This window comes from Shewanella eurypsychrophilus (genome assembly GCF_007004545.3).
GTDB classification, from domain to species: Bacteria; Pseudomonadota; Gammaproteobacteria; order Enterobacterales; family Shewanellaceae; genus Shewanella; species Shewanella eurypsychrophilus.
Window position 1 is genome coordinate 2,649,360 of the sequence record NZ_CP045503.2, and the last position, 57,671, is coordinate 2,707,030.

A 57,671-nucleotide genomic window follows, 5' to 3' on the forward strand; every position below is an offset into this window, starting at 1 on the left:
AATCGACTTGAATTTCAGCAGCGGTAACAATATCGCGCTTATCTTTTTCAGTCAGTGCAGCAGCAGAAAGACCACCACCTTGCTTGTTGATGCCTTTATTATTAGATAAAGGACCTGCAACAGTGACACTAGTATGTACCTTGTTACCTTCAATCTTTTCGACTTTCAGTTGAACACGGCCATCATCTAACATCAAAATATCGCCGATACAAACATCGTTCGGTAATTCTTTATAGTCGATGCCAACTTGATTCTCGTCGCCTTCACCTTTGCCTAGATCAGCATCTAGTAGAAAGCTTTGACCTAAGTTTAACTGAACTTTCTTGTTATCTTTGAAGGTCGAAACACGGATCTTTGGACCTTGAAGATCACCAAGAATTGCAACATGAACGCCGAGTTCTTTTGCAATTCTACGCGTATCACTCGCGCGTTTTAGGTGGTCTTCTGGTGAGCCGTGAGAGAAGTTTAAACGAACAACATTAGCGCCTGCTTTGATTATGCGGCGTAAGTTGTCATCGCGGTCGGTAGCTGGACCCAAAGTAGTTACAATTTTGGTTCTGCGGAACATGACAAACTCCGTTAAGTGTTAAAAGAAATCTACCACTATATTAACAGAGCTTTTGGATTTATGTAGGAAAATTACAAACAAAATGATCTAAAACAATATATTAAATTTGTGAAGCCAGGCTTAAAAGTGCGAAATAAAAGGCAGTACGTATAAAGTAGTACTGCCGTCAGTATAAAGAAAGTCAGTTACAAAATTTGATCTTTATCAATTCTTGACTCTTTAAGTACCTCTTTAACACGCTTTAAACTCTCTCTAAAGCGTGGTCCGCGGCGAAGCGTAAAGCCAGTGGCTAGCACATCGATAACGACTAACTGGGCTAGGCGAGAGGCCATAGGAAGGTACATGTCGGTATCTTCAGGGACTTCCATGGTGACAGGTAAAGTACATTCGGTTGATAGCGGAGAATGTCGCGCAGTGATCCCGATAACCGCGGCCCCATTTTGTCGAGCAAGTCTAGCGACATCTATCATTGATTTAGTTCGACCAGTGTGTGATATCAGTACAAAAACATCGCCTTCACCACTGTTAATACAACTCATGCGTTGCATCAGAACATCATCAAAACAGATCACAGGTACATTAAATCGGAAGAACTTATTTTGTGCATCGTGGGCGACTGATGCAGAAGCACCTAAGCCAAAAAATGATATCTTTTTTGCTTGAGTGAGAATATCAACGGCTTTATTGATCGCCGATGTATCAATACTTTGTCGTGCAGTATCGAGGGAAGCCATTGATGATTCGAAAATTTTTGTCGTGTAAGCATCAGGGCTATCATCTTCTTCCACATGTCGGCTGACATAGGGAGTACCGTTAGCTAAACTTTGAGCAAGGTGGAGTTTAAAGTCGGGGAAACCTTTGGTATCAAGGCGACGGCAGAAGCGGTTTACAGTAGGCTCACTCACATCCGCCATTTTAGCTAAAGTGGCGATACTTGAGTGGATTGCGGTTTGCGGAGAAGCCAAAATAACTTCTGCAACTTTCCGCTCTGATTTACTAAAATGGGTCAGGCTTTTTTGAACCTTTTCTAGGGTATTCATATGCGTACGTCCACTCGAAAAATTATGTAATTTTATTATTTATTTTCAGTCATTTTAGAAAGTTTCTAGAAATGAGAAACTTGACTCGTATGACGAATTATATGTAAGAGGTGATTAAAACTTTCTACTGTATATAGTAATTTAATCACAAAAAGCATATCAGATTATAGGGGGGTATGCCTAGTTCGCTAACTGTTGTTATTTACAAAATTTAGATGCAATTAACAAATTCTGTTGTTATATTACAACAAACACGTGAGATTCACCTCGATTCGATCGAACACAGTGACTTTAGGAGATGGAGAAGCTATGGGCATAACAACACCAGAAGCCAAAGCTTGTGATTTTGTATTGTTTGGTACCAAAGGGGATTTAGCTCGTCGTAAATTACTCCCTTCTTTATACCAATTAGACAAAGCAGAACTACTTAACGATGAAACCAAAGTAATTGGTGTCGCGAAAGATGACTTTACTCAAGAAGCGTTCCAAGAGTTAGTCAACAAAGCGTTACATGAATTTGTTAAAGAGGAGCTTTGTGCTAAGACAGTGAGCCGCTTCTTAGCGCGTTGTCACTATATAGGGACTAACTTTACTGAATCAGAAGGCTATCAAGAATTCCATGATATTTTAGAGCCCGAAAAACGAGTGATGGTCAGCTACTTTGCTACGCCTCCAGCAATCTTCGGTGATATATGTCGCTGTCTGAATGAGCAAAACCTTATTCATCATGACTCCCGTGTCGTGTTAGAGAAACCCATCGGATATGATCTTGCCTCTTCAAAAGTCATTAACGATAATGTGTCCGAATTTTTCAATGAAAACCAAATCTATCGTATCGATCATTATCTAGGTAAAGAAACCGTTCAAAACCTAATTGCACTTCGTTTTGCAAACTCCTTGTTTGCATCTAAGTGGGATAACAGAACCATAGATCATGTACAGATCACCGTAGCTGAAGAAGTCGGTATTGAAGGTCGCTGGGGTTATTTCGATAAAGCGGGTCAGATGCGAGATATGATCCAGAACCATTTATTGCAAGTATTGACGTTAGTTGCGATGGATCCTCCAGTCAACTTAGACTCAGACAGTATCCGTGACGAAAAAGTAAAAGTGCTTAAATCTTTGCGTCCAATTAATTCTGACAATATTTACGAAAATACTGTGCGTGGTCAATATTCTACTGGCTTCCTCCAAGGTCGATCAGTCCCTGGCTACCTCGAAGAAGAAGGTGCTAATACACAGTCTAATGCTGAAACCTTCGTTGCACTGCGTATCGATATTGATAACTGGCGCTGGGCTGGCGTACCTTTTTATCTCCGTAGTGGTAAACGTATGCCATCGAAGAGCTCTGAAATTGTGGTTTACTTCAAAAACCCACCGCATAACCTTTATCGTTCAAGCTATCGTAACCTGCCACCCAATAAGTTAACCATTCGACTTCAGCCTCATGAAGGCGTTGAAATTCAGATGATGAACAAAGTGCCGGGTCTTGAACAAAAACAGCGCTTACAAACCACCAAGCTAGATTTAAGCTTCTCTGACACCTTTAAAAACGAGCGTATCGCAGATGCTTACGAGCGATTGTTACTCGAAGCTATGTTGGGTAATCAAGCCTTGTTTGTTCGCCGTGATGAAGTTGAGCAAGCTTGGACCTGGGTCGACGGAATTATTCAGGCTTGGGAAGAGAGCGGTGAAAAACCTAAACCTTATCCGGCAGGAAGTTGGGGCCCAGTAGCCTCTGTGGCTTTGATCGCTAAAGATGGCCGTTCTTGGGACGAGTAAGAGGATTAACACATGATTAAAGAAAGTGTATTCAAATCATTTGATGATAAAGCGTCGTTGGAAAACCAGTTAGCAGACCGTATCGCTAAACAGTTACAAGAAGCTGTCGACACCCGCGGTAAGGCAAGCTTTATCGTTTCTGGTGGCTCAACACCAGTAAAACTATTTCAAATTTTGAGTAAGAAAAATGTTGAATGGAGTGATGTTTACATCACCTTAGCCGATGAGCGCTGGGTAGACGCAGAGTCAGATGATTCAAACGAGCGATTAGTCAGAACGCATTTATTGCAAAATAAAGCTGTCAACGCCAAGTTCCGAGGCTTAAAAAATATGTTCTCTTCACCTGAAGAGGGCTGTTCAATGGCAATAGAGCAGTTAGCTAATTTTCCTCGTCCTTTCGATGTCGTCGTATTGGGCATGGGAAATGATGGACATACTTGCTCTTGGTTCCCCTGCTCAAAAGAGATAGATGAAGCACTTTCTACTGACAAGCTTTGTGTCGCTGTCACCCCAGGTACAGCACCTAATTCAAGGTTGTCATTATCAAAAACGGCTATTTTAGCCAGCCGTCAAATTTATTTGCACATTGTGGGTGAGCAGAAATTAACTGTTTACCGTCAAGCGCTTGAAAATGAAGATGCTAACAGCATGCCGATCAGAGCGGTCTTAGGGCAACATAAGACACCTGTTGACGTTTACTGGAGCGCTTAAGGAGTAATTATGCACGCAGTAGTACAATCTGTTACCGATAGAATTATCGAACGCAGCAAAGTGTCACGGGCTAAATACCTGGCGGCGCTCAACGAAGCCAAACTTAACGGTGTTCATCGTAGTGCGTTAAGCTGCGGTAATTTAGCACATGGCTTTGCAGCATGTAATCCTAATGACAAGCAAGCCATTAAAGGACTCACTAAGGCTAATATAGGCATAGTGACATCTTTTAATGACATGCTTTCTGCTCATCAACCTTATGAAGTTTACCCTGATCTACTGAAGGCCGCTTGTGCTGAAGTGGGCAGTGTCGCTCAAGTTGCCACTGGCGTACCCGCTATGTGTGATGGCGTGACTCAAGGTCAGCCAGGCATGGAGCTAAGCTTACTGAGTCGTGAAGTTATCGCGATGGCGACGGCGGTAGGCTTATCCCACAACATGTTCGATGGTGCTTTGCTGCTGGGGATCTGTGACAAAATCGTGCCAGGTTTATTAATCGGAGCGTTAAGCTTCGGTCATCTACCTATGCTATTTGTCCCTGCGGGCCCGATGAAATCAGGGATCCCGAATAAAGAAAAAGCGCGAATTCGTCAAAAGTTCGCACAAGGGAAAATCGATAGAACGGAGCTTTTAGAAGCAGAATCAGCCTCTTACCACAGCGCTGGCACCTGTACTTTCTATGGTACGGCGAACAGTAACCAATTAATGCTTGAGGTCATGGGGCTACAACTTCCAGGCTCTTCATTTGTTAACCCTGATGATCCATTACGCGAAGCACTGAATAAAACAGCGGCTAAACAAGTGTGTCGTCTCACCGAAATGGGGACTCAGTACACCCCAATTGGTGAAGTGGTCAATGAAAAATCAATCGTTAATGGCATTGTTGCATTATTGGCTACGGGTGGTTCAACCAACCTAACCATGCATATCGTTGCAGCTGCCCGTGCGGCTGGCATTATCATTAATTGGGATGACTTTTCTGAGTTATCTGATGCGGTGCCATTATTGGCGCGTGTTTATCCGAATGGTCACGCTGATATTAACCATTTTCATGCTGCTGGCGGTATGGCGTTCTTAATGAAGGAACTGCTTGATGCGGGCATGCTTCATGAAGATGTCAACACGGTAGCCGGTTTCGGTCTACGCCGTTATACCCAAGAGCCAAGACTGATTGATGGTCAACTGACTTGGGTCGATGGTCCAACAATAAGTTTAGATGCCGAAGTGCTGACGACAGTCGGTGAGCCGTTTCAAATTAATGGCGGTTTAAAGTTATTGAAAGGAAACCTTGGGCGCGCAGTGATCAAGGTGTCGGCCGTTTCTGAGCAGCATCGATATGTTGAAGCCCCAGCGGTTGTGATTGATGATCAAAATAAACTCGATGCTATTTTTCAGTCTGGTGACTTGGACAAAGATTGTGTTGTCGTGGTGAAAGGACAAGGCCCTAAGGCTGTTGGTATGCCAGAGCTGCATAAGCTCACGCCTATCTTAGGTACATTACAAGATCGAGGCTTTAAGGTTGCTTTATTGACCGATGGCCGTATGAGTGGGGCATCGGGTAAAGTACCTGCGGCGATTCACCTTACGCCTGAAGCCCTTGATGGTGGCCTAATTGCTAAAGTTCGAACTGGTGACATGATCCGTGTCGATGCATTAACGGGTGAGTTGTCCTTGTTAGTGAGCCAAGTAGAAATCGATGCACGCGTAGCTGAAAAAGTACAACTTCGTCATACAAGTTATGGAATGGGCCGCGAGTTATTTGGCGCATTAAGATCAAATTTAAGTAGTCCTGAAACTGGTGCACGTTGTACTAGCGCCATTGACGAAATTTATTAAAGGAAGCGTAACGAATGCCTGAGAATAACTGGTCACTACAACCACAAGATATCTTTGAACGCAGCCCTATTGTTCCTGTAATGGTGATCAATAAGATTGAAGACGCCGTACCCTTAGCCAAAGCACTTGTTGCTGGTGGGATCAGTGTTTTAGAAGTGACACTGCGTACACCTTGTGCATTAGAAGCTATTACCAAAATTGCCAAAGAAGTGCCTGAGGCTTTAGTGGGGGCGGGGACTATTTTAAATGAAGTGCAACTTCAGCAGGCTGTTGATGCTGGCGCTCAGTTCGTGATCACACCGGGTGCGACGCCGAGTCTGCTTAAAGCAGCAATGGCTGGTACGATTCCCTTGATCCCTGGCGTTGCCAGTATCTCTGAAATCATGACTGGTATGTCACTGGGTTACACTAACTTTAAGTTTTTCCCTGCTGAAGCATCTGGTGGCGTCAATGCACTAAAAGCGTTCTCGGGTCCTTTAGCCGATATTCGTTTTTGTCCTACAGGCGGGATCACGCCAAGTAGCTACCGTGATTATCTCGCGCTTAAAAATGTTGATTGTATTGGTGGTAGCTGGATTGCACCAGCTGATGCGATGGAGCAGGGTGATTGGAATCGAATTACCGAGTTATGTAAAGAAGCAATTAGTGGTATCTAGTATTAATTGTTGAGCTATACCAATGGGTATTAGCATTTGATTTATAAAAGGCTGCCAAAAGGCAGCCTTTTTTGTGCCTGTTATGGCGATATTCATCGATTCCCTACGCCCATCAAGCTTCAACGTTCAATGCATTCTGATGTCGATCACACAAAATAAGCAATATAACGATTTTAATATACTTTGATCTTCAAACTATATTAAAATCGTGTTGTTTGGTAATCAAACTAAATTGAACGCAGATTTAAAATTAACCAAGGTTAGGGTAAGAGATGAATAATAAGAGTCATATAATTAATAAATGGCAGCATAATCATAATTTTGCTTCAGTAAGCAATGCAGGAGAAAGGAATACTCGATACGTATTGTATCTAACATTAGTGACTATGATTGTAGAAATAGTCGCGGGCACTATCTATGGATCGATGGCGTTACTTGCCGATGGTTGGCACATGGGGACACATGCTGCAGCGTTTATGATCACTTTATTCGCGTATTGGTATGCGAGAAAGCATGCTGATAATCCAGCGTTTTCTTTTGGTACCGGTAAGGTAAGCGTTTTAGGGGGCTTCACCAGTGCAATAGCCCTAGGTTTAGTTGCATTAATTATGTTAATTGAATCTCTGATCAGGGTATTTAATCCTCATGCTATTCAATTTAATGAAGCTATTTTAGTGGCAATTATTGGTTTAACGGTCAATGTGATCAGTGTCTTTTTATTAAAAGATCATCATAGCCACTCTCATGATCATGGACACTCACATGAACATTCTCACTCTCATGATAAAAGTTCGGGTGATACTCACGATCATAATTTAAAAGCGGCCTACTTCCATGTGTTGGCGGATGCGCTAACCTCCATACTTGCTATTGCTGCACTAGTGATGGGTAAGTTGTATGGGCTTAATTGGTTAGATCCTATCATGGGAATTGTTGGCGCTATCATCATAACAAAGTGGGCTTGGCAACTACTCAAGCAAACAGCGCCAATCTTGCTGGATGGGAGCATAGAAAGTGATTATAAGCAGGAGATCATTTCTGAGATCGAATCAGATGATGAACACCATATAGCAGATATTCATGTATGGAGAGTCAGTGCAGATCATTTCGCCGCTGAAATTTCGATTTTAGCTGGAAACCCAAGAGAAACGGCCTATTATCGAAAAAAATTAAAACATTTTTGTCGACTTAGTCATTTGACCATTGAAGTTAATCGCCTTACTCAGGCAGAATATAGTCATTGATAGTTTATTTGCCCACTATCACCTAGAGAGTGGGCATTGTAAGAGGTTCAGATGAAAACGACGGAAGATCAATTAAATCATGCAATGGTTGAATTTTATGAAAAGCTATCTTCCTGGGAACAAGACGTTGTCAAAGATAATGGCCACACACTCGCTCAAATTCATACTGTTGAGATACTCGGTGGACACGGCCCGATGCGAATGAAGGAGCTTGCCGAAAAAATAGGGGTCACGACAGGAACACTCACAGTGCAAATAGATAAGATGGTTAAGGCGGATCTTGTTACACGCCAACCCCATGAGACTGATCGTCGTTCAATTTTAGTTGCACTCACCAAGACAGGTCATCAACTCTACGAGGAACATGACGCGCTTCATTTACAGTTAACAGGTGAATTAACGGTAAAATTCAGTGATGAAGAGAGGGTGCAATTATTAAGCTTTATGCAGCGTATTAATGCTGAATTTTAAGCCTGCTTCATAGTATCTGGATCAATAAAGGCAAGTTTGATGATCAGCTTGTTTTATTCAAATTCTTCAACTAATACCTTAAGTACAGCATGAATTATTGGCATGCCCGAAGTGGTTTGCAACGCGCCTAAGACTGCCAATACGGCACAAGCTAAAGCAGTGTCACTGCATTTTTTGATTTGCAGCCCTGCTAATATCAGTTTGTAAGAGAGTCTGCGTGGTATTTCGGTTAAAGAATCTAACGGCAAATCAATTTACTCTATTTATTTCTATTTTCTATGTGGTCGTATTTAATATTCCCTTCTTTACACTCGTTAAGTTAGGCATTGAAAAGCAAGAAGAAGTCGATCTATTGTTTGTTACGACAATGCCTCTTTTTCTTGTCTTTGTATTCAGTTTTTTGTTCTCTATTTTCAGTATCAAGTATCTGCTAAAGCCATTTTTCATTAGCGTTACATTACTCTCTTCCAGTGTCTTTTTTGCTGCTCTGCACTACGGTGTGGTCTTCGATTATGGAATGATTGAAAACACGATTGAGACTAATTGGGCAGAAGCTTTCACCTATATCAACTTCTCTTCAGTCGTCAACTTTGTGCTTACTGGCTTGATACCCGCTTTTATCATATTCAAACTTAATATTGAGTTCCAGCCTTTAGTGAATGAGTTGCTACGAAAAATTTGTTTTATGCTGCTGATGTCGTTAGGTATTTTTGTTATAGGGTTTATTTACTATCAAAATTATGCGTCATTCGGTCGTAATAATGATGAGTTAAAACGATTTATCATTCCCACTTATGTGCTTAGTTCGATGGTGAAATATGCAGAGCGTAACTATTTACAAAGCGCCATTGTTTACCAGCAGCTAGGCTTGGATGCGGTTAATCTCACTGAAGACAGTAATAACAAGTCGAATCTTGTTGTGCTCGTGCTAGGAGAGACTGCACGTTCAATGAACTACGAATATTATGGCTACGATAAAGACACAAATCCATTTACTAAAGTGCATGGGGTCACCGCTTTTAAAGATACTCACTCTTGTGGTACGGCAACGGCTGTTTCTGTTCCCTGTATGTTCTCTAAACTGAAACGTGAAAACTACGATGCTCGACAGGCTAAGGCGCAGGACAGTGTGCTGGATGTGTTACAGCATGCGAGCATAGATCTACTTTGGCTAGATAATGACAGTGGCTGTAAAGGTGTATGCGATAGAGTGCCACACCAGAGGGTTAATTTAGACAGTGACCCTGAGTTATGCGATGGCCAATATTGTTTAGATCAGTTACTGCTTAACGAATTAGATAAAACCTTGGTAGAGATACCAAACGTAGACATATTAATTGTTCTACATATCCTAGGCTCCCATGGCCCAAGCTATTATCTAAGGTATCCAGATGAATATAGAAAATTCACACCCGATTGCCAGCAAAGTGACATTCAAAACTGTACCGATGAAGCGTTAATGAATTCCTATGACAATACCATTTTCTATACCGATTATATTATTGCGCAGGTGATACAGAAGTTGAAATTACAAAGTACACGTTTTGATACCGGAATGATCTATATCTCAGATCATGGTGAGTCTTTAGGAGAGAAGGGCATCTATCTTCATGGTGCACCCTATGCAATCGCACCAGAGGAACAGACCCAGATCCCCATGTTAACTTGGTTTTCTGATGATTTTTATGCAGACAACAGATTAAATGTTCAATGTTTAGCGGCTAAAGCCGAAGTTGGTGGTTTTTCTCATGATAATTTGTTTGATTCATTACTAGGAATAATGAATGTAAAATCAGAGGTATACACTAAAAACTTGGATGTTTTTAGTTCCTGCAGGGTAAAAAAGTAAATAAAATGTAAAAAAGGGGTGGCAAGCCGCTTTTTTTTTATTATGGTAAATAAGAATAAAACTTAAGTGTGAACCGATAACTTTCTTATACCGATTGGTATTAGATCAGTTTACTCGCTACAGATATTGTGGGATTGGCTAAAGTACGTGACTAAAAGATACACAGGGCGGTGAAAATATGAACTTAGCGAAGCATTTGTCAGATACCGAATTATCAGCAAAAATTTTAAGGCATGCAGTGCCAAAAATGTCTGAACTCAATATTCCCGTGACGCCAACGAATTATGCTGTGTGGTATGAGTATTATCTGGGGATTAACCTTGATTTAAAACGGGCTATTGATGGACTGATCACTAATGCCGTCAGCTTTTCTGCAGAAATAAACGATGGACTTTATAAAAACTATATTCAAGAAAAGTCCCCTGAAGTTATTGAAAATGTGCAAATTGAAACCCAAATCATCATTAATAATTTACTGGCTAAAGTCGGTAAGATGACCGAGGGTACGGTTAATTTATCAGAAACGCTCTCTGAGTTTAATACAGAATTAAAACTGCAGCCGGATGTTGATGTATTAACTCGATTGGTTGACAGCTTAGTTGATAGTATGGAGGAGGTCACTCAAAGCAATAAAGAGATGGAAGGCAGCCTCAATAGCATGCGCGATGAGGTTTCCACCTTAAAAAAAGAGATGGAAAACCTTAATTTGGTCGCCATGACGGATCAACTGACATCATTAAACAATAGACGTTGTTTTGAAGATGAAGTGCTTAAGCATCTGCATCAGCATATCCAAAACGGCTCACCTAGCAGCATGTTATTAATAGATATCGATCATTTTAAACAATTCAATGATAACCATGGGCATTTGGTGGGTGATAAGGTGCTAGCTTACGTCGCAATGGCCTTAAAGCAAACGGTTAAAGGCAGCGATTTTGTGGCTCGATACGGTGGTGAGGAATTTGTGATCTTACTGCCTAATACCAATAATAGCCAAGCCATGATTGTCGCAGAGCAAGTTAGAAAGACGATTTCAGAACGAAATCTGACAATAGGCAAGGGTAAAAAACTATCATTAGGTTCAATCACTGTTTCGGTCGGGGTATCGACCTTGAATATTAGTGACGATAGAGAAAGTTATTTCGTTAGAGCCGATGAAGCACTCTACCGTGCAAAATCCTCGGGTAGAAATTGTATTTGCAGTGAATGAGCAACAAAGGCTCATTGATAGTTAAGGACCATTTAAAGGGAACTGATTAAGACAAGGCCAACAACTGATGTGGATATTGTTGGCCTGAATACTTAAACAGATACTAATATTAGAATGATGACTCGCTTAATCCTTTAATCGCATGTCCATCTTAATCAAGTGTTCTTCCATATCGAATGTCACACTAAAACCAAGACGTTTGGCTAAATTCGCCATGCTTCGATTTTCGAACATGGTAAATCCGGTCAATAATTCAGTGTCGTTGTCTTTATAGTAAGCGATCAGTTTTTCTAATAGCAGTCTACCTAGCCCTTGCCCTTGATGATCACTTCTTACTGCCATGGCAAATTCAGCTTCGGTATTATCTGGGTCGATTGAAGCCCTAATCGCACCTAAGGTTATATCATCGCCATCATTATCTTTTGCTGTTGCAATAAAGGCCATTTCACGGGCGTAATCAATTTGAGTCAGTACCGCCATCTCTTCATGGGTCATCTTAGATCGAACACCAAAATAGCGCTTATATCTGTCTTCATCAGATAATGAATTATCAAAGGCAAGATGTTTCGGCTCATCTTCTGGCAAGATAGGCCTTAACATGACCCGCTGGCCATTTTTTAATGTCGCTAATTGCTCAAGCTCTTTCGGATAAGGTGAAATGGCGAGTCGAGAGGCATTATCTACCGGTTCATCATGTAGTTGAATATTAACATCGAGCAAAGTGATGTTTTCACCTGCGCACAATACTGGATTAAGATCGAGACTGGCAATCTCAGGACAATCAATAATCAAATGAGATATTTGCGTCAACATCACACACAGGGCATTCATATCTAGACCAAGTGGTAGATGCCGATCTTTCAGCTTCTTGGTCTTCAGAGCTTGGATCACCATATATCTAGCCAAGGTCATATTTAATGGTGGTAAAGCGACGACGGCATCGGCGCTAGGGTCCCATTCAGAGCCTCCTTCGCCGAGTAAGATTGCAGGACCAAACACTGGGTCATTAATCACCGCGACACGGATCTCTTGTGCGCCAGCGGTTAGTGCCATTTTTTGCACCAGCAAACCTTCAATCTGAGCATCTGGATGGCTAGACAAGACTCTTGCTGTGATAGCTTCTGCGGCTTGACTCACCTCTTCTTCACTATTTAAGTTAAGCATGACCCCATGAACATCTGATTTATGCTGTATATCTGGAGATTGAATTTTTAAGGCGACAGGGTAACCGATCTGCTGGGCAATGTTAGCGGCACTTTGAGGATCATTAGCCACATAGGTATCTATGGTTTTGAGTCCATAAGCACTTAGAATTGCTTGTGACTCATGGGTTTCTAAAATGCGTTTTCCTCGCTGTTTTGCCTTTACTAAGGCCTCTCGTGCGGCGACAGCATCTGTGGGTATGTTGTCAGGTATAGATTGCGGGACTTCTTGTAGCAGTTTTTGGTTCCTTCGGTATTCAACCATATGCATAAAGGCCCCGACAGCACCTTCTGGAGTGCGATAGGTAGGGATCCCAGCTTTATTAAACTGCTTTCTCGCTTGGTATGCCGCATCTTCACCACTCCAGTTAGTCAGCACATTGACTCTATTTCTGTTTGGGTGCTGAGCTATCATCGCACTCAGGCTGTCGGCAATTTCGACGCTATCACCCAATGCAGATGGAGAGTGGAGAACCAAAATAGCATCAGCCACGCCACTGCTCATCATAATTTCAACAGATTTGGTATATCGCTCTGCATCAGCATCACCACCAATATCGATGGGGTTTTGCCCGGACCAAGTGGAAGGTAAAAATTGATTCAGGGCATGTAAAGAATCGGCATCGAGCTCAGCAGATTTTCCGCCTCCTAACATGAGCTGATCGAGTGCAAGCACAGCCGGTCCGCCCCCATTGGTAACAATAGCCAGACGCTCACCGAGTAGCGGTGAAGAATGCGCCAATGTTTCAACAGCGGCAAAAAGCTCAATTAAGTCATTGACCCTCAACATACCAGCACGTCGAAAAGCGGCTTCATAAACCGCATCATTACCCATCAAGCCCCCAGTGTGCAATTTGGCAGCCGTGGTGCCTTCAAGACTACGCCCAGACTTAATGACTAAGATGGGTTTGTTTCTAGATGCAGCGCGGGCCGCCGATAGAAAGTGACGCTTTTCATTTATCGAGTCGATGTAGAGCATGATGGCACTGGTACGCGAGTCACGGCCTAAATAATCAAGTAACTCATCAAAATCAATATCAGTAGCATCACCTAAGGAAATAAAAGAGGAGAATCCTATGCCTTTGTTATTTGCCCAATCAAGCACCGTAGTGCAAATTGCTGCGGATTGAGAAACAAATGCAATCTTGCCTGGTAGGGCACTGGTGTGAGCCAAACTGGCATTAAGCCCTAAATTCGGTAGCATCATGCCTAAGCTATTTGGGCCCAGTAAGCGCATACCATAACATTTGGCATTACTCTTTGACTGTGTCAATAAGTCGATACCATCTTCAGTCGTTTGCTGACTCATGCCTGAAGCATTAATGATGGCCACCTTACAACCAAATTGAGCTAACTTTTCGACGATAGCGGGGACTTTTATAGCGGCCGTGCAGATAATGGCAAGATCGGGTATTAAAGGGAGCGCCTCGATGTTGGGGTAGGCGAGTACACCAAGCACGGCTTCATACTTAGGTGTCACAGGCATGATAGGACCAGAAAAACCGCCAGCTAGCAGATTTCTCATCACTACATTACCCGCGCGTTTTTCTCGGTTAGAAGCCCCAATAATCGCCACTGATTTAGGTTTAAATAGTGTGTTTAATGTTCTCTGGCTCATTGGTGCTTCCTTCTAACTCTGCGTGATAGATTCTAATGTATCAGACCATTAAACAGCGACTGACCTTGAATATACTGCACGCGTTACCGATAAAATTATTTAATGATCACATATTTAAGTCAGCAGGTCTATTTGGCTATCATTTAAAAAAGGTTTTGCTTTTAGCCGTGTGCACTTAAGCTATACTTCTTAATTTTCCGATACAGAGTGGCAATGCCTATCCCAAGTTCCTGCGCCACCAACTTACGATTACTCAAACGACTAATGCACTCCTCAATTCTGATTTTTTCCATCTGTTCCAGGCTTAAACTCTCTTCGTTGCCATCAGAAGGTATTTGACTCAATGTGATGGGGGCGGCCATTTCACTGGGGGTGTTTTCAAAGTAGGGCGGGAGTAAATCCACATCGATCTGATCGCCATCGGGTACAACATTCACCAAGTATTCAACTAAGTTACTTAGCTCCCGCACATTACCCGGCCAAGGATAGGCATTAAGGCTCGCTATAACGCTTGTTGTAATACCAGGATAGCTGCCGCCTATCTTTTGAGTATGGTGATCGAGAAAATGATAAGTTAACAATTCAATATCGCCATCTCGTTCTTTTAAAGGAGGCAGATGCATAGGGATCACATTTAAGCGATAGTAGAGATCTTCTCTAAACTCCCCTTTAGCAATCATCTCTGCGAAGTTACGGTTGGTTGCTGAAATCACCCGTATATCCACAGGTGTGGTTTTGCTCGCACCAATTGGCATGACCTCGCGCTCCTCAAGCATGCGAAGTAATTTTGCTTGTAGGGTAATGGACATATCACCAATTTCATCAAGAAATAGCGTGCCATTGTGCGCGGCCTGAATAAGGCCTATTTTCCCTTTAGTCAATGCACCAGTAAAGGCCCCTTTTACATAACCGAACAGTTCGCTTTCAAGCAGTTGTTCAGGAATTGCAGCACAATTTATTGCAACGAAGGCTTCTTTGCTTCGATCGCTGCAATTGTGAATGGCTTTGGCAAATACCTCTTTACCTGTACCGCTTTCACCACTGATCAAGATACTCGATGGGCTCTTTGCGACTCGAGCGATCAAGGTCTTTAACTTAGTGACCTTGTCAGACTTTCCTATGATGCTGCTGAAATTTGGTTGGGAGTTGATGGAGCCGGATAGTGTGGTGCTTGGTTGATAAAATGACATTAAAAATAGTTGGTGACTATTGATGATATGGAACTGACCTACGACTAACTCTTGTCGTGCACCTAATGAGATAATATGTTGTTGATGACCCTTTAACTCATTGTTATGAACCGATAAGGGCTGAATATGTACCGCTAATTGTTCTAGCTCTGTACGACTGATCTCTAGATTATTTAATGCTTGAGAGTTGCCATATTTAACGCGGTTATTGTCGTCGAGTACCAACACACCTTGATCCATATTACTAAGAAGGTTGGTAAAGACCTGATTAAGCTTATTCTCCGACTCGCCCATCTTTGCGACAAATATCTGCGCAGTATGCTTTATATAGTCAGATAGAATCTGCTCTTTTTGTTCCAGCCTCTCGCGAGATTCTTGATTGAAGGCGACTAAACTGATCACACCGATACAGCGTTCATCCAACATGATAGGCACACCGAGAAAAGCGGTCTCACGACAATTTTCTCTGCTATCACAACCATGACAGATTGGATCGGAACGTGTTTTTACCACCACTTTGGTTTGATGAGTCTCAAGGATATAGCGAAAGATGCGAGAACTGGTATTGAGCTTCTTGCCTAAAAACTTACTGTAGGGCCCGGTACCCGCTATACGCACTAAATCAGCATCAACAACTTCAACATCGAGTTGCAGTACTGTTGAGAGCATCTGTACAAACCTTAAGATAGTGGGTTGTAGCTGCATTAATTCAGATTGATGGGGGAGATTAAACATATTTTAGGTTCGGCCTTGATTAACTAATAACTTACCCTAAACATAAAAATAACTAATGGCCTTGATATGCGTCATTATTTGCTTGCTTATAAACGTATAAAAATAAAAACGTTAGCGAGATCACACTAGAGTATCAGAATGATAATTTTATCGCTTTTGCTATCATCTATCACGCTATCAATCACTATCAATGATAGTGAAATCATCCTCGGTTAATTATACCCTTTATATATATTCACCTTTTAAATCAGTGTCTTGTCTAGGTTTTGCCGCTGTTGGCACGAAGTATGCCTTATGAGTAATGACAGCTCGTTTTCTTATTAGCTGATTCTTGTAACCCATCCTCACAGCTTGTTCTGTCTAGGCCATATTAGGAAAAGAAATGAAAAGTTTAAATGAACTAATTAATGAAATTAATGAATTAAAGTCTGAGCTTCATGAAAAAGATTTCCTTCTTACGTGGGAACAAACCCCCGAAGAGTTAGAGAAAGTACTAAAGACTGCTAAAGCACTTAAGACAATGCGTGATGAGAATATCGCCACTAACGTTTTCAATAATGGCTTAGGTATCTCACTATTTAGAGATAATTCAACACGCACCCGTTTCTCATATGCATCTGCAATAAACATGCTAGGTCTTGCTCAGCAAGACTTAGATGAAGGTAAGTCGCAAATTGCTCATGGTGAAACGGTTCGTGAAACCGCAAACATGATCTCTTTCTGTGCCGATGCCATTGGTATTCGTGACGACATGTATTTAGGTGCAGGTAATGCCTATATGCGTGAAGTCGGTGCAGCACTCGATGACGGTGTTAAAGAGGGCGTATTGCCTCATAGACCTGCATTGATCAACTTACAGTGTGATATCGACCACCCAACACAATCAATGGCCGACCTTGCATGGCTAGAAGAGCACTTTGGCGATCTAAAAGCGCTTAAAGGCAAGAAGATTGCTATGACTTGGGCTTATTCGCCAAGTTACGGTAAGCCACTTTCAGTGCCTCAAGGCATCATTGGCCTAATGACTCGTTTTGGTATGGACGTCACGTTAGCTCATCCTGAAGGTTATGACCTAATCCCTGAAGTTGTTGAAGAAGCAAAGAAAAATGCTAAAGCATCAGGCGGTACCTTTACTCAGGTAGACACAATGGCAGAAGCATTTGAAGGTGCTGACATTGTTTATCCTAAGTCTTGGGCACCTTATCAGGTGATGGGCAAGCGTACTGAACTACTGCGCGCTAACGACCAAGCAGGTCTTAAATCGCTTGAGCAAGAGTGTCTTGCACAAAATGCTAAGCATAAAGATTGGCATTGCACCGAAGAGATGATGAAGAAGACTAAAGGTGGCGAAGCGCTTTATATGCATTGTCTGCCTGCAGATATCACCGGCGTCTCTTGTAAAGAAGGTGAAGTGGAAGAGTCAGTATTCGAAAAATACCGCATCGCCACATACAAAGAAGCAAGCTGGAAGCCATATATCATCGCTTCGATGATCCTAAACCGCAAATATCAAGAGCCAGGCAAGGTATTAGCAGAATTAGTTGCTGATGCTAAGAAGCGTGTTAAGTAATTATTAGTTAATCAATTACTTAAAATCTGGGGCAGGGAGCCTGTCCCATCTTTGTTTTTCATTTATGAGGTATGCATGTCTACATTCTCGTTGAATATGGAGATCGCTGATAACTGTCATTTTAATGGTCAACTCTCTCCTCTTTTTACCGTTGAAGAAGCGAAAAAAGCCTTGGCTTTTCACAGTGGCATAGAAGGCTATGAGCCAACACCACTTCGCTCTCTCGATTGTCTCGCTAAAGAGTTCGGTATAGGTAAAATCTTAGTAAAAGATGAATCATATCGTTTCGGTTTAAACGCGTTCAAAATGCTCGGTGGCGCTTACGCTATCGCGCTACTACTTTGCGATAAATTCAAGCTTGATATCAATGCATTTGATTTCGACAAGCTAAAAAATGAAATTACCGAAAAGATGACCTTTGCGACAGCAACTGACGGCAACCACGGCCGAGGTGTGGCTTGGGCTGCACAAAAGCTTGGGCAAAATGCCGTTGTGTATATGCCAAAAGGCTCAGCTGCTGAGCGGGTCAACAATATTAAAGCGCTAGGCGCAGAGTGTATCGTCACCGAGCTTAACTATGACGATACGGTACGTTTAGTCTTAAAAACAGCCAATGAAAATGGCTGGAAAGTGATTCAAGATACCGCTTGGGAAGGCTATGAAGCTATTCCAACATGGATCTCCCAGGGCTATACAGCCATGGTGATTGAAGCGGTTAAACAGTTTGAAGACCATCAGGTAAAAGCCCCGACTCATGTGTTACTTCAAGCCGGTGTTGGCGCCCTTGCAAGTGGTGCTCTCGGTTACCTGACCAATGTCTACGGCGCGGAGAATCTGCACTCAATCATAGTAGAACCTGCCAAAGCCGACTGTATGTACCGTTCAAGCATCACTAAAAAGGGTGAGATCGTCAATGTCGATGGTGACTTAGATACCATCATGGCGGGACTTGCCTGTGGTGAGCCAACAACCATCGGCTGGCCTGTCATGCGTGATTGTACCACTCAATTTGCCTCAGTCGATGACGAAGTTGCCGCGCTAGGTATGCGTGTGCTTGGTAATCCATTAGGTAGCGATCCTCGCATCGTCTCAGGTGAATCAGGCGCAGTGGGCTTAGGCATGTTAGCTGCCATCCACTTCCATAAAGATAAAGATACCCTGATGAAGAAGGTCGGCCTAAATAAGGACTCTGTGGTGCTGTTGTTGAGCACTGAGGGTGATACCGATGCAGTGAATTATAGAGAAGTTGTTTGGGAAGGAAAATATCCAACAACGGCTAAATAACCCAATGTGAACTCCTAAACCATCCTGTCTCAATCCCCAGGTTTAGGAAATTCACACATTACATTTCCAGTGGCTAACAAGCTGCTACCAAGGAGAAAATTATGTCTATTCCATTCAATGAAGTATTAGCAAAAGCAGAAGAATACAAAGCAGATATGACGAAGTTTCTGCGAGATATGATAGCGATTCCAAGTGAAAGTTGTGACGAAGAAAAAGTGGTTTTACGCATTAAAGAAGAGATGCTAAAAGTGGGTTTCGACAAGGTTGAAATCGATCCAATGGGCAACGTTTTAGGCTACATCGGCCATGGTCCACACCTAATTGCGATGGATGCGCATATCGATACCGTGGGTGTCGGTAACATGGATAACTGGGATTTTGATCCGTACACAGGTATGGAAGATGACGAGATCATCGGTGGTCGTGGTGCATCCGATCAAGAAGGCGGCATGGCTTCTATGGTTTATGCGGGCAAGATCATCAAGGACCTAGGCCTTGAAGATGAGTACACGCTACTGGTTACCGGTACCGTACAGGAAGAAGATTGTGACGGTCTTTGCTGGCAGTACATTATTGAGCAGAGCAACATTCGTCCAGAGTTTGTGGTTTCGACTGAGCCGACTGATTGTCAGATTTACCGTGGTCAGCGTGGCCGTATGGAGATCCGTATCGACGTTCCAGGGATCAGCTGTCATGGCTCAGCGCCAGAGCGTGGTGATAACGCCATCTTCAAGATGGGTCACATCTTAGGTGAAGTAGAAGCCTTGGCTCAAAACTTAGGCGATGATGATTTCCTCGGTAAAGGCACATTGACAGTATCTGAAATTTTCTTCACTTCACCAAGTCGCTGTGCTGTCGCTGATAGCTGCGCCGTATCAATCGATCGTCGTCTTACTTGGGGCGAAACGTGGGAAGGCGCACTAGAAGAAATTCGCGCACTACCTGCAGTACAAGAAGCGAAAGGTGTTGTCTCTATGTACGAGTACGACCGCCCAGCTTACACAGGTCTTGTTTACCCAACTGAGTGTTACTTCCCAACGTGGAAAATTGACAGCGAGCATGTTGCCACTAAGACACTAGAAGCCTCTTACGAGCTGTTATTTGACAAGAAGCCTATCGTAGATAAGTGGACCTTCTCTACCAATGGCGTTTCTATCATGGGTCGTCACGGTATCCCAGTGATCGGTTTCGGTCCAGGTAAAGAGCCTGAAGCTCATGCACCAAACGAGAAGACATGGAAAGATCATCTTGTGACCTGTGCTGCTATGTACGCTGTGATCCCACAGATGTACCTGTCTCAGCTTAAGAAGTAGAAAGACACACCTTAAGGGGTGCTCCCACACCTTAAGGGGTGCTCCCACCCCTTAAGGTGATTTACATATGTTATGACATTTTTTTTTTACCTTTTTTTTACCTTTTTTTCTGTAATCACATTTTTATTTTTCAATAATCGCGGTGTAGTGAACGCCAATCCCAGGAGCAATAAGATGACCACCAAAGCCACATTGATCATCAATGGAACCTTAGTTGATGCCCATCAGCAGGTAAATAAACAGCTGCTGATGCTTGATGGCAAGATTGCCCAAATCGCCGATAAAATAACCCAATACCCAAGTGGTACTCAGATCATTGATGCCAAGGGCATGCATGTGATGCCTGGCGGTATCGATGTGCATACCCACTTCAACATAGATGTAGGCATTAGCCGCAGTTGTGATGATTTCTATACTGGCACGCGTTCGGCTGCATGTGGTGGCACCACCACTATCATCGACCATATGGGCTTCGGTCCCCGAGGATGCAGCTTAGGTCATCAACTTGAGGTGTACAAAGAGTATGCCAAAGACAGAGCCGTAATCGATTATAGCTTTCATGGTGTGATTCAGCATGTTGACGATCAGGTACTTGAGGATATGCAGGCCATGGTCGAGCAAGAGGGGATAAGCAGCTTTAAACTCTACCTCACTTATGGCTATAAACTTGATGATGACAGCGCGCTTAAAGCATTAACGCGCTTAAACGAGCTTAATGCGCTCACAGCCGTTCACCCTGAAAATGATGCGGCAATTGCCCAGAGGCGCGCCAAGTTAATAAAGGAAGGTAAAACGGCGCCAAAGTACCACGGCGTGAGTCGACCACTGGAGTGCGAAGCCGAAGCGATTGCGCGCATGATCAACCTAGCAAGCTTGGCGGGAGATGCGCCCCTGTATATTGTGCATCTTTCTAACGGCTTAGGCCTTGATTACATCCGCTTAGCAAAGAACAACAAGCAAGCCGTTTGGTCAGAGACTTGCCCACAATACATGCTACTTGACGACAGTCTTTATAACGACATTGACGCCGTAAAATATGTGATGAGTCCACCACTTAGACCACAAGCGGAATTAGAGAAGCTGTGGCAGGGTGTGATAGATGGCAGCATAGATACCATAGCGACCGATCATTGCTCATTTACCTATGCCGACCAGAAGCAAGCCGGCGTTACCGATTTTACCAAGTGCCCGAATGGCATGCCAGGCGTTGAAACGCGCATGCCCCTCATGTTCAGTGAAGGGGTGAGTAAGGGCCGTATCTCGCCAGAAAAATTTGTTGAACTAACCAGCTTTAAACCCGCAAAACTTTTTGGCCTTTATCCACAAAAAGGCTGTCTTTTGGAAGGTTCTGACGCGGATATCGTGATATTCGATCCAGAACAACAGGTCACTATCAGTCATTCGATGCTACACGACAATACTGACTATACCCCATTTGAAAACTACCCATTAACAGGATGGCCTGTCATGACCTTTAGTCGTGGCAAGCTTGTGGCGCGTAATGGTGAGTTTCTTGGGACTGCAGGCGCTGGACAGTTCTTGCGCCGTAAGCAATTCGATAAAAACCGACTCAAATAAGAGCAGTTAAATTATCAGTACTTAAACCCATATAGAAGATGCCATTGCTTAGCAAAATTTCACATTGGAACTTGTCTTAGCTTAGTGCAAGTGATGGCCATTATTAAGGAATTCAAATGAAACCAATCGCAGTTGTAGCCCTAGGTGGAAACGCATTATTACGTCGTGGAGATGCACCCACTTTTGAAAATCAGTTAGCCAATATAAAAATTGCCGCCGTGGCCATTGCAGAGATTGCAAAAGAGTACCGCGTAGCCGTAGTACACGGTAATGGTCCACAAGTTGGCCTACTTGCCCTACAGAACTTGGCCTATAAAGAAGTCGCTCCTTACCCACTCGATGTACTGGGTGCTGAAAGTGAAGGCATGATCGGTTATATGCTAGCGCAAGAGATCCAGAACGTAATGCCAGATCGTGAAGTGACCACACTGTTAACCCGTATTGAAGTGGATCCTAATGACAAGAGCATGCTCGATCCAACTAAATTTGTTGGTGCTGTATATAACGAAGAAGAAGCGGGTGTGTTAGCCGAAGCGAATAACTGGATCATGAAGCGTGATGGTGATTTTGTACGTCGTGTCGTCCCTTCACCAAAACCTATGAATATTATAGATAAGCATGCCATCGATATCTTGCTTGCAGCCGAAGAAATTGTCATTTGCTGTGGCGGTGGCGGTATCCCAGTATGTAAGACTGACCATGGATACAAGGGCGTTGAGGGGGTTATCGACAAAGACCTTTCAGCAACCTTGCTTGCAAAACAATTGAACGCAGACAAGCTACTGATCTTAACGGATGCCGATGCTGTCTATTTAGACTGGGGCACAGATGACCAACGTGCGCTGCGCACCGCAACACCAGCAGAGCTCAGCAAGTATGACTTCCCAGCGGGTTCCATGGGGCCAAAAGTTGAGGCCGTCAGTGATTTTGCTAGCTTTGGTGGTAAAGCCTATATCGGGGCGCTAGAGCATGGCCTTGAAGTATTAGCTGAGCGTTCTGGTACCTGTATCGCAATTTAACATCCAGCGAGACTGATCTGGATAATTAATTAAGAAAAGGTGACTCACTGGACATGAAACAGTGTTGAGCACCTAAATCAAATGCGCTCACGCATCTTCCTGCTTAGGCGCATTATGTGATCCATATTAAGGCAGTAAAATATGAGACATATTTCGAAGGACATGACGTCACCCCCTGATCTGAAAGTAAAAAAAGGATCGGGCGCGGTGCGCACTAAGTTTCCCATCTACAGTAACTCTCTCCCGCCATGTAATCATGCCTGTCCTACAGGCAGCAACATTCAGCAATGGTTGAGCCTGGCACAAGAGGAGCGTTTTGAAGAAGCATTTCAAGCGCTGATCCTCAATAATCCTATGCCAGGTATTCATGGACGCGTCTGTTATCACCCCTGTGAAAGTGCCTGTAATCGCGCCGATGTTGATGATGCCGTCAGTGTTCACGCCGTAGAAAGATTTTTAGGTGATGAAGCCATTAAGCAAAACTGGCCAGTACGTTTTGAGGCTAAGTCTTCTGGTAAGCGTATTTTGATTATTGGTGCAGGCCCAAGTGGCTTAGCGACAGCTTATCATCTTAAGCGTCAAGGCCATGACGTTGAGATCCGTGATAGTGCACCTATGGCCGGTGGCATGATGCATTTTGGGATCCCAGCCTATCGTTTGCCACGTGATGTGCTCGGCAGTGAGATAAAACGTATCGAAGATATGGGCATTAAAATAGTGCTCAATCATAAAGTCGAAGATATCTTGGCTGAAAAAGTCAGTGGTCAGTTTGATGCCGTGTTTTTAGCCATTGGTGCCCATATTGGCCGTGGCGTTGAAATTCCCAATGCCGATCCAGAAAAGGTCACCGATGCGGTGTCTTATCTGCGTGATGTTGAACTAGGAAATGCCCCCAAGTTAGGCAAAACCGTTGCCGTCTACGGCGGCGGAAATACCGCGATGGATGCGGCACGTACAGCGAAACGCTTCGGTGCTAACGTCAAAGTTATCTATCGCCGTGACAGAGCCAATATGCCAGCCCATGATTTCGAATGTGTCGAAGCCATGGAAGAGGGCATAGAGTTTCATTGGCAACGTACGATTAATCAGATCGATGGCAACACCTTCACCCTTGAAAAAATGGCGATTAACCAAGAGGGTAAGCCTCAGCCAACCGGTGAATATGAAACCTTAGAAGCGGATTCACTCATTCTGGCATTAGGCCAAAACATCGATACTAAGCTCACTAAAGCGATCCCTGATGTTGAACATAAATGGGATGGCAGTGTTGTCGTTAATGACAACATGATGACAGGGTACAAGGGGGTGTTCGCTGGTGGCGACATGGTGCCTTGCGATCGAACCGTTACCATCGCAGTGGGCCATGGTAAGAAGGCCGCAGCCAATATCGATGCATTCTTAAAAGGTCGTATCTTCACTAAGGTCGATAAACAGCCACTGATCAAGTTCGATAAGCTGCACCTCTGGTATAAAACCGATGCCGAACAAAGCGAACAACCTGAAGTAGAAGCCAAAGTGCGAACCCAAAGTTTCAATGAAGTGGTGGGTGGTTTAACTGAGCAAGAAGCCCTATTTGAAGCCCAGCGCTGCTATTCATGCGGTAACTGCTTCGAGTGTAATGGCTGTTTTGGCGCGTGTCCTCATGGCGCAATTACCCGCTTAGGCAAAGGCAAGGGTTATAAGATCGACTATGACAAATGTACTGGTTGCGAAGCGTGTTATTCACAGTGTCCGTGTCATGCAATAGAGATGGTAGAAGCCGAGCAGGCATAGGAGTCAATATGTTAAAAATTCAAATGATTAGCATTGGCCACTTACTAATGCCCATGTCTCAAACCATAGAAATGGTAGAAGCCGAGCAGGCATAGGAGCAGATATGACTAATTTAATAAAGAAAGAGAACAAACTGCCCATCATGCACACCTGTGATGGTAACGAAGCTGCGGCGCATATTGCCTATCGCGTCAGTGAAGTGTGCGCGATTTATCCCATTACGCCATCCTCAACCATGGCAGAATTGGCAGAAGAGTGGGCCACCCAAGATACGCGTAATATTTGGAATGGCATACCGCTGATAGCCGCAATGCAAAGTGAGGGCGGAGCCGCTGGTACTGTGCATGGAGCATTACAAAGTGGCGCACTAACAACCACTTTTACTGCATCACAAGGCTTGTTATTGATGCTACCTAACATGTACAAAATAGCCGGTGAATTAACCTCGACTGTTTTTCATGTCGCGGCGCGCTCACTGGCGGCACAAGGCCTGTCTATTTTTGGTGATCACCAAGATGTGATGTCGGCGCGTGGTACCGGTTTTGCGCTGTTAGCATCATCCTCAGTTCAAGAGTCTCACGATATGGCGATGGTTGCCCATGCAACTACGCTAGAGGCTCGCATCCCCTTTATGCATTTCTTCGATGGTTTTAGAACCTCCCACGAAGTGAACAAGATAGAAATCATCAGCGATAGCGATATTCGCACCATGATCGATGACAAATTGGTGAGAGCGCATAGAGAGCGTGGTCTTAGCCCCAACAAGCCATTTATCCGTGGTACAGCACAAAATCCAGATGTGTATTTCCAGGGGCGTGAAACCGTTACACCTTTTTATAATAAGACACCAGCAATAGTACAAGCCTGCATGGATAAGCTGGGCGATTTGACTGGCCGTTACTATAAGCTGATTGAGTTTTATGGTGACAAAGCGGCAGAGCGGGTGATCATTGCCATGGGCTCTGGTATTGAGACCGTTAAAGAGACGGTTGATGCGCTCAACAAAACCGGTGAAAAGGTCGGCTTACTGCAAGTGAGACTCTATCGTCCGCTAAGTGCTAAACACCTTATAGACGCTTTACCTGCCACGGTTAAGAGTATTGCGATACTCGATAGAACCAAGGAGCCAGGCGGTAACGCCGATCCGCTTTATCAAGACATACTCACATCACTTGTCGATACTTACTCTTCAGGAAAGGTAGGTGCCAAAGATCACCCAAGCACGACAGGCGGTCTGGCCAAGATGCCGAAACTCATTGCAGGCCGTTATGGGCTATCGAGCAAAGAGTTCACCCCGGCTATGGTAAAAGCGGTGTTTGATAACCTGAGTCTGGACGAGCCTAAGCATCACTTTACCTTAGGTATTATCGATGATGTGTGTCATTCACACCTAGAAGTAGACACCAGCTTCGATATTGAATCTAAAGATGTGGTCCGCGCGATTTTCTATGGCCTTGGCGCCGACGGTACCGTAGGTGCAAATAAAAATACCATTAAGATCATCGGTGAAGACCCAGCCTATTTTGCGCAAGGCTATTTTGTCTATGACTCTAAAAAGTCAGGGTCACAAACAGAATCTCACTTAAGATTTGGTAAGGAGCCGATCAATAGCCCCTATCTCATTCAGTCTGCTAACTTCATCGCTTGTCATCAGGCCACCTTCTTAGAGACGACGGATATGCTCTCTAAGGCAACAGATAAGGCGGTATTTTTACTTAATACTCAAGTTAGCGCCGATAAAGTGTGGGACACATTGCCTGCCTTGATGCAGTCGCAATTGATTGAGAAAAACATGAGCCTGCACGTGATCGACGCCTACAAGGTGGGTGAAGATACTGGCATGGGTAAGCGCATCAATACCATTATGCAGACCTGTTTCTTTGCGCTATCTGGCGTGCTTGAGAAAGATGTGGCTATCGCTAAGATCAAGAAAGCGATCAGCAAAACCTATTCCCATAAAGGCCCCAAAGTTATTGAGAAAAACTTCGCCGCTGTCGATCATACCTTGGCTCACTTAGAAGAGGTTCTGATCCCTGCGCACGTCACAGCCAAAGCGTTAAACAAGCCCATCGTCGATGATGCTGCGCCTGATTTTGTTAAGCAGGTGACAGCGAAGATGATGGCAGGTAAGGGCGATCTTATCCCTGTGTCAATGTTGCCCGTCGATGGTACGTATCCATCGGGGACGACTCAGTGGGAGAAGCGTGACATTGCCTTGCAGATCCCAATTTGGGAAGAAAAAGATTGTATTCAGTGTGGTAATTGCTCAATTGTCTGTCCTCATGCGGCAATTCGCGCCAAATTCTTTGATAAATCTGAGCTTAGCAATGCGCCCGATGGCTTTAAATCGCAGTCCATCACCGCACGTGGATTCCCCGATACTCGCTATACTTTGCAGGTTTATGCACAAGATTGTACTGGATGTACCTTATGTGTCGACGCCTGTCCGATGGTGATAGAGGAGGCCACAGAGACGACGCCTGAACGTAAAGCGCTCAATATGCAGCCTAAAAAACCGTATGCTGCTCAGGCGAAGAAAGATCTCGATTTCTTCATCTCATTGCCATACAACGACAGATCGCGGGTCGACTTCTCTCATGTTCGTGGTGCGCAGTTCCTGCAGCCATTATTTGAGTTCTCGGGCGCCTGTTCAGGCTGTGGTGAAACCCCTTACCTGAAGCTCGTGTCTCAACTGTTTGGCGATCGCTTAATGATAGCGAACGCGACGGGTTGCTCCTCCATTTATGGTGGCAACTTACCAACAACCCCGTGGACTAAAAATGACAAAGGTCGAGGTCCTGCTTGGGCTAACTCTCTGTTTGAAGACAATGCCGAGTTTGGTTTTGGTTTCCGCTTAGCGGCCATCAAGCAGCAGGAGAGCGCAAAACAGATACTGACGCGGATCAGCCTGAGCCAAGAAAATCCATTAGCTCCTGAGCTGGTGGATAGACTGCTCAACGATGATCAGCAGACAGAGTCTGATATTCAGGCGCAGATCAAACGTGTCGACACCCTCAAAGAGCAGCTTGAAAAGCTAGATTCAACCGATGCGCTAAACCTTATCTCGGTTGCCGATCAGCTGATCAGACGCTCTATCTGGATAGTCGGTGGCGACGGTTGGGCCTACGATATCGGCTCTAGTGGACTCGATCATGTCTTAGCCAGCGGCGCGGATGTTAACGTGTTAGTGATGGATACCGAAGTGTACTCCAACACAGGTGGCCAGATGTCAAAGTCCACTCCACTGGGCGCTGTGGCTAAGTTTGCCGCATCGGGTAAACACACGCCGAAGAAAGACGTGGCAATGCAAGCTATCTCGTATAACAACGTCTATGTTGCCCGAATCGCCTTAGGCGGCGATCCACAGCAGACCTTGCTAGCCCTACGTGAAGCCGAAGCATACAAGGGCCCGTCGATAGTGATCGCTTATAGCCATTGTATTGCCCACGGGATCACCATGGAGCAAGGTTTACAGCAGCAACAGCTAGCGGTTAAATCCGGTCACTGGCCACTGTTCAGGTATAACCCAGATCTGCGTGATGTTGGCGAGAACCCATTCTCACTGGATTCACTAAGACCGAGTATATCGCTTAAAGCCTATCGCTCAAACGAAGCAAGATTCGAGATCTTAGCGCGGAGTAACCCTGAGCTGGCTGAAAAGCTAACCGCACAAGCTCAGAAAATACTCGAGCGTAAATGGAAGCTTTACGAAGAGATCGCCACACGTGGCCAGGGCATCGTTGCGCCACATGTAGAGTTTGAGAGTGAAGACTTAACTTCATAGCCGTAACCATAGCTATTACTAAGAACTCAAAGAAAAAGGGCGCTGTTACAGTCAGTTTAACGACAGACGTAACAGCCCCGATATAAAACTTTCAATACAAACAATCACCAGAAATCATTCAAAGTAGTGCCAAGCTATTCAGCCAGTATGCCTGCTTTAACAACAACTTAGATTTGTGATTAACAACTTACTATATAAAGGAAAAATACCGAAATGACTAACAAGATTGTAAAATTGTCAAGAAACACAGAAAATGCACCACAAAGCGCTGCATCGACTCAAAGCGTGGCTTTTTCCCATTACAATAATATTTCAGCTCAGTTACCAGTAGATGCAAAAACAGGTGAGATTGTAGCGGGTGGTGTGGCAGAGCAGGCAAAACAATGTTTGGCAAATATTAAAGCCATCGTAGAAAGTACCGCCCATGCGATGCACGATGTGGTTCGCATCAATGTATACCTTAAAAATATCTCAGATCTTGACGCTGTAAACGAAGTTTATGCCTCTTTCTTCCAGAGCTACCTTCCTACACAGACAGTTCTCGCCGTTGCAGCGCTACCTATGGATGGTGCCTTGGTTCAGATGGATGCCGCACTTTCAAACGGTGAAGGCACGCCTCCACAAGAAGCATGCCCGCTGGTTAAATTGGTTAGAAATACCGATACTGCACCAATCAGTGCAGTATCGACTCAATCTGTCGCTTTCTCTCATTACAGCCATATCTCTGCGCAACTGCCCGTCGAGCCAAAATCTGGCAACATAGTCGCTGGCGGTGTAAAAGAGCAGACAAAACAGTGTCTAGCCAATCTTAAAGCCATCCTAGAAAGCATCACTGTGCCTTTTGATGATATTGTAAAAATCAATATCCACCTTAAAAACCTCGCCGATCTTGACGCCGTCAATGAAGTGTATACAACATTCTTCCCTGACTCATCTATCGCCAGAACCTTAGCGTACTTCCCTGCACGTTCAGTCGTTGTCGCGGCAGGTTTACCTATGGATGCCTTAGTACAAATTGATGCTACCGTGTCACACGGTGATGGTACGCCGCCACAAGCGGTTGAAGACAGACATGGACTTATTATCGAGCCAAACAACACAGACAAAGCACCAAAATGTCCGCTAGCGACACAAACCGTCGCATTTTCTCATTACAACAACATATCCGCTCAACTGCCAATAGATGCGAAAGTGGGTAAAGTTGTCGCTGTGGGTATCAAAGAGCAGGCTGCGCAGTGTCTTAACAATATTAAGGCAATCGTAGAAAGTATCGATCATGACATGGACGATGCGGTTAAACTTAATATTCAACTTAAAGATATTGCAGATCTTGATGCTGTAAATGCAGTAATGAAAACTTTCTTCAAAGGCGAGCTACCTGCAACAACAATCATAGGTGTTTCAGCGATCCCAATGGATGCGCTAGTGCAGATTGATGCAATCTTCTCTAATGCAGAAGGTACACCGCCGCTAGTATAAAACACTAGTTTAAAATAAAGCAGTACCATCAAAATATGTTGCTCACTTCGGCCATTAACCGGAGTGAGTTTTTCGCTATTGGCATAATTGATCTTTTTTGTAGAGCTTGCTATCTGCTTACAGAGTATCCAGTGGGCTAACGGTTCCTGCATAATGTTGGCCTAATACATGGGTATATATCTGAGTGGTATTAATATCATTGTGACCAAGTAACTCTTGAACAGTTCTTATGTCAGTACCTGTTTGTAAAAGGTGAGTGGCAAACGAGTGCCTAAAAGTATGACAGTTAACTTTTTTCATTATTTGGCTCACCTTAACTGACTTTTGTAGTGCCTTGCGTATTGTGCTGTCATGGCGATGGTGGCGACAGAGTACTTTAGTCACTGGGTGTTCACAGATATTAATGGAGGGAAATAGAAACATCCAAGCAGGTTGACGGAAAGCATTAGGGTACTTTTTTCCTAAAGAATAGGGCAGTGATGGGCCAAAGCCGTTACTATTATCTTTCTCCTGTAGTTTTATCGATTTATCGATGAAACTAATTAGTTTACTGCAACATGATTGACTTAATAATGTCTGTCTATCCTTGTTTCCTTTACCATCTCGAATCGTCAAAGAGAGGTTATCTATATTGATATCTTGAAGTCTTAATCTCAAACATTCATTAACCCGCATACCGCTACCATAGAGCATCTCTACGACCAGTTTTGCTGTTCCATTCATATTCGCCAATATCAGAGAAACCTCTTTAGGTGATAAGACTACAGGTAGCGTCCGTTGCTTTGTGGCCAAAGTAAAACCTAAATCTCCTAGCTCAACTTTAAGATACTGTTGGTATAGAAAGGCTAATGAATTTAGCGCAACCTTTTGAGTATTATACCATTCCATCTTAATATTTAGTCATTATTGCCCACTCCCTTCGGCATAACGAGATAACCCTATTTGAGTCACTGATAAAGTTATTCCAAGCAATTGAACAGGCATCCACTATATCCTCGTAACCTTTGAAGCTGCGATTAGCAAGATGGTGTTGTCGTAACCAACTCCAGACTTGTTCTATCGGGTTTAGCTCTGGTGAGTACGGGGGGAATTTTATAATGCTGAGGTTGATAAACTCATCAGCTATATCATTGGTATGCCAACCAGCACCATCCATTACAACTACAGCGTGCCGACCAGGCTTAGTTCTTTTGGCTATCAGCGATAGGTGCTGACGCATGATGTCTTTACTTAAATAGGGAGCAATTATTGCCTCTGTTTCTCCAGTTTCAGGACAAACTGCACCAAAGAAATGAACATACTCAAATTGCTGCTGACGAACCGCTCTAGGACGCGTTCCTTTTCTCGCCCACAATCGAGTCGTTGTGTTTTGTTGTCCAAAACGAGCTTCATCCTGAAACCAAATGTCGACCCGATCGAGGCCTACACTACCAGGAATGTTAAGGATCGTTTCCAGTTGGAACTTTTTTAAAAGCCATTTGGGCTTCAGCTGATTGCTTTGGGTGCATAGAACGACTGGTTATCCAGCTAAACCTCAACGTATCCAGTAGCTTATAAATTGCATTCGGATGGTAATCAACATTAAAGTGCAGCTGGATATATTTTAAGATCGCATCCCCTGTCAACCGACCTCCAGAAGCTCTCACGCTTTGTGCTTCTATATATTCAATTAGTTGTTGCTTTTGCTTTGTAGTGAGGTAGCTATCTCGCCCTTTATTTCTTTTGGCGTCCAACCCCTTGAGCCCGTAAGTAAGATACTTTGAGACCCATGCATTTACACTGGCACGGGCTACTTTAAGTCTCTTGGTAACTTCCGTTCGATTATGACCTTCTAGAAATAGAGATACTGCCAGTAATCGGATACGTTTACGGGGATCTTTTTCAGCTCTAGATAAAGCCAAGATCTCTTCTGCTGTGTAGTTTTTCAAAGCAAGGTACGAGTTATTGATGGTGACCATATTAGATCACAACTCATTACTGATTGGTATTAATAGCTACATTTTGACTATTAGCCAACCAACTCAAAAAGTCTTTTACGTCATCAGAGGAGAGTGTTTCTGGATGAGCCTTTTGATGGAATAGAATGTAACGTTTGATCCAGTATAGGTAAGCTTTCTCGGTACGTAGGCTGTAACCTCGTAGCCGAATATCTTGTCGAACCGACTCTAAAAAAGGACTTGAATGCTTCATTCCCTTACCCTATGCATTTCACTGTATGTTTATACAGTATTATTGGTTTTCAAAAGAAATCAAGGTATCTATATTGTTCTAATCACGGTTTGCTATTGTAGGATGCAAATAAGTTGTGTAAATTCAGTAGTATGAAAGTTTGCGGTCTTGAAAATTCGAGTTAACAGGCAAGAAAAGTGTGCTTGCCTGTTTTGGCCGAGAGTGTATTGGATACAATTTGAGTTTTGTTTAGTTATTGAATTGTTTTTAATAGGCTTTTATTAATAAATTGAGTGCACGCTTTCCCAAGAGGGCTTGGCAAAACGCGCAAGCCGTATATACAAATGTTAGGTAGGCATATGGACATCATTGAAACATTTAGTCAGCAAAAAAAGAATCGAGTAAAGTACACCGTATTAGCTTTGATTTTGTGGGTGCCAGCACTCTTAATTCAATATTATAAAGAGCCAATAGCAGACATGTTTGCACAGTCCTCTTTATTTTCGATATATCTACAACTTTTTGCATTACTGCTTCAAGCTGTAGGTATGGTATTTATATTCCTTACGCATAAAAATTCAAAATGCCCTGCCTGTACTAAATTAGCTGGCTCAGGTTGGAAAATTGAGGAATGTAAAAGTTGTGGTCAAAAGCTTACCTAACAAGGCCAAGCAAGCCGACTCCGTCAGCTGTCGTGTTTCTTGCAAAGGTCGCAACAAATCGCGCCAACTACTCCACGGTTGTTGGCGGCGTTATGTTTTTATCTAAGAGGAAGAGTTTTGACTATAGGAAAAAAATCGCTTTTAACATTACTCATTATTTTTACGGGGTTGTTGATTACATTCGTACAAACTTTTGCATGGTCAGATGCCGGAAAGTCTAAGCAAGATAAAGCATACGAGTACGACTTCCAACTAAATTACTGGAATGAAGAGGTTCATAAAAAATTTAATAATCTTCGTTCTAGTGAAGTTGTTAATAGATTACTTTCTTTTGAGGGTAAAAGGGTCGTCGACTCAAGCTTTTTTCTCGACATCCATGAATACCACTTTTTAATCAAAGAACTTATGAGGGTGCTTAAATTTAAAAGCAAGGTTTCAATTAACTTATTAGGTGACATAGTTCAGCTAAATGAAAAGGGTCTACAGCACGTACCAGATATGTCAAAAGTTTCTAGCGATGTTCAGGAATTTGACACATTACTGCAAGAGTTTGATGAGCGAGAAAAAAGACTTGAAACATTTTTACCTGAACTGGTTTCGTCATTTAAATATGAAGAAAATATGAGTTCCGATAAAAAAGTTGAGTTAACGGTAAAGCAAATGGAACTTTTCTTGGAACTCTATACAGATGAAGCATTATTTGTAACGCAAAAAACTGATCCATTTTTATTTGTTAGAGATCTAGGTAATATGTCATATATAACTTTAGGTAATTATAAAAAAGTTTTGAAAGGGTATAACAAACAGGTCTCTATAGAAGACTCTTATAAAAAGAGCATCTTGATTTTATTAGCTCTTCTAAGTGTTTATTTTTCTGCGTTAATCGTATTAAAAACAGAAGATGAACCAACTCGCTATGAAGCTTCAGTAAATGATAAAACTTACAATGTGAGCATCAAAACATAACAATAAATTAAACAAGGACTTAAAACAGTTTGCTGTTTTTCGTCCCTCAAACATTTTAGCAAACAATTTTAAGCCTGTTAATTAGGCGTTAACTGTCATTGAGAATAGGGAGATCGTATGGATATTGAATTTGCAAAGAAATTTTCCGATGATTGGGTTGAATCGTGGAATTCTCATGATATTGATAAAATCATCTCCCATTATGCAGAACAGTTAGAGTTTAAATCGCCGCTAGTCGTTGAAAGATATTCTGATCCTGATGGAATTATCTATGATCGAGAAAAGTTAAAAGAATACTTTCTTATTGGCCTAACGAATAATCCGTTGCTGGAATTTAAGTTGAATCGGGTGTTATTGGGTGTAAACTGCTTAACCTTGTATTATCAAAATGCTAGAGGCGGAGAGACTGCTGAGCTTTTTGAGTTTGATCAAAGGAATAAAGTCATTAGGTCTGTATCGTGCTATTCATTTTAGCGGAATCATGCATTGAGCAGGCTACAGTTAACAAGTTGCTGCAGTCGGACTCGTCAAACTGTCACTTTTTTTGCCAAAAAACCGGCAAAAAAATCGCCAGTTTAACTCGCCGCTGAGCAAGGCGTTATATGATTTTTAGTACCATCATTAAAATTTAAGTATAGAGGATATTAAATTGTTCAATGCTATAAGAGGTTGGGTTCCAAATTGGAACTCGATAGCAAAAATTGTAGATCACAAAATATGGAATTTGGCATTTTTATTCTTTGTATTAATGCCCATTATTGCTCTTTTTATGAAGGATATCCCAGACCAAATTTCTATTAGTATTAATGAAGAATTGTATACACTTAACATGACTCTCCCGTTTAAATGGTGGGTACTTTATTTCTCAGCATTAACGATTTCAATCGCTAAAATAATATATTCGGCATTCTCACCACCATTCTTGAAAGAGTATGTTGATTTTGAAGATTTCAAAAAGTCAGGGCGAAAAGGTGGATATTTACAGAAAGTAGCGCATGAACTTATTCCTTTTTGGTCAAAGAAAGGTGGTATCTCTTCATATATAAAGAAGTTTGATAACAGAATCCACACTTTGAATGAGTCTGGTGTTGAACATGCTCTAGGTGCCAATTTGTGGGGGTCAAAAACAGAGCCATCGTTTTGGCTAGTGTATGATGTGGCAAATTACTCTCGTGTCATCCCGAGAATCTTATGCGTCGTTTGTATAGCTTTTTCTGCAATTTCATTTATTTATATTAGTATAGACAAAATAAGATTGGTGTTATCAATCATATAACAAACAATTTAAGAGTGATTCCCAACGCATGGCATTTTTCATTCCATCGTTGGGTGTTGTGTTTTCGGTGGCATGGTTAGGTTTCGTGGTGGCGTTGCTCACACCTTAATTGGGCGTTATAAGCCACGGAGTATTAAGTGTTCTCAGAACCAACAGATAGTTTTGTTGTAATTGGCATATGCGTGCTTGGAGCATTGCATTTTGGCGGATACTTACCGATATCCAAGACTTCACCATCATTAAATTGGGCGAAAGAAAAACACCCAAGATTACCAAAGGCTGTAGCAACCACTCTCATGTTTGTTGCTCTAGTTAAATTGATGAGCGTCTTTATTTGACAAAACTTGCTTGTAACTAGGCTTATAACAAGCCCATAAAGTCACGATTCGCAACGCTATCACATTGGTTGCTAGAGAAAAAAGGCGCAACAAATTGTGCCAGCATTGCTCACGGCTTATGGGGGCGTTATGTTTAAATTATTGGTTTGGGTGAAAAATGAGGATAACAGAAATATTATTTAGCTCCATCAGAAGATTGAATGTTGATTACTCGAATGATTTTAGACAAATTGAATTAAATACAATTAACGTTTTTATAGGTGAAAATGGCTCGGGAAAGTCAACGATAATAGATATGGTTCGTAGCTTATCAGATTTGTCTGTTATTCCAAGTTTAGCAAAAGAAAACCCTTTATCAGGAGCACCTCCATTTTACTTAGTTAAGTTTGATGATAGTGGAAGTAAATTTGTAAGTATGGCGGGCCCTAGTGATGTAGATCTTTGTTTGACTAAATACTTATCTTGCAGGATTGAAGATTCTAATACTCAGCTTTTTTTAGGTGATATTAGCAAGTTTAATGTTGATAAGAACAACAATATACTTAAAGGAGTTAACTTCAGACTTACTAACGAAATATACTATAGACCTTGTTGTACACCATCGTTAGAAAAAGCAAACAAGTACTATATTGAAGAGTTAAATAAAATAGAGAATAAGCTAAATGGCTCCTATAACAGAAAAATCAATGAAGATGGTTCTTTAAAGAAATCAATACCTGTAAATTCCAATAACCTAATCGCTGCTAAAGACGGCTTCATTGAGAGTTGGTTCGAAGAAGATAAATCTATGTCTAATAACTTACCTCTTTCTTGGTTTCCTTCTGGATGGAGAGCATATGCCGAAATTACTTCATATTTAAGAGATTGCAAGAAAGGGAGTGTTTGTTTACTAGAAGAGCCAGAAGTTAATCTTCATCCTAGATTGCAGAGACTATTACTTAAGAGAATTGAAGAGATATCTATTGATAATGAACTCCAAATATTATTAAGCACTCATTCACCAGCTATGATAAATGCAAGCTTTAGCGATCAAGTTAGTATTTATCATACTCAAGGAAAAACAGTCGATATTCTTGATAATGAAAAAATCTTACTAGATGATTTAGGCTACAAAGCATCCGATGTTTTTCAAACAAATTGTGTTGTTTGGGTTGAGGGACCTTCTGATAGAATCTATATCAAACATTGGCTTTCAAGTTTCGATGATAAATTAATTGAAGGAGTTGACTATAGTTTCATGTTCTATGGTGGACGAATATTGAGTCATTTCGATTTAAACGATAATGGTGATGATATGATTTCAATGTTAAAAATAAATATAAATTCTATTATTGTAATGGATAGTGATAGAAAAAATGAAAATGACGAGTTGAACGATACAAAAAAAAGAATTATTAATAGTTGTCGTGATGGGAGTGCAAAGGTCTGGATTACTGGAGGTAGAGAAATTGAAAACTACTTAAACTCTGATGTATTAAAACGTTCAATCGCTAGTGTTCACCCTCATTTTTACGAACAAATAGATACTGATAAATGGTCCAATGTTTTGAAATATTTAATCAAAAAGGATAGTAAAACGAGAACTGCGGATAAAGTTAAAGTAGCAAAAAAGTATATAGAAAATTGTAAAAATAAAGCACTTTACACTCCTGAATTAAAAAAGGAAATCACAGCAATATACAACTTTATTACTAATGCACGCAATTAAACATAACAAGAGCTTTAAACGGAACAAAAAAACAGTTGGTTACGTTTCGCTTCACAATTATAGCCAACAATTTTTGTCCGCTTAAGCTGGCGTTATATGCCAAGAATGGTTCTGATGAATATTGTAATTTTTGTAGCTCTATTTCTAGTTTATTTTTATACATGTTTATTCGCAGTTAAATTTTATAAACATCTAATTGGGCGTTTAGAGGCAGTTCAACGAAAATCAATTTTAAACTTAATAATTAACAGTGCCACCCACAATAAATGGCACATATTGATGCCTCTTACTACTCTTTACAAATTAACAGTGCCACCCACAATAAATGGCACATATTGATGCCTCTTACTACTCTTTACTAAAGAGGTTAAGTGAGAGGTTGCTATGCCCCGTCCAAGAAGAAGCCAAGTGAGTTTAGAAGACACGTCTATGTACCACTGCTGTTCTCGTGTATCCAGGCGTGCAATGCTGCTGGGAGATGATGAGCTCACAGGAAAAAACTATGACCATAGACGAGAGTGGGTAGAATCTCAGCTACTGAAATTAGCTGTGGTGTTCGCTATAGATGTGGCCGCCTATGCCGTGATGTCTAATCACCTGCATGTTGTTCTTAGTGTTGATATTTATGAATCTAATCGTTGGACTGACAAAGAAGTGGTTGAGCACTGGCATCAAATATTTTTAGGGACTGAAATCACACAAAAGTTTGTGAAAGGTGAGGTGATAGAAAGCTTCGAAGTCAAAAAATTAAAGCACTCTATTGCTCTATATCGAAGTCGACTCAGTGATATAAGCTGGTTTATGAGAGCACTTAACGAACCTATTGCCCGCATGGCAAACAAAGAAGATAAGTGTACCGGTCGTTTTTGGGAAGGGCGCTTTAAAAGCCAAGCATTATTAGATGAAGCGGCAGTTTTGGCCTGCATGGCTTACGTAGACCTCAACCCCGTACGCGCAAAAATGGCTGATACGCCAGAGCAATCAGACCATACAAGTATTCAGCTTAGAATAAAATCGGCCTTGAATGGAAAACAACCAGTAAAGCTATTGCCTTTTATTGGCAGTGAGTGCCTTAATCAACCTAAAGGAATTCACTTCGCGCTGAAGGACTATCTTGAATTGGTGGATGAAACAGGGAGAGTTCTTCGTGATGATAAGCGTGGGGCTATCTCTTTGAAGGCATCTAAGATATTAAGCCGGCTAAATATTTCCAGTGAAAATTGGATAAAAGTCACCTCTGATTTCGGCAAGATCTTCCATGGACCGGTAGGTACATTACAAGAGCTGACTAATTATTGTGACCATTTAGGTAAACGCCGACGACATTTTTCTAAAGATTGTCAGTACCTTCAAACTGGCTGGTAATTTTACTCACTCTCTCTGTTAAACCTGGCTCTTTTTTATAAAGAACGAATAAGTCCTGCCTAGATTTTCACATATTTACTCTCAAATTCTCATTTTATTCATATTTGCTAGTGTAAGTTAGGATTTCCCCCCAGTTATTGGATTTACGGGCAAGTGGAATATTGATAACTTGCCAAAGACTTCATATGTTATTGATTAAGAATGGCTGGTTCTTGATGCTGTTCTTAACGATAAAGTTGTTGGATAAAATCAATCTTCGAGTGATTTTGGAAGTATAATATTGACTCTTGTTTCGTTCGTTTTACAGTCTAAGGTGATGCTGCCGTGACAAGCTTCAGTGATGAGTTTGGCTGCGTAAGTCCCTAAACCAGTCCCTAATGGCTTTCCATAAGTGACATATTTTTCAAAAAAAGAATCCTTAATCGTTTCATGAACAGTGCTTGCACTGAAAAGAGTAATTTCAACACTGTCGTCCAATATGGTTTCAAAAAATATCACCTTGGTTCCCCGAGGACTCGCTTCTAGCGCATTGCTATATAACTCAGAAAACATGGTCGTAAACAGCAGTTTATCACCAATTACTTGCGTGTGATTACTGACTAAATTATCCACCTGTATCGACTTTTTAATCTGTTCTCTGGTGAACAGCTGCTGAATATCGCTGATTATCTCATGTAAACCAATCGGTGTTTTTTCAGGGATAAACGTTCCTTCTTCCAGTTTCAAAATCGTATTGAGTCCGTTGATGACTTGGCTCAGTTTCTGGCTGGCAAAGCCAATATTATCCATCTCAAACTTTAATTGTTTTGATGATAACACCCGCTGATTGATCCGCTCTAAGGTCTCATCTATTTGGGCTAGCGGGCCAGTAAAGTAGTTAAAAATGATCCGTTCAATATTTTCTTTTAACGTGAACAATCTGATTTGCTCATTGACCTGATATTCTAATGCCTTGCTGTGTTTAACTGCATTGAGCTGATTTTGGACGCGCATTTTTAATATTTTCATATTAAAGGGCTTGGTCACGTAATCAGCAACGCCGAGCTCTAGCCCGTGAATGACATCTTCATCGTCCGATTTGGCACTAAGAAATATGACCGGAATATCGCATAAGGCAATATCTTGCTGAAGTTGCTCATAAACTTGATAGCCATCCATGTTAGGCATCATGATATCGAGTAAGATTAAATCTGGAGCAGACTGCTTACAAAGTTGCATTGCTTTTTCACCACTTAACGCCACTTGTACTCGAGTGATTGATTTTATGCATTTAGAGGCTACTTCAATATTGTTGACCTCATCATCAACAATTAGCACGCAGAAGTCTTGCCTTTGTTGTGGTGTAACTAAGCTGCTGGACGGCTCGGAGCTTACCGTTGTTGCAGTAGGCTGCACAAGCGCATCTTGTCTGTTGGTCACCTCATGATACAACATACGGTGTAAGGGCTTTTCTTGAGATAAGGCTAGTTTTTCTCTAAACACCTTGAAACTAAACGGCTTGGCAATAAATTGCGATACCCCGCATTTGAGCGCTTCAACTACCGTGGCCTGATTAACAGTAGAGCTACAGACAATGAAGGGAATCGTGGCCATTTTGGGGTGGCTCCTCACGGTCTGCAATAACTCCCTGCCACTGATCTTGGCTAACATCCATTCAGAAATAATCAGCTCTATGTTGTTTTCATCAATAATTTTTAAGGCATCCAGGCCATTAACGGCTTGGAAAATGTTCACAAAGTGCAGATCACGCAGCATTCTAACAATCACATTACGAATGTTATCGGTTGAATCGACGACCAATACCGATATGGACTTCATCCTACCTCCGGTGTAATGCCTTATTGAATGTCTGCTAGCGCTGAATAAAAGACTATTATTGATACAGAGTTGACTGTGTCAGGCTGTCATTATTGTGCTTGCAACATTGCAAGTATAGGTAGGCCACAAAAATATGTATTACGCATGGATAAAATAAACAGCAAGATTGTTGTGTTGATAAAATTATTGAGCATGTTCGTCACTGTTATCAGTGGGATCATAATTATGGGTTGGTTAGCCAGAATTGATGGCTTACTTCGATTAGCCCCCAGTATGACCCCTATGCAATTTAATACCGCACTGTGCTTCTTGTTAAGTGCTTCGGGTCTCCTGCTCATCGCCTATGAAAGAGGGGCCTATTTAAGCCGATTGGCGATTGCATTAGGCCTTATAGCGAGCGTGAGTTTATTGCAATATGTTGTCGATATAAACCTTGGAGTCGATGAGCTGTTTGTGGCTTATTTTATTAACACTGAACAGGTCAGTCATCCAGGAAGAATGGCCCCCAATACAGCATTGAACTTTATTTTTTCTAGCTTATTTTTACTGTTATATAAACAGGTAGGCGTGCGGTTTGTGGAAATAAATAGAGCACTGGCTTGCTTGGTTATCGGACTCAGCGCTATCGCGATTTTTGGCTATATATTTGGTGTCCCTTCGGTATATGGCTGGAAAAATGTTACCGCAATGGCGCTCAGTACCAGTATCAATTTTTTATTGATAGGGACAGGGATGCTGCTGTGTTTATCGTCGAAACGATATAATTCCACTGCTTATACCTTACCCTTGCTTATCCTTATTATCGCGGTCTCTGCCATCTCATGGCAGACTGTCCTTGTCTCTTATAAACCCACAGGATTCGACAGTATTACGCCCAATATTATTCTCTATTGTTGCGCAGGGTGTTGCCTGGTATTGATCTACTTTTCCTATTTTAAAAGATCCCCTTCACCGTCGCATTTTGGTCAGTATGTGGCGTTAGTTATTCTGTGTTTAGGCACGATTAGCTCGCTGTCTTTATATTCTTATTTATCTAATCATCAGACGGTGAGGCTAAAGGAAAGTCTCCATAGTAATGCCAGTTCACATGTCACATCGCTACAGGCAACCATAGATATACTGACTGTTATGTTAGATAACGCGCGCGTGATCTCTTATTACAATGAGGTGGAAAATGAAGCCATATTTAACACAATGTCAGGGCTGTTTTTGAAAAAATACCCCTCAGTTACCCGTATTATGTACGTGCCAATCATCAGCGACCAGCATCAGTTTGAACAACAAATTAAGCGGCGATATGATTTTGAAGTGGGTATGTCAGAGGTAAGCGATGGCCGGAAAATCAAGGCGGGCATCCGGGCTTTATATACTCCCATCTTGTATCAATATCCCATCAGCCACATAGACAATGACATAGGGTTAGATCTTTATGCTCAGCGTCAATATCGTGAGGTATTTGATGGTGCATTTGCAGCAAACACCTTAAGCCATCGAATTTTTGACGGACAAGCCGTGACTTCACATGCGATGATTATTGCTCCATTGCGGCACAATATTTACCAAAAATCCTACCAAATAGACGCGCTGACAGATATTCGTGGATTTATTGTACTGGAGTACAATTTAAGCCAACTGATTGACAACCTGATCCAGCAATCACTTGTCGCGCGTGGTCTGCATATGTTGATTGAATCTGAAAAGGGGACCACTTTTGCATTCTTTCACCAATCTCGGCGATCCATTGATAGCAACATCAATCCAAGCCTTCTCAGTCAAACTGAAAAGGTGGTATTTCCTCTAAACATTGCCGACGAGCAACTCAGTGTATCAGTGTGGCCCAGTGATAGTTTTATCAAACAATATGATTCCGTTACCCCAGAAGTGCTCAGTTTTTTACTATTGATCAGCAGTATTATCATCTCATTTTACCAGTATAGAACCACCAAACGTGAACAAAAAATTGAACAGATGAAAGCCTATTTAGCGTCAGTGGTTGATGCGCTGCCTAACCCAATGTTGATCGTAGATAAAAATATGTTGTTTGTTGGTTGTAATCAGCAGTTTGCCTCTATGTTCGATATTGAGAAACACCAGATTAAAAGCAAAGAGTTTTTGGCTAAAATTGCCGCCTTTCCCGACTACCATCGCATGCGGATTGAAGATGAAGACTGTTTTAATACAGGTGAAAGCAAGCAGTCTGAAGTGTCGATTCTCTTAGCAAGTGGCGAAGAGCGCATTTATAGCTACCTGCGTAATGTGGTTGAGATAGATAATGAGAAACGGCTTATCGGTACCTTATATGATTTGACCGCAGAAAAAGCGATCACAGAAGCGTTAAACCTGGCATTAACCAACGCCAATGAGATGTTTATTTCAGCCCCTGATGCGATGGTTATTGTCAGCGATGATGGTGTGATTGTGCAGATCAATTCCGCAGCTGAGTCACTCTTTGGCTATTACCCTGACGAGTTGGTGGGCAAAAAAATAGAGGTTTTACTTCCCGAGAATATCCGTGAAGCACATGTCGGGTTGAGGCGAAGCTTTATTGATGAAAAGAACTCTAGACCCATGGGGAAAGGGCTGCTTTTGATGGCCGTCGATCATCAAGGAGAAAACATTCACGTCGAAGTGAGTTTAAGCCCCATTAAAACCAGTGAAGGGCTGCATGTTGTCGCATCTGTGCGTGACGTCTCTGAGCGGAGTGCTTTTGAAAAGGCGATACAGGACGCCAAAGAGGAAGCGGAAGATGCTAACCGGACTAAATCAGCATTTCTCGCCAATATGAGTCATGAGATCCGTACCCCAATGAACGCGATTATCGGCTTTACCCACTTACTGCTCGAAAGTGCCCTCAACATCGAACAAGATAAATACGCTCATAAAATAAAAGCCTCAGCGAATTCATTATTAGGGATCATTAATGACATCCTAGATGTCTCAAAAATCGAGGCTGGTAAATTAGAGCTAGAGCATATTCAATTTAACTTATATATAGATGTGCTCGAGAATATGTCAAATATAATCAGCTTGAAAGCCGATGAGAAAAATTTACAGCTACTGTTTGATTTTGATACTAACCTCCCAGCCAATTTGATCGGCGATCCATTAAGGTTGGGGCAAATACTGCTCAATTTACTTAATAATGCAGTAAAGTTCACTCACCATGGTGCAGTCACTCTTTCGATCAAAGTCGTTAGTCAGACCGCGCAAAACGCCAGGTTATCGTTTGAAGTGCAAGACTCGGGTATTGGGATGTCAGTCGCAGAGATTGACAAGTTATTTGTTCCTTTCACTCAAGCAGACTCTTCAACAACCAGGACGTATGGTGGGACGGGGTTGGGGCTATCGATTTGCCATAAGTTGGTGACGCTTATGGGGGGAACGATAGGGGTGAACGCCAAAGTCTCTCAAGGTTCAAATTTTTGGTTCCAAGTCGACTTCAATATCGCGGCAAATAATCAAGGCCAGCAAGAACATGATCTACAAGTTATGCCACTCAATATTTTGATAGTCGATGATGATCCCGCCTCGTTGATGGTGATAAAATCCTATATCGAATCATTTGGTTTTCATGCTGAGATCGAACATTGTGCCAGGCAGGCTCTACAGCGACTTAAAGATCACCACTTCGACTTGATCATTTGCGATTGGAAAATGCCAGAAATGGATGGCATTGAGTTTGTTCGTGAGCTACAAAATCAGCTTGAATTACACGCCCCTACAGTGATCATGGTCAGTGCTTTCGAGCGAGATAGAATCACAACCTTAAGCCATGATCTTACACTCTCGGCAATCATGACTAAACCCATTGCCCCATCAACATTACTTGGCGTCATCACAGATGTGCTCGGCGGCCATAGTGCGATAAATGCCACTGAAATAGCGATAGGACAAAAATATGACTTTAGTGGCGTGCGTATACTCTTGGTCGAAGACAACGTCATTAACCAAGAACTTGCTGAGGAACTGTTACGCCAGGTACAGGTGAATGTGACAATTGCCAATAATGGTCAGGAAGCCATTTATCTGCTGGCTCAGAACACTTTTGACCTGGTGCTAATGGATATTCAAATGCCTGTGTTAGACGGTATATCAGCGACTAAACAAATAAGACAGGATCCACATTATGAACACTTACCGATTATCGCGATGACCGCCAATGCGTTAATGGGGGATCGCAATGCGTCAATGTCTGCGGGAATGAATGATCACATTAATAAACCAATAGATGTTAAAGCGCTCTATAAGATGATTTCAAAATGGACAGGAAAATCCGCTACAGCCAATACGAGCAAGGCTAAACAGCCAAAAGTAGTGAGTCGCTCTAACACTGAGCTAATGAAGTCGCTCAATATGTTCGGCCTGCAAACAGAGTCTGCGTTAGCCAGACTCAATAGTGATGAAGTCTTCTATCTCTCTTTACTCAATAAATTACAGCAAAGGATATCAGAGCAGCTCCCATCTCTGAAAGCCATTCACAAGCGGAGGCACCTAGAGAATATGGCGGCTGAAGTCCATACACTCAAAGGTTTGTTGGCCACGGTGGGAGCCAATGAACTGAGTGGCCAATGTGCTGTTTTTGAGATGAAGTTTAACATCCAACAGTATCCAGTTAAGGAGCTGAATGAGTTTTTTATCCAGCTTGAAGCTTTTGCAACTTCCATCAATGATCTCATGTTAATTTCTCAAGCTGATCTGTCTCGAAAACTCAGCACCTCACCAATACAAGCTTTATCTTCTCAACAAATAATAGCGGCGATTGTTGAATTAGAGCGCTTGCTCTTGAGTAATGATAGCGATGCAATGGAACTTGTTGAAAAACTTATCATCGCAGACCTTAAGCCAAAGGATAAACTTGAAGCACTATTAGCTCACTGTGAGCGATATGATTTTGAAGCAGCCTATGAGCTGCTTTTACATAGTAAAGCGGAACTAATGGGAGAGAAAAATGAATCGTCAACAGAGTAGAACGTTAATTGGAATATCCTTGTTCAAAGTAGAAGTGCAAGCATCCGAACATCAAGGGTTCTAGCACGTACTCAACAACGCGGGGATCTGCTACACTGTTTTGGTTACTTTTTAACTTAAGATCAATTCGTTATGCAGCGCCCACCATTACGTCAAGCTAAAACCATCGACAATGTTTTTAATAGTGCCTATTGGCACCTTGGTCAACAAGATTTCACCATTAATGAAATTCGTACCAAGCTTGAGCGCAAAACCGAAAATCCACAATGGATTGAGACCGTACTCGCCAAACTAATAGAGAATGGTTACCTGAAAAATGACTATGACTTTGCTGTACGCTATTGCGAGCTGGCCTTTAGTAATGAACTCGGTACAGGCGCAATAAGACGTAAGTTACGACTTCGCGGTGTACCTGTGACAGAGATAGATACTGCAATAGAGCAAGTGATGGATGAACAAAAAGTCGATGCTTTCGCGATGGCTACGTCTAGGCTACTCAGCAAATTTGATAATTTTTATGGCACCAATAGAGAAAAAGTCTATGCCCAGATGACCACCAAAGGTTTTTCTCGTGTAGAGATTGATCATGCCTTAGCACAACATCCAGAGCGTGAAACACTGCGTAGTAAATTAGCCGTAAAAGCAGATAAAGTTGACTTAACCACTGAAATAATTAAGTTATTTAATAAAGGTAAAGGTGAAACCCTTATCTTACAGGAACTAAAACAGCGACTGATCGATGTCAGCGATTTTGAAGATATCTTGTATCAATTAACGCTATCAGAAGATGTCGATTTTTATCAAAGCTGTAAAAAAGAGCTGGCTAAAAAGCGCTATGATCTATCGGATTATAAAGAAAAGTCGAAAGCGTATGCGTATCTATCCCGTAAAGGGTTTGGCAGTGATGAAATAAAAGAAGCAATGGATCCAGGTGATGAGTAAATGGCGTAGAAGTCTGCTAATCACTGAAGCGGGTCTATTACCCGCCGCATAGGTAGAGGGTCAATGTTATATCAATTACACTGGCTCATCGGCTTGAATTTGTCCTACCAATAATACAGGTGCGGCATCGAGTTCGTCAGCATCCATCATGGATGCAATACGCTCTACTGCCGAGAGTAACTGGCTTTGTTCCCACTCTTCAAGATTTTGATAGCGCTTAATAAAATGCTCTTGAAGTGGTTTTGGTGAGTCAATTAATAACGCTTGGCCCGCTTCGCTTAACGATAAATGTACTTTACGTTTATCAGTTTCACTGCGTGTTCTAATGATTAAATTACGGCTTTCAAGTCTATCGAGAATCGTCGTGACGGTTGCCGGGCTCAGTGTTATTTCTTGAGCTATTTGCTTTGCCAGTGGCGCGTCAAGTTGTTCAATTTTTCGCATCACCATTAGCTGTGGACCCGTTAATCCTGACTCTTTATTTAATTGTCGAGAATGTATGCTGATAGCCCGGATCACACGGCGTAATGAAATTAATAACTGTTCGTACTTTTCCATAATTCCCCCCCTCTATTTTTGCGTACCATAACAGAAATAATCGTAACACTCATGCGCAAAATAACAAAAACAGAATAATCCCAGACAATAATCTTCTTTTTCAGCTTTCATAAAAAAACTGCTTATAAACTAACTGCTTGTGAGGCCGGAAGTAGGGCGCTTAACGCTGAGTTCAAGGGTGAGATAAAGTCGACATTATCTCGACTTTACAATATTTGCATACTTTTAACCGTATTAATGAATATTTAATCAATCGACCCCTAATCATTAGTGCTCTAACTATCAAGTGTTAGCCATAACGTGATCAGTGTTGAGTAATAATCAACTAAAGTGGCAATGCAGTAGGTAAAGCGTAACATGCAACTCAGAATATGCTGATTTATAAAGGTTAAGTCGTTATTTTTATGATATGAAAATATCTTAGTGGTTATAGTTGAAATTATTTTAACTGTAATTATCTATTTAGGTAAAGATTTACATTCTATTTTGGTCATAGCCTTTGTCTGGTTTCATTTGTGAGAGCCCGCCAATAAATATGTATTTACACTAAGGGGTTGAAACATTGATAGGCAACACATTTAGTCGTCAAAAAGAGTTACCTGTAATGCCGGTGCCGGACATAAATATAACCTGCCGTAAACTCATCGAATGGGCTGAGCCATTATTAACTGAACCAGAGATAACCAAGACCAGAGAAGCCATTAAGCAGTTTCTGCAGCCCGGAGGTGAAGGGGAAAGGCTACAAAATGAGTTGGTTGAATGGGCTAGCTCCCCCTCAATCACGAACTGGTTTGCCCCTGTTTGGCGCGATTTCTATCTGGCATGCCCAAAGTCACTGGTGATCAACAGTAACGTATTTTATTACCTGAAAAGTAAGCTTGATGAAAATGTAGATCCGCAGGCAAGAAATGCTGCCGCGCTTATTAGCAGCGTTTACGATTTTATTGGCTTGATTGATGAACGCAAGCTGGCGGTCGATATGCAGAAAGAGCTGCCGTTATGCATGAATCAATATAACCAACTTTTTTCTTCAACAAGAATACCTCGCCAAGGGACGGATGAGTTCAAAACCTTATCGTCAAGAAACCATATCATCGTTATGCATCATCAAGGTATCTACAAACTCAATATCATTGATGAACATGGCAGTATTCGTTCCCCCTTTGCAATTGAATATGAGCTTGATTGTATTCTGTCTATCTCAAAGAGTGGACAAAACTTAGGTCTGCTAACCACAATGCAACGTGATGACTGGGCTGAAAGTCGGGCAGAGCTACTGCAGATCTCGGCTAATAATAAAAATGCGATGACTGCTATCGAAGAAGCTAGTTTTGTTTTATGTCTGGATAAAAGTGAGCCCAATGAGATAGCGGAAATCTCAAAACAGTTACTCCACGGGGAGGGGCAGGATCGATTTTTCGATAAATCCCTGCAGTTTATCGTTTTCAAAAATGGTAAGACAGGGATCAATTTTGAGCATACCGGGGTGGACGGCTCTGTGATGCTGCGCCTGATCGGACATATCTATGACACGATTGATAAGGTTTTATTCGAGAAAACCACCCGCTCAGAAACGAAACAGGTCGTTTCTCCTAGCGTCGAAGAGCTAGCGTTTGATCTCAATGATTCGCTGAAACAAACAATTCGAGCGGCTGCAGATGCCTTTAGCCAGCACGTCGCCAATACCCAGACCAGAGTGTTGAATTTTACTCAGTTTGGTAAAAATCAGATAAAGCAGTTTGGGGTCAGTCCCGATGCGTTCGTTCAGTTGGCGCTGCAACTAGCTGAATATAAGCTATATGGCAAGCTTTACAGCGCCTATGAAGCCGTGATGACAAGAACGTTTATCGACGGACGCCTCGATGCATTACATACTGTTTCAACCGAGTCGACAGCATTTATTCACAATATATGTGACGCCGAATCTTGTAGGCAGACAAAAATCGATTCACTCATAAAGGCAGCCCAAAAGCATGTTGAAAGAGCAAGTGAATGCAGACAGGGTCTCGGGGTTTACGCCCATTTTATGGCATTAACGTATCGCTATAAAGAGGCTGGCAACAACATAGGAATGACTGAGTTGCCAGAAATTTTTACAGATAAGGGATACCAGACATTGAATCACAGTGTGGTCTGTACCAGCACCACATCAGATTACGGTGTAGAGCTGGCGGGTTATGGACCGATTGTCGATGATGGCTACGGGATCCGTTACTTTAAGCGCAGTGATTCTATCTGCTTTAATATGACGAGTCGCAGTGCAATGCAGGATAAACTCGAGCTGATGCAAGGCTATATCGAGCAGTCGTTGCTTGAAATGGCCGATCTGATGCGAAGCCGAGAAACCTGATAGCTAGCAGTGAAAGTCTGTGTGACTGTATTTAACCACGAGCAATGGTGATATCCGATACATATCCATGTTCGGTTCCCACCAATGCCTGCTTAAGCATCGTTGCCGCTTCAATTGCGCTCATAAAGCCAGATGTATCTAGTGACTTACCACTTGAGGGCCAAAACTCCGTTGCCATGCCGCCAGGATAAACTGCGATAAGCTTCATGGGGCAGCCTTTAAGTTCCAGGCGTACTGATTCAACCAGTCCCCGCACCGCCCATTTTACTGCGCAATAGGTCGACTCTCCCGCCTTCGCCGTCAGTGCCGCCGTTGACATGACAATCACCACGGTCACAGCTTGCTCTTTGTAACGCTTCACCGCTTCACGTAAAAGCATGATTGCAGATGTGACATTGTTTTCTATTAACGCGTTAATCGCATCAGCTTGCTGATTTTCAAGCGCGCCAAAGTATCCACTACCGGCGCAGTGGATGATGGTTTGAGGTGTATGTTGGCAGGCATCAAACAGGGCTTTTATATCGTCTGGTTGACTCAAATTTGCTGTTTTAGCCTGAACCTTATCACCTAAAGGTTCGGCGACTTTAAGTAAACGTTGTTCGTTACGTCCAGAAATTAGCAGTTCAACCCCATCTTCACTGTACAGCTTGGTCAAGGCAGCCCCAAGTCCGCTACTGGCTCCGGTGATCACAATCATGGATAACTCACTGTTTAACTTGATTCGGATAAAAATAGTCACATATATGCGCAAAGACTACAAAAATATCTGCTGAAGATGGGCCATTCGTGGTGACTTTCAACCATAAAGCAATAAATTGGACCCACAGCAGCGATATCTAATCTACTCATGTTTCTTTATAAGTTGGATTATCTGCTCCATAGCTGGGTCTTTAGCTGAAAAGTACGCCTCAGAAGTCAGTGTCACCGGCAGGTGAGGCGCTATCCAAATCCTATGGTCTTCAGCCTTCGAAGCCTGATGATACTGAGAAGATATGATCCCCCATACACCACTGTAGGGAAGTTTGAACCACCCAGCTTCACCTAAATGGTTAGGTCTGCTACCACTAGGCTCTCCGACAATAATGGCATCGGTCAACCGATTAAGATCGGCAAGTAATAGGTGCGCGGCTGAAAATGTATTTCTGCCGACAATGACAAATAGCTGATTATTTTCATTTTGCTCGCTAAAGTGAATTAACGCACGAGTGAGTGGTGGAATTATTGAACCATTGCCGCCACTGTTGTGGCGCAGATCCAAGACAAGGTTTTCGACATTATCCTGGATAACTCTTTGTTTTATTTCCCGACTAAATTGAGCAAGCGACTGAGGTTTCTGTTGTGCGACGGCATTAAATTGTAAATAAAGATAATTATCTTCTTTGTTATTGAGAAACCAGTAATTATCACTTTTATTGTTCAAGTAAGCCGGATTGTTGTCAGAGGCCAGTTTGGGCAGTGTAGGAAATCCAGCAAAATTGAATGGGGCACCAGTTAGTGAGATCGTCTCTTGTTTCCCTTTACTATCTGCGACAGTAAGCAGTACCTTATCGACATTGTCCACTAAGCTAAGTCCTGCTAGCACTTGGGGTAATGACAGATAAAAAGGAGCTAACCAATATTGCTGCATCTCGTTATCTCGTGCGTTTATCGATCCCACTGCGCTGAGGGCTTGCAGTACCGGAGTATGACCCACTGAGATCACTTTACGTCCTATCAAGTGCTGATACCGCTCGTTAGCGCTAACAATGTAGAGGCCGTCATTAAACCAATAAAAACTCACAGGAAGCCGGTTAAATGAACCTTTCAAGGAGTGAGTAGGAACAATGAAGTTATGACCATTTCCCACACTTGCAAGCAGCTGCATCATTCTAAAAACAATCTGCTGATCTGTCAGGTCGGGAATATCTGCTGTGATCGAGTCTACTTGTTGCTCTAACTGCCCAAGAGAGGTTTTATGGTAAGGATCAACATGTAATCGCTTGATCTCAGAAAGTAGAAACGTTAAATCTTCGACCCATTGCTTATCTCGAGATAAACCAGCCTGACGAAACTCGCCTGACAGTTTCTTGAAGGCATCAGATGCCGCTATATTAGTGAAACTTGAGTTATCAATAAGTGATTTACGATCATCCCAACGAAAGTCGAGTGCCTTTTGTATCCATTCAAGCGCCTGCTGATTATCGTTTAAGGCGGAATAGCATTGTGCAATTTTGATCATAATATCATTTGATGGGGCTGAAGCCGACGGGATCCCTGACATTATTGTGCCCAGCTCTAGTGTCTTTTCGAGTGCTGGGACTGCTTTACTGTATTGCGCTGTCTGTAAGTAGCCATGTCCCAATAAAAACCAAGTCTCCCCGTCATCACTGTATTGCTTTGTGAGCATTTCTAGAAGTGGGATGGCTTTTTCCCAGTCACTATTTTTTGCCAGAGCGACGGCATCATTACGACTTGACCAGTACTTGGCCCCATTATTAGGAAACGCGTTTGAAGGCTGCTGACCCAGGGCCTCGTTGGTCATTAAATTGGCATTCGCGAGTGCAGAAAGCGGCATGGTTATGCAAGTGCAGCCCAATAAAAGGCTTAATAAAATGTTTCTCATCATAATTATTATTGTGCTTAGCAGGTTGGTTTAATGTTTGGGGTTTGATAACTCACTTGGGGTGGGGGATTTAACATAGCTCCAATACTTACTCTCTATGATTAACCATTGAAGAAAGGTGTCGATGAGTTTTGATTAAAAATTTACCAATGATGCAAAATGTTACGTTGACTTTACTTTTTACTCACGTTAGGAGAAAAAGTTTCAGGTAATTGAATTAAATGGTATCTGGCAGCTAATTTAGATTTTAATTAATTAGCTGTCAGCCTTTATCCTACTGTTATTAAATTGTTTTCTCCCACTTTTAGCATCGTTTAAACCTAGCTCACACTTCTGGATTTACGTCGAAATTTCCTTGTCGCTGTTAACTGTTTGTGGTTCTTTTGTGAATTTGACACTTGTGTCAGGTTTTTGCTTCTGATATACCTAATTTAGTGAAATTGAGCCCACACCGATTTACGAGATTAAACACGGAACAAATTATGACAATGAGTACAGTTCGTTTCTTACTAAATAACGATGTAGTGACATTAGAAAATATAGATCCGAATTTCACGGTTCTACAGTATCTGCGTCAAAAGCAGTTTAATACTGGCACTAAAGAGGGCTGTTGTTCTGGTGACTGCGGTGCTTGTACTGTGGTAGTTGCCGAGTTAGCCGATAATAAACAAGATCTTGATTATAAATCGATTAACTCATGCATCAGTTTTGTGGGGAGTCTACATGGCAAACAACTTATTACAGTTGAAGACCTAAAAGACGGGGCTCAATTACACAATGTGCAGCAATCGATAGTCGATAACCATGCCTCACAGTGCGGTTTTTGTACGCCAGGGTTTGTGATGTCCGCGTTTGCTTTGCATAAGGTCAACAATAAGCCCAGCCGAGCTGAAGTCGTCGAGGCGCTTGCGGGTAATCTATGTCGTTGTACTGGTTATCGTTCGATAATCGATGCGGCCATGGAAACAAGCGAGCAGGCAGCTCCTGATTCATTTGCTAAGCACTATGAGCAAACGGTGCAGCATCTTAATGAGCTCAAACAAACACCCTCTGCAATGCTATCAGGCAATCAACATAGTTACTTTGCCCCAAAAACCATCACAGAGCTTGCGCAAAGGCTCCTTGAACAGCCAAGTGTAACCTTGGTTGCTGGCGGTACCGACTTAGCACTCAGCGTGACTCAAAACTTGCATACCATAGATGATCTCGTGTATCTCGGTGATGTGGCCGAGCTACGCACAGTTGAAGACCTTGATGATCAGTTTGTGATTGGCTCGGCGGTGCCATACAACGAATTTACCCCAATGCTACATGATGAATATCATGAACTGGGTGAGATGATTGAGCGCATCGGTTCAAGGCAAGTGCGAAACAACGGCACCTTAGGTGGCAATATTGGTAATGCTTCGCCTATTGGTGATATGCCTCCTGCGCTGATCGCACTTGGGGCTGAAATGACGCTGCAGCGTGGTGCGGTCGAGCGAAAAATAGCGGTTGAAGACTTCTTTGTTGCCTACAAGAAAACCGTGATCCAGCCATCTGAATTTATCAAACAGATTTACATTCCCAAAGCCAAACCGGGTCAGTTCCTTAAATTATATAAGATCTCTAAACGCATCGATGATGATATCTCCGCAGTATTAGCCGCCTTCTTTATTGAGCTAAAAGATAATCTCGTTATCGACATACGCATCGCATTTGGTGGCATGGCGGGGACGCCTATGCGCGCCAAGCTGTGCGAAGCGGCCTTACTCAATAAACCGTTTAACCAACAAAATGTCATAGCCGCTCAGCAGGCATTAACACTCGATTATCAGCCAATGTCAGATGTACGCGCCTCGGATAAATACCGAATGAAACTTGCCCAAAACTTAATGCAGAAATGTTATCTCGAATTACAAAACAGAACAATTGAAACACGGGTGGTGAATTATGCGTAGTCTTATCGAAATCAATAAAGCCAATTTAGCCGACACAAGTCTACGCAGTGTAGGATTAGGCGGAGTCGGACGCTCTAAAAAACATGAAAGTGCAGAAAAGCATGTCAGCGGTGAAGCGATTTATATCGATGACAGACCTGAATTACGCGGCCAGTTACACGCCGCAGTCGGTCAAAGCACGATTGCACATGGCAATATCATATCAATGGATCTATCAGCGGTTAAAGCTGCCGAGGGTGTGATTGCGGTTATCACGGTAGATAATGTGCCAGGTCATACTGATATTGGCCCCGTGTTTCCAGGGGATCCTGTGCTTGCCATAGGCAAAGTAGAATATGTAGGCCAGCCTTTATTTGCCGTTGCTGCAACATCCCACGATTTGGCTAACCGTGCGGTTAAGCTGGCTAAAGTGGAATATGAAGAATTAGAGGCGGTATTAACGGTTAAGGATGCGCTAGCTAAACAAAGTTTTGTACGTCCTCCGTATTCCATGAAGCGAGGCGATTCAGAAGCCGCCATTACTCATGCTGAGCATCAATTGTCAGGGCAGATAAATGTGGGTGGCCAAGAGCATTTTTACCTTGAAGGGCAAATTTCTACCGCTGAGCCGACAGAAGACGGCGGCATGTTGGTGTTTTCTTCTTCTCAGCATCCAAGCGAAGTGCAAAAGCTTGTCGCTGAAGTACTGGATATTTCACTGAATAAAGTGGTTGTCGATACTCGTCGAATGGGGGGAGGATTTGGTGGTAAAGAGACCCAGGCTGCACCTTGGGCTTGTATTGCCGCCTTGCTTGCTAATGAGAGTAAACGTCCGGTTAAATTTAAACTCAATCGCGCAGATGATATCTGTATGACAGGTAAGCGTCACCCGTTCGAGAATGAATATACCGTTGGATTTGATAACCAGGGTCAAATCAAAGGCATTAATATTACCGTTAATGGTAACTGTGGATATTCCCCCGATCTCTCCGATGCGATTGTCGATAGGGCCATGTTTCACTCCGACAATGCGTACTTCTTAGATCAAGCAACAATTACCGGTAATCGCTGTAAGCTTAATACCGTGTCTCATACCGCTTATCGTGGATTTGGCGGCCCCCAGGGCATGATGACCATTGAGATGGTGATGGACGATATCGCTCGCCATCTAGGAAAAGATCCCCTCGAGATCCGCAAGATCAATCTCTACGGCAAAGATGAACGTAACGAAACTCACTACCATCAAATCGTTGAACACAACAAGATCGCTGAATTGATTTCGTCCTTAGAAGAGAGTGCTGATTATCGCGTCCGTCGCGAAAGCATTGAGCTGTTCAATAGTGAAAACAGCATCTTGAAAAAAGGAATTGCGTTAACGCCGGTTAAATTCGGGATCTCTTTTACCGTTCAGCATCTAAACCAAGCTGGCGCACTCATTAATGTGTACACAGATGGCACCATTTTGCTTAATCATGGTGGCACTGAGATGGGCCAAGGCTTATTCACTAAAGTCGCTCAAATTGTCGCTGAGGAGTTTCAAATTGACGCTGATACCATAGGTGTTTCGGCAACTCGGACAGATAAAGTCCCTAACACCTCGCCAACAGCGGCGTCATCGGGTACCGACTTAAATGGCAAGGCCGCACAAGCCGCAGCCAGAATTATCAAGCAACGTCTGATTGACTTTGCCTGTGAAAAATACAGTGTCACCGAAAGTGAAGTCAGTTTTGTTGAGAACCAAGTACGGGTAGGGACTGAGTGTTTCAGCTTTGCTGAATTTATTCAGCAAGCCTACATCGGCCGTGTTTCCCTGTCGGCGACCGGTTTCTATAAGACGCCAAAAATTCATTTCGATAGAGCCACAGGTAAGGGTCATCCCTTTTTCTACTACTCAACGGGTGCGGCGGTATCTGAGGTTTTGATTGATACCTTAACCGGCGAATACCGACTACTGCGCGCTGATATTCTCCAAGATGTGGGTCATTCATTGAATCCCGCCATCGATATTGGCCAAATTGAAGGCGCCTTCATTCAAGGTATGGGCTGGTTAACGACTGAAGAGCTGGTATGGAACGACAAGGGTCGCTTGCTCTCGAACAACCCTGCAACCTACAAAATTCCCGCGATCAGCGATGCACCCGCTGATTTTAGGGTCGACTTAGTGCCTGACGATCCTAACCGCGAGCAGACTATCTATAACTCTAAGGCCGTAGGTGAGCCGCCATTTATGTTAGGGATGTCAGTGTGGTCTGCACTTAAAGATGCTATTTCAAGTGTCTCAAATCATAAGTTAAGCCCCGCGCTTGATACACCTGCAACCCCAGAGAAGGTACTTTGGGCCGTTGAAGCGATGAAAGCAGGTCGTAAAACGAGTGCTTAAGCTTGATGTTTTTAAACTAACTCAGCTTTAGGCAGATATTTAGTAATGCTCAAGGCTGGATGTAAACACATATCCAACATAGGAGAAATGCAGATGGTACCCACTAACTGGAACAAAGCCGCTTTTGAATTAAGTCAGCAAGGTAGAGCTTATGTATTAGTTACTTTGGTGGGGGTGTCGGGTTCTACGCCAAGAAACAGTGGCACAAAAATGGTGATCTCTAAAGATGACATTTTTGACACTATAGGTGGCGGACACCTTGAGCATAAAAGTATCAAACACGCTCACAAGATGTTGGCAGCAGGTAAGAGCTGCCAACACTTAGAGCACTTTCAACTCGGAACGAATTTAGGCCAATGTTGCGGTGGTAATGCCAGTGTGATGTTTGAGTGTTTTGCGTCAGTCGGGGTCAATATCATGGTATTTGGGGCTGGTCATGTCGGTAAGGCGCTGGTCGCCATACTCGCGGGCTTACCATGCCAGGTGACTTGGGTTGATAGTCGAGCAGAGCAGTTCCCTGCCGATGTTGAAAATTATCATAATGTCACCAAAGTCATCAGTGAGGAGCCAGAGTTTGAAGTCGCCTCTATGCCTGAAAATAGTTACTTTGTGGTAATGACTCATAACCACCAGATGGATTTTGAGATCTCTCAAGCTATCCTCAAGCGTGGGGACTTCCATTATCTAGGCCTTATCGCGTCTGGTACCAAATGGCGTCGTTTTCAGCAGCGTTATAAGCACAGAGAGATAGACCCAAACCAAGTTGCGCGAATGAGTTGCCCAATAGGTCTTGAGCAAGTGGGCGGCAAATTACCGATGGAAGTGGCGGTGTCAGTATCGGGTGAGATCATTAACCTCTATCAAGCTGAGCAAAAGGTCGCTGAACAAGGAGCCGCTGAGCAGAAAAAAGCCATTGATGCCATTGATAGTCAAACCCAAACTCCTGAACTGGCGAAGATGGCTAAAGCTCGCCCCACATCGCAGCAGGGGATCTACTGGAAAGAGTTTAAGGAGTTACTCAATACAGATTAACAAGGCTGAGTACCCCACTGAACATGCAATTGTTAGCAAGTGCAGTATTATTTTTTAGAAAGAATCAATAGGAGTCGCAAGGTGTCGCATTTTGCCTTACAGAGTAACAAGGTTATTTTAAATACCAGCCACAATAATCAGGTGAGCCATGAGATGCTTGCTGCCTGTATTGAGGTAAAAGACGAGCTGATTGTTGCCATTCACCCTTATGGACAAGCACTAGACTGCGAGGTTCTCGATTATGGCGACCGTGTCATTATGCCCGGTCTTGTCGACTCTCATGTGCACATTAATGAGCCGGGTCGCACTGAGTGGGAAGGCTTTAATACCGCCACTCAAGCTGCGGCAGCTGGCGGCATTACCGCACTGGTTGATATGCCACTGAACTGCATTCCTGTGACGACCACCAAAGCGGCATTTGAAGAGAAGCTTAACGCAGTCGATGACAAGTTATGGGTCGATTGTGGTTTTTGGGGTGGGGTTATTCCGCAAAATATCGGTGATCTGGACGAGCTGCTTAATGCTGGCGTGTTAGGCGTTAAGTCTTTCCTCATTGATTCAGGTATCGAAGAGTTTCCCAATGTGGAAGCGAAAGACATACGTGCAGCTATGCCTATCTTAGCAAAGCACGATGTGCCGTATCTTATCCATGCAGAAATCGATTGTGGTGGCTTTAATGATGTGGTTATTAATGACAAATATAATA

The 57,671-nt window shown here is 42.7% G+C and carries 40 protein-coding genes (2 of these 40 cut by a window edge); 29 read left to right on the forward strand and 11 right to left on the reverse strand.

Translation table 11 applies throughout. The features are described 5' to 3' along the window. Together pyk and FM038_RS11215 are read right to left on the reverse strand one after the other, a co-directional pair. Positions 1 to 568, reverse strand: the start of a protein-coding gene (gene pyk / locus FM038_RS11210; protein WP_142871198.1) for a pyruvate kinase. The gene continues 872 nt to the left of window position 1, outside the view; only the first 568 of its 1,440 coding nucleotides appear in the window; the start codon lies at positions 566 to 568; its stop codon lies off the left edge, out of view. A 185-nt stretch (positions 569 to 753) separates the two neighbouring features. Then, positions 754 to 1,608: a MurR/RpiR family transcriptional regulator gene (locus FM038_RS11215; RefSeq protein ID WP_142871197.1), complete on the reverse strand. Its 855-nt coding sequence runs from the start codon at positions 1,606 to 1,608 to the stop codon at positions 754 to 756. 309 nt (positions 1,609 to 1,917) lie between these two features. Here FM038_RS11215 and zwf point away from each other — a divergent pair, with 309 nt between their 5' ends. The 8 genes from zwf (at position 1,918) to FM038_RS11255 (ending at position 11,367) form a co-directional block, all read left to right on the forward strand. After that, positions 1,918 to 3,390: a glucose-6-phosphate dehydrogenase gene (gene zwf, locus FM038_RS11220; RefSeq protein WP_142871196.1), complete on the forward strand. Its 1,473-nt coding sequence runs from the start codon at positions 1,918 to 1,920 to the stop codon at positions 3,388 to 3,390. Positions 3,391 to 3,402: 12 nt separating this feature from the next. Continuing rightward, positions 3,403 to 4,101, forward strand: coding sequence for a 6-phosphogluconolactonase (pgl, locus tag FM038_RS11225; RefSeq protein ID WP_142871195.1), 699 nt, complete (start codon positions 3,403 to 3,405; stop codon positions 4,099 to 4,101). A 9-nt stretch (positions 4,102 to 4,110) separates the two neighbouring features. Further along, a complete protein-coding gene (gene edd / locus FM038_RS11230) occupies positions 4,111 to 5,937 on the forward strand; it encodes a phosphogluconate dehydratase (RefSeq protein WP_142871194.1) in 1,827 nt (608 codons plus the stop codon). A gap of 14 nt (positions 5,938 to 5,951) precedes the next feature. Next, positions 5,952 to 6,593 carry a bifunctional 4-hydroxy-2-oxoglutarate aldolase/2-dehydro-3-deoxy-phosphogluconate aldolase gene (locus FM038_RS11235; RefSeq protein WP_142871193.1) on the forward strand — a complete coding sequence of 214 codons (642 nt, stop codon included), beginning with the start codon at positions 5,952 to 5,954 and terminating at the stop codon, positions 6,591 to 6,593. A 272-nt stretch (positions 6,594 to 6,865) separates the two neighbouring features. After that, complete coding sequence (gene dmeF, locus FM038_RS11240; RefSeq protein WP_142871192.1) at positions 6,866 to 7,837, forward strand: CDF family Co(II)/Ni(II) efflux transporter DmeF; 972 nt, start codon at positions 6,866 to 6,868, stop codon at positions 7,835 to 7,837. Positions 7,838 to 7,888: 51 nt separating this feature from the next. Next, complete coding sequence (locus FM038_RS11245) at positions 7,889 to 8,308, forward strand: MarR family winged helix-turn-helix transcriptional regulator (RefSeq protein WP_142871191.1); 420 nt, start codon at positions 7,889 to 7,891, stop codon at positions 8,306 to 8,308. A gap of 217 nt (positions 8,309 to 8,525) precedes the next feature. Next, complete coding sequence (locus FM038_RS11250) at positions 8,526 to 10,157, forward strand: phosphoethanolamine transferase (RefSeq protein ID WP_142871190.1); 1,632 nt, start codon at positions 8,526 to 8,528, stop codon at positions 10,155 to 10,157. Positions 10,158 to 10,335: 178 nt separating this feature from the next. Further along, positions 10,336 to 11,367, forward strand: a complete 1,032-nt coding sequence (locus FM038_RS11255; protein WP_142871189.1) for a GGDEF domain-containing protein — start codon at positions 10,336 to 10,338, stop codon at positions 11,365 to 11,367. Between the two features lie 126 nt (positions 11,368 to 11,493). Here the strand turns inward: FM038_RS11255 and FM038_RS11260 are convergent, their stop codons facing one another. Continuing rightward, positions 11,494 to 14,187 carry a bifunctional acetate--CoA ligase family protein/GNAT family N-acetyltransferase gene (locus tag FM038_RS11260; protein WP_142871188.1) on the reverse strand — a complete coding sequence of 898 codons (2,694 nt, stop codon included), beginning with the start codon at positions 14,185 to 14,187 and terminating at the stop codon, positions 11,494 to 11,496. A gap of 161 nt (positions 14,188 to 14,348) precedes the next feature. Further along, positions 14,349 to 16,112, reverse strand: a complete 1,764-nt coding sequence (locus FM038_RS25305; protein ID WP_142871187.1) for a sigma 54-interacting transcriptional regulator — start codon at positions 16,110 to 16,112, stop codon at positions 14,349 to 14,351. A 382-nt stretch (positions 16,113 to 16,494) separates the two neighbouring features. Between FM038_RS25305 and ygeW the strand changes: the two genes are divergently transcribed. The 8 genes from ygeW to FM038_RS11310 all read left to right on the forward strand — a co-directional run bounded on the left by ygeW (position 16,495) and on the right by FM038_RS11310 (position 29,912). Beyond that, positions 16,495 to 17,682, forward strand: a complete 1,188-nt coding sequence (ygeW, locus tag FM038_RS11275; RefSeq protein ID WP_142871186.1) for a knotted carbamoyltransferase YgeW — start codon at positions 16,495 to 16,497, stop codon at positions 17,680 to 17,682. A 75-nt stretch (positions 17,683 to 17,757) separates the two neighbouring features. Continuing rightward, positions 17,758 to 18,966: a diaminopropionate ammonia-lyase gene (dpaL, locus tag FM038_RS11280; RefSeq protein ID WP_142871185.1), complete on the forward strand. Its 1,209-nt coding sequence runs from the start codon at positions 17,758 to 17,760 to the stop codon at positions 18,964 to 18,966. A 101-nt stretch (positions 18,967 to 19,067) separates the two neighbouring features. Next, the gene (locus FM038_RS11285) at positions 19,068 to 20,279 is read left to right on the forward strand and encodes a YgeY family selenium metabolism-linked hydrolase (protein WP_142871184.1); all 1,212 of its coding nucleotides are present in this window, start codon (positions 19,068 to 19,070) and stop codon (positions 20,277 to 20,279) included. A gap of 174 nt (positions 20,280 to 20,453) precedes the next feature. Further along, positions 20,454 to 21,857: a dihydropyrimidinase gene (hydA, locus tag FM038_RS11290; protein WP_142871183.1), complete on the forward strand. Its 1,404-nt coding sequence runs from the start codon at positions 20,454 to 20,456 to the stop codon at positions 21,855 to 21,857. 116 nt (positions 21,858 to 21,973) lie between these two features. After that, positions 21,974 to 22,876, forward strand: a complete 903-nt coding sequence (gene arcC, locus FM038_RS11295) for a carbamate kinase (protein ID WP_142871182.1) — start codon at positions 21,974 to 21,976, stop codon at positions 22,874 to 22,876. 141 nt (positions 22,877 to 23,017) lie between these two features. Beyond that, on the forward strand, positions 23,018 to 24,649 hold the full coding sequence (locus FM038_RS11300) for an NAD(P)-binding protein (protein ID WP_142871181.1): 1,632 nt from the start codon (positions 23,018 to 23,020) through the stop codon (positions 24,647 to 24,649). Between the two features lie 103 nt (positions 24,650 to 24,752). Then, a complete protein-coding gene (gene nifJ, locus FM038_RS11305) occupies positions 24,753 to 28,433 on the forward strand; it encodes a pyruvate:ferredoxin (flavodoxin) oxidoreductase (RefSeq protein WP_142871180.1) in 3,681 nt (1,226 codons plus the stop codon). 213 nt (positions 28,434 to 28,646) lie between these two features. After that, positions 28,647 to 29,912 (forward strand): RidA family protein, encoded by a 1,266-nt coding sequence (locus tag FM038_RS11310; protein ID WP_142871179.1) that lies wholly within the window; start codon positions 28,647 to 28,649, stop codon positions 29,910 to 29,912. 117 nt (positions 29,913 to 30,029) lie between these two features. Here FM038_RS11310 and FM038_RS11315 read toward each other — a convergent pair whose 3' ends face one another. From FM038_RS11315 to FM038_RS11325, 3 genes are all read right to left on the reverse strand, one after another. After that, positions 30,030 to 30,800: an integron integrase gene (locus FM038_RS11315; protein WP_142871178.1), complete on the reverse strand. Its 771-nt coding sequence runs from the start codon at positions 30,798 to 30,800 to the stop codon at positions 30,030 to 30,032. Between the two features lies 1 nt (position 30,801). Beyond that, positions 30,802 to 31,870 (reverse strand): IS630 family transposase gene (locus FM038_RS11320; RefSeq protein ID WP_419555628.1). Its coding sequence is split into 2 segments (ribosomal slippage): positions 30,802 to 31,380 and positions 31,382 to 31,870, totalling 1,068 coding nucleotides; the frame shifts between segments, so codons are not numbered across the junction. A gap of 16 nt (positions 31,871 to 31,886) precedes the next feature. Further along, positions 31,887 to 32,102 (reverse strand): site-specific integrase, encoded by a 216-nt coding sequence (locus FM038_RS11325; protein WP_199242738.1) that lies wholly within the window; start codon positions 32,100 to 32,102, stop codon positions 31,887 to 31,889. A 338-nt stretch (positions 32,103 to 32,440) separates the two neighbouring features. Here FM038_RS11325 and FM038_RS11330 point away from each other — a divergent pair, with 338 nt between their 5' ends. The 6 genes from FM038_RS11330 (at position 32,441) to FM038_RS11355 (ending at position 38,396) form a co-directional block, all read left to right on the forward strand. After that, the gene (locus tag FM038_RS11330) at positions 32,441 to 32,743 is read left to right on the forward strand and encodes a hypothetical protein (RefSeq protein ID WP_142871176.1); all 303 of its coding nucleotides are present in this window, start codon (positions 32,441 to 32,443) and stop codon (positions 32,741 to 32,743) included. A 117-nt stretch (positions 32,744 to 32,860) separates the two neighbouring features. Then, entirely contained in the window at positions 32,861 to 33,709 is an 849-nt protein-coding gene (locus tag FM038_RS11335) for a hypothetical protein (RefSeq protein ID WP_142871175.1), read from the forward strand. A gap of 117 nt (positions 33,710 to 33,826) precedes the next feature. Continuing rightward, entirely contained in the window at positions 33,827 to 34,183 is a 357-nt protein-coding gene (locus FM038_RS11340; RefSeq protein WP_142871174.1) for a Cif family virulence factor, read from the forward strand. 175 nt (positions 34,184 to 34,358) lie between these two features. Next, a complete protein-coding gene (locus tag FM038_RS11345; RefSeq protein ID WP_195873257.1) occupies positions 34,359 to 34,985 on the forward strand; it encodes a hypothetical protein in 627 nt (208 codons plus the stop codon). Positions 34,986 to 35,480: 495 nt separating this feature from the next. Further along, positions 35,481 to 37,031 (forward strand): ATP-dependent nuclease, encoded by a 1,551-nt coding sequence (locus FM038_RS11350; RefSeq protein WP_195873258.1) that lies wholly within the window; start codon positions 35,481 to 35,483, stop codon positions 37,029 to 37,031. Positions 37,032 to 37,415: 384 nt separating this feature from the next. Further along, positions 37,416 to 38,396: a transposase gene (locus tag FM038_RS11355; protein ID WP_142871171.1), complete on the forward strand. Its 981-nt coding sequence runs from the start codon at positions 37,416 to 37,418 to the stop codon at positions 38,394 to 38,396. Between the two features lie 249 nt (positions 38,397 to 38,645). On the opposite strand, the gene FM038_RS11360 is transcribed toward FM038_RS11355, so the two are convergent. Next, on the reverse strand, positions 38,646 to 40,214 hold the full coding sequence (locus tag FM038_RS11360) for an ATP-binding response regulator (protein ID WP_142871170.1): 1,569 nt from the start codon (positions 40,212 to 40,214) through the stop codon (positions 38,646 to 38,648). A gap of 144 nt (positions 40,215 to 40,358) precedes the next feature. Here FM038_RS11360 and FM038_RS11365 point away from each other — a divergent pair, with 144 nt between their 5' ends. After that, a complete protein-coding gene (locus tag FM038_RS11365; RefSeq protein WP_195873259.1) occupies positions 40,359 to 45,182 on the forward strand; it encodes a response regulator in 4,824 nt (1,607 codons plus the stop codon). Positions 45,183 to 45,314: 132 nt separating this feature from the next. Next, positions 45,315 to 46,124 (forward strand): RecX family transcriptional regulator, encoded by an 810-nt coding sequence (locus tag FM038_RS11370; protein ID WP_142871167.1) that lies wholly within the window; start codon positions 45,315 to 45,317, stop codon positions 46,122 to 46,124. A 75-nt stretch (positions 46,125 to 46,199) separates the two neighbouring features. Here FM038_RS11370 and FM038_RS11375 read toward each other — a convergent pair whose 3' ends face one another. Further along, entirely contained in the window at positions 46,200 to 46,682 is a 483-nt protein-coding gene (locus tag FM038_RS11375) for a MarR family winged helix-turn-helix transcriptional regulator (protein WP_142871166.1), read from the reverse strand. A gap of 562 nt (positions 46,683 to 47,244) precedes the next feature. On the opposite strand from FM038_RS11375, the gene FM038_RS11380 reads away from it, so the two are divergent. Further along, on the forward strand, positions 47,245 to 49,032 hold the full coding sequence (locus FM038_RS11380; protein ID WP_223293055.1) for a choline/carnitine O-acyltransferase: 1,788 nt from the start codon (positions 47,245 to 47,247) through the stop codon (positions 49,030 to 49,032). Between the two features lie 31 nt (positions 49,033 to 49,063). Here the strand turns inward: FM038_RS11380 and FM038_RS11385 are convergent, their stop codons facing one another. Continuing rightward, entirely contained in the window at positions 49,064 to 49,729 is a 666-nt protein-coding gene (locus tag FM038_RS11385; protein WP_142871165.1) for an SDR family NAD(P)-dependent oxidoreductase, read from the reverse strand. Between the two features lie 144 nt (positions 49,730 to 49,873). Continuing rightward, positions 49,874 to 51,553 (reverse strand): S41 family peptidase, encoded by a 1,680-nt coding sequence (locus tag FM038_RS11390; RefSeq protein WP_185965699.1) that lies wholly within the window; start codon positions 51,551 to 51,553, stop codon positions 49,874 to 49,876. 563 nt (positions 51,554 to 52,116) lie between these two features. On the opposite strand from FM038_RS11390, the gene xdhA reads away from it, so the two are divergent. The 4 genes from xdhA to allB form a co-directional block, all read left to right on the forward strand. Continuing rightward, positions 52,117 to 53,574 (forward strand): xanthine dehydrogenase small subunit, encoded by a 1,458-nt coding sequence (gene xdhA / locus FM038_RS11395; RefSeq protein WP_142871163.1) that lies wholly within the window; start codon positions 52,117 to 52,119, stop codon positions 53,572 to 53,574. Next, positions 53,567 to 55,933 (forward strand): xanthine dehydrogenase molybdopterin binding subunit, encoded by a 2,367-nt coding sequence (gene xdhB, locus FM038_RS11400; RefSeq protein ID WP_142871162.1) that lies wholly within the window; start codon positions 53,567 to 53,569, stop codon positions 55,931 to 55,933. The genes xdhA and xdhB overlap by 8 nt, the downstream gene beginning before the upstream one ends. A 93-nt stretch (positions 55,934 to 56,026) precedes the next feature. Further along, positions 56,027 to 56,965 carry a xanthine dehydrogenase accessory protein XdhC gene (gene xdhC / locus FM038_RS11405; RefSeq protein WP_142871225.1) on the forward strand — a complete coding sequence of 313 codons (939 nt, stop codon included), beginning with the start codon at positions 56,027 to 56,029 and terminating at the stop codon, positions 56,963 to 56,965. An 81-nt stretch (positions 56,966 to 57,046) separates the two neighbouring features. Beyond that, on the forward strand, positions 57,047 to 57,671 hold the start of the coding sequence (allB, locus tag FM038_RS11410) for an allantoinase AllB (protein ID WP_142871161.1). The gene runs 755 nt beyond the window's last position; the window shows 625 of its 1,380 coding nt (coding positions 1–625); it begins with the start codon at positions 57,047 to 57,049; its stop codon lies off the right edge, out of view.

Bases quoted from the DNA above. Each gene is read 5' to 3' on its own strand.
- FM038_RS11360 (WP_142871170.1), bottom strand. From the start codon at position 40,214: ATGAAGTCCATATCGGTATTGGTCGTCGATTCAACCGATAACATTCGT.
- FM038_RS11350 (WP_195873258.1), top strand. From the start codon at position 35,481: ATGAGGATAACAGAAATATTATTTAGCTCCATCAGAAGATTGAATGTT.
- FM038_RS11235 (WP_142871193.1), top strand. From the start codon at position 5,952: ATGCCTGAGAATAACTGGTCACTACAACCACAAGATATCTTTGAACGC.
- FM038_RS11355 (WP_142871171.1), top strand. From the start codon at position 37,416: ATGCCCCGTCCAAGAAGAAGCCAAGTGAGTTTAGAAGACACGTCTATG.
- dpaL (WP_142871185.1), top strand. From the start codon at position 17,758: ATGTCTACATTCTCGTTGAATATGGAGATCGCTGATAACTGTCATTTT.
- FM038_RS11340 (WP_142871174.1), top strand. From the start codon at position 33,827: ATGGATATTGAATTTGCAAAGAAATTTTCCGATGATTGGGTTGAATCG.
- FM038_RS11370 (WP_142871167.1), top strand. From the start codon at position 45,315: ATGCAGCGCCCACCATTACGTCAAGCTAAAACCATCGACAATGTTTTT.
- FM038_RS11385 (WP_142871165.1), bottom strand. From the start codon at position 49,729: ATGATTGTGATCACCGGAGCCAGTAGCGGACTTGGGGCTGCCTTGACC.
- xdhC (WP_142871225.1), top strand. From the start codon at position 56,027: ATGGTACCCACTAACTGGAACAAAGCCGCTTTTGAATTAAGTCAGCAA.
- hydA (WP_142871183.1), top strand. From the start codon at position 20,454: ATGACCACCAAAGCCACATTGATCATCAATGGAACCTTAGTTGATGCC.
- FM038_RS11255 (WP_142871189.1), top strand. From the start codon at position 10,336: ATGAACTTAGCGAAGCATTTGTCAGATACCGAATTATCAGCAAAAATT.
- edd (WP_142871194.1), top strand. From the start codon at position 4,111: ATGCACGCAGTAGTACAATCTGTTACCGATAGAATTATCGAACGCAGC.
- FM038_RS11315 (WP_142871178.1), bottom strand. From the start codon at position 30,800: ATGGAATGGTATAATACTCAAAAGGTTGCGCTAAATTCATTAGCCTTT.
- ygeW (WP_142871186.1), top strand. From the start codon at position 16,495: ATGAAAAGTTTAAATGAACTAATTAATGAAATTAATGAATTAAAGTCT.
- FM038_RS11260 (WP_142871188.1), bottom strand. From the start codon at position 14,187: ATGAGCCAGAGAACATTAAACACACTATTTAAACCTAAATCAGTGGCG.
- FM038_RS11330 (WP_142871176.1), top strand. From the start codon at position 32,441: ATGGACATCATTGAAACATTTAGTCAGCAAAAAAAGAATCGAGTAAAG.
- arcC (WP_142871182.1), top strand. From the start codon at position 21,974: ATGAAACCAATCGCAGTTGTAGCCCTAGGTGGAAACGCATTATTACGT.
- FM038_RS25305 (WP_142871187.1), bottom strand. From the start codon at position 16,112: ATGTTTAATCTCCCCCATCAATCTGAATTAATGCAGCTACAACCCACT.
- nifJ (WP_142871180.1), top strand. From the start codon at position 24,753: ATGACTAATTTAATAAAGAAAGAGAACAAACTGCCCATCATGCACACC.
- xdhA (WP_142871163.1), top strand. From the start codon at position 52,117: ATGACAATGAGTACAGTTCGTTTCTTACTAAATAACGATGTAGTGACA.
- zwf (WP_142871196.1), top strand. From the start codon at position 1,918: ATGGGCATAACAACACCAGAAGCCAAAGCTTGTGATTTTGTATTGTTT.
- FM038_RS11310 (WP_142871179.1), top strand. From the start codon at position 28,647: ATGACTAACAAGATTGTAAAATTGTCAAGAAACACAGAAAATGCACCA.
- FM038_RS11245 (WP_142871191.1), top strand. From the start codon at position 7,889: ATGAAAACGACGGAAGATCAATTAAATCATGCAATGGTTGAATTTTAT.
- dmeF (WP_142871192.1), top strand. From the start codon at position 6,866: ATGAATAATAAGAGTCATATAATTAATAAATGGCAGCATAATCATAAT.
- FM038_RS11365 (WP_195873259.1), top strand. From the start codon at position 40,359: ATGGATAAAATAAACAGCAAGATTGTTGTGTTGATAAAATTATTGAGC.
- FM038_RS11390 (WP_185965699.1), bottom strand. From the start codon at position 51,553: ATGACCAACGAGGCCCTGGGTCAGCAGCCTTCAAACGCGTTTCCTAAT.
- FM038_RS11375 (WP_142871166.1), bottom strand. From the start codon at position 46,682: ATGGAAAAGTACGAACAGTTATTAATTTCATTACGCCGTGTGATCCGG.
- FM038_RS11325 (WP_199242738.1), bottom strand. From the start codon at position 32,102: ATGAAGCATTCAAGTCCTTTTTTAGAGTCGGTTCGACAAGATATTCGG.
- xdhB (WP_142871162.1), top strand. From the start codon at position 53,567: ATGCGTAGTCTTATCGAAATCAATAAAGCCAATTTAGCCGACACAAGT.
- FM038_RS11215 (WP_142871197.1), bottom strand. From the start codon at position 1,608: ATGAATACCCTAGAAAAGGTTCAAAAAAGCCTGACCCATTTTAGTAAA.
- FM038_RS11300 (WP_142871181.1), top strand. From the start codon at position 23,018: ATGAGACATATTTCGAAGGACATGACGTCACCCCCTGATCTGAAAGTA.
- FM038_RS11285 (WP_142871184.1), top strand. From the start codon at position 19,068: ATGTCTATTCCATTCAATGAAGTATTAGCAAAAGCAGAAGAATACAAA.
- pgl (WP_142871195.1), top strand. From the start codon at position 3,403: ATGATTAAAGAAAGTGTATTCAAATCATTTGATGATAAAGCGTCGTTG.